Genomic DNA, 57,671 nt, shown 5'->3' with positions numbered 1-57,671 from the left:
TTCGTGTCAACATCTCAGCGCAGTGGTTGATTGGCAGCTTTGTTCGTGTTTCACACTTCAAATCTGACCTAATCAACTGTGCGGGGGTGGGAAGACGAACTCTTTTTGACCAGTCGAGTTCTTTCCCACTCCCCCAAAAGCCTAATTTACGTTTTAAAAACAATTCTGCAAAACTTTCGTAGGCTGAAAATCGACTTTCAAGGTAATCTGTTTTTAAATCTCTAAAAAATTTCATGAATACCCCCTAACTTGTTAAAAATAGTATAACATAGTTTACCAATAATGAATAGGTAAAATCTATCTCATACTTAAGAAGGATTTTCACGAAAAAGGAATAGAATTTTCTTGACTATTTTTGACCAAGTGATACAATAGGAAATGTGAATTAGCACTCGGAGGTAAAGAGTGCTAAAAAGACCAGGAGGTAATACCATGTTGAAACCATTGGGCGATCGTATCGTCGTAAAAATTGAAGAAAAAGAACAAACAGTTGGTGGCTTTGTCCTTGCAGGTGCAAGTCAAGAAAAGACAAAAGAAGCAAGTGTCCTAGCGATTGGTCAAGGAATTCGTACCTTGAACGGAGACTTGGTTGCCCCAGCGGTGGCAGTTGGAGATACTGTTTTGATTGATGCTCATGCAGGATTGGAAGTTAAAGATGGGGACCAAACCGTTCACATCATCCGTGAAGCAGATATTTTGGCAATTGTAGAATAGAGGTAGAAAAATGGCAAAAGAAATTAAATTTGCAGCAGATGCACGTGAAAGCATGGTCCGTGGTGTCGATATTTTGGCTGATACGGTCAAAGTAACCTTGGGTCCAAAAGGTCGTAATGTTGTCTTGGAAAAAGTTTACGGTTCACCACTCATTACAAACGACGGTGTGACCATTGCTAAAGAAATCGAGTTGGAAGACCATTTTGAAAATATGGGTGCTAAGTTGGTGTCCGAAGTGGCTTCAAAAACCAATGATATCGCAGGTGATGGGACAACAACTGCCACTGTTTTGACTCAGGCTATTGTTCGTGAAGGTTTGAAAAACGTAACTGCAGGTGCCAACCCAATCGGTATCCGTCGTGGGATTGAAGCAGCAGTTGCAACTGCAGTTGAAGCCTTGAAAGCACAAGCGAGTCCTGTATCAAATAAAGCTGAAATTGCTCAAGTCGCAGCAGTATCTTCCCGTTCTGAAAAAGTTGGTGAGTACATTTCAGAAGCTATGGAGCGCGTGGGAACAGATGGTGTTATCACCATTGAAGAATCTCGCGGTATGGAAACAGAATTGGATGTGGTTGAAGGTATGCAATTCGACCGTGGCTATCTGTCACAATACATGGTAACAGATAATGAAAAGATGGTGGCAGAACTTGAAAATCCATTTATCTTGATTACAGATAAGAAGATTTCTCATATTCAGGATATTTTGCCACTTTTGGAAAGCATTCTCCAAACCAATCGTCCATTGTTGATTATTGCTGACGATGTGGATGGCGAAGCTCTTCCTACCCTTGTTCTCAATAAGATTCGTGGTACGTTTAACGTTGTTGCTGTTAAGGCGCCAGGATTTGGTGACCGTCGTAAAGCCATGTTGGAAGACATTGCTATCTTGACAGGCGGTACAGTGATTACAGAAGACCTTGGTTTGGACTTGAAAGATGCGACCATTGAAACCCTTGGTCAAGCTGCCAAGGTTGTGGTCGACAAGGATGGTACAACTATTGTTGAAGGTGCTGGCAATCCTGAAGCCATTGCCAACCGTGTGGCTGTTATCAAGTCACAAATTGAGGGAACAACTTCAGAATTTGACCGTGAAAAATTGCAAGAGCGTTTGGCAAAATTGTCTGGCGGTGTTGCTGTTATCAAAGTCGGTGCCGCTACTGAGACTGAGTTGAAAGAAATGAAACTCCGTATTGAAGACGCCCTCAACGCAACACGTGCCGCAGTTGAAGAAGGAATCGTTGCTGGTGGTGGTACAGCCCTTGTCAATGTTATCGATAGCGTAGCGAAATTGGAGTTGAAAGGCGACGATGAAACAGGACGCAATATTGTCCTTCGTGCCCTGGAAGAACCAGTACGTCAGATTGCCTATAACGCAGGTTATGAAGGTTCAGTTATCATTGATAAATTGAAGAATTCTGAGCTTGGCACTGGCTTTAACGCTGCGACAGGTGAGTGGGTCAACATGATGGATGCAGGTATTATTGACCCTGTTAAGGTGACTCGTTCTGCTCTTCAAAATGCAGCTTCTGTAGCCAGCTTAATTTTGACAACGGAGGCAGTTGTTGCCAACAAGCCAGAACCAGCTGCTCCAGCTATGCCACAAGGTATGGATGGAATGGGTATGGGCTATTAGAAAATACAGAAATGACACAGCTGCTTGGCTGTGTTTTTTCTTGAAAATTTCAAACATATCTATTTGACAATAGTTTTGGTATGTGGTACTATATTAGACGGTACTTTTTACTTTTGGTCTCTCAAGAGTGTACAGGGACGTGCTGACAAATGTTGCAAAAGTACACACAGATAGGGGTTGTCACCAATGCCCTATCACCAAAAATAAAAAATATATACAGGAGAATGTAGATGCCTACAATTAACCAGTTGGTACGTAAACCACGTAAGTCTAAAGTAGAAAAACCTAAATCACCAGCTTTGAACGTTGGTTACAACAGCCGTAAAAAAGTTCAAACTAACGTTTCATCACCACAAAAACGCGGTGTTGCAACTCGTGTCGGAACAATGACACCTAGAAAACCTAACTCAGCCCTTCGTAAATTCGCTCGTGTACGTTTGAGCAACCTTATCGAAGTTACTGCTTACATCCCAGGTATCGGTCACAACTTGCAAGAGCACAGCGTTGTTCTTCTTCGTGGTGGACGTGTAAAGGACCTTCCAGGGGTACGTTACCATATCGTTCGTGGTGCACTTGATACAGCAGGTGTTAACGATCGTAAGCAAGGCCGTTCTAAATACGGTACTAAACGTCCAAAAGGCTAAGAAAGGGGAAATATAAATGAGTCGTAAAAATCAAGCGCCTAAGCGCGAAGTATTGCCAGATCCATTGTATAACTCAAAATTGGTAACTCGTTTGATCAACCGTGTTATGTTGGACGGTAAACGTGGTACTGCTGCATCAATCGTTTACGGTGCCTTTGATCAAATCAAAGAAGCAACTGGTAACGATGCACTTGAAGTATTTGAAACAGCAATGGAAAACATCATGCCTGTACTTGAAGTACGTGCACGTCGTGTCGGTGGTTCTAACTACCAAGTCCCAGTTGAAGTTCGTCCAGAGCGTCGTACAACACTTGGTCTTCGTTGGTTGGTAACAATCGCTCGTAACCGTGGTGAGCACACTATGATCGATCGCCTTGCGAAAGAAATCATGGATGCAGCAAACAACACAGGTGCAGCTGTTAAGAAACGTGAAGATACTCACAAAATGGCAGAAGCAAACCGCGCATTCGCACACTTCCGCTGGTAAGATTAAGATACGAGGGCGTCAAGCAACTCCTAGACAAAATAGGGAAGCGAAGCAGATTGCTGTGCAATCAATGAGGTTCATCTTTTTGTCAGTGAGTTGTAGCCCGAGTTCAATTAGGATGTGAGGACGTTAAGAAAATTCAAGGAAAAATAGGAAATCAGACGATGGACCTCAAGGTCCAAGGAAGATTTACACCTAAAGGTAGCCACACTTGTAATTGGCTAAAGCCAAAACAATTGCGTCTCTTTTTTCCAGAATTTTTAGTCCGAACTCAACTAAGATTAAGATATAGAGAACGTGCCTGCCGACGAAAAATAGGAAATCGAAGCAGAATGCTTTTGCATTCAATGAGATTTATACCTAAAGGTAGCCACACTTGTAATTGGCAAAAGCCAAAACAATTGCGTCTCTTTTTTCGTTGACAGCAGGCCGTTCGAGTTCAGTTCTACATTGGATATATGGAAGTTAACTGAACTTAATTAGATGAAGGAACTTCGTTCAACCATCACAAACCGGATTGAGGATGACCTCATCCACTTCACACCATTAGTAAGAAATCAAGCGGGTGGGACTTGCCCACTCGCTTTTCTTAAAATATGGTATAATAAAGTATAAAACTAAAATTATAGGAGAACAAACCTCATGGCACGCGAATTTTCATTAGAAAAAACTCGTAATATCGGTATCATGGCGCACGTTGACGCGGGTAAAACAACGACAACTGAGCGTATTCTTTACTACACTGGTAAAATCCACAAAATCGGTGAAACTCACGAAGGTGCATCACAAATGGACTGGATGGAGCAAGAGCAAGAGCGTGGTATCACAATCACATCTGCTGCGACAACAGCTCAATGGAACAACCACCGTGTAAACATCATCGACACACCAGGACACGTGGACTTTACAATCGAAGTACAACGTTCACTTCGCGTTCTTGATGGTGCGGTAACCGTTCTTGACTCACAATCAGGTGTTGAGCCACAAACTGAAACAGTATGGCGTCAAGCAACTGAATACGGTGTTCCACGTATCGTATTCGCTAACAAAATGGATAAAATCGGTGCTGACTTCCTTTACTCAGTAAGCACACTTCATGAGCGTCTTCAAGCAAATGCTCACCCAATTCAATTGCCAATCGGTTCTGAAGATGAGTTCCGTGGTATCATCGACTTGATCAAGATGAAAGCTGAAATCTATACTAACGACCTTGGTACAGATATTCTTGAAGAAGATATTCCGGCTGAATACCTTGAGCAAGCTCAAGAATACCGTGAAAAATTGGTTGAAGCAGTTGCGGAAACTGATGAAGAATTGATGATGAAATACCTTGAAGGTGAAGAAATCACAAACGAAGAATTGAAAGCTGCTATCCGTAAAGCAACTATCAACGTTGAATTCTTCCCAGTATTGTGTGGTTCAGCCTTCAAAAACAAAGGTGTTCAGTTGATGCTTGATGCGGTTATCGACTACCTTCCAAGCCCACTTGACATCCCTGCTATTAAAGGTGTTAACCCAGATACAGATGCTGAAGAAGAGCGTCATGCATCAGATGAAGAGCCATTTGCAGCTCTTGCCTTCAAGATCATGACTGACCCATTCGTAGGTCGTTTGACATTCTTCCGTGTTTACTCAGGTGTCCTTAACAGCGGTTCATACGTATTGAACACTTCTAAAGGTAAACGTGAGCGTATCGGACGTATCCTTCAAATGCACGCAAACAGCCGTCAAGAAATTGAAACTGTTTACGCTGGTGACATCGCCGCTGCGGTTGGTTTGAAAGACACTACAACTGGTGACTCATTGACAGATGAAAAAGCAAAAATCATCCTTGAGTCAATCCACGTTCCAGAACCAGTTATCCAATTGATGGTTGAGCCTAAGTCTAAAGCTGACCAAGACAAGATGGGTATTGCCCTTTCTAAATTGGCTGAAGAAGATCCAACATTCCGCGTTGAAACAAACGTTGAAACTGGTGAAACAGTTATCTCAGGTATGGGTGAGTTGCACTTGGATGTCCTTGTTGACCGTATGCGTCGTGAATTCAAGGTTGAAGCAAACGTAGGTGCTCCTCAAGTATCATACCGTGAAACATTCCGCGCTTCTACACAAGCTCGTGGTTTCTTCAAACGCCAGTCTGGTGGTAAAGGTCAATTCGGTGACGTTTGGATTGAATTCACACCAAACGAAGAAGGTAAAGGATTCGAGTTCGAGAATGCTATCGTCGGTGGTGTGGTTCCACGTGAATTCATCCCAGCGGTTGAAAAAGGTCTCGTAGAATCTATGGCTAACGGTGTTCTAGCTGGTTACCCAATCGTTGACGTGAAAGCTAAGCTTTACGATGGTTCATACCACGATGTCGACTCATCTGAAACAGCCTTCAAAGTGGCAGCATCTCTTGCCCTTAAAGAAGCAGCGAAAACAGCTCAACCAACTATCCTTGAGCCAATGATGCTTGTAACCATCACTGCACCAGAAGATAACCTTGGTGACGTTATGGGTCACGTAACTGCACGTCGTGGTCGCGTTGACGGTATGGAAGCTCGTGGTAACACACAAATCGTTCGTGCTTACGTACCACTTGCTGAAATGTTCGGTTACGCAACTGTTCTTCGTTCAGCAACACAAGGTCGCGGTACTTTCATGATGGTATTTGACCACTACGAAGATGTACCAAAATCTGTACAAGATGAAATCATCAAGAAAAACGGTGGCAATGCTTAATTAATTGCCAAAGCGGCTCTTTGTCAACTGTAGTGGGTAGACGAAAAGCTAACACCTAGAGAGGACGAACTTCGTTCTCTCTTTTTCAATATTCAAAGCGATGTAAATCTTAGTTTTAAAGTTCTTAAAGTTCCTAAAGCCGAAAGCCTGTCTCTTGATGTCCTTGATGAGTTTATTGGTCGCTTCCAGTTTAGCATTGGAATAGGGTAGCTCAATGGCATTCGTGATATAAGTTTTATACTTTAGAAAGGTCTTAAAAACAGTCTTGAAGGCAGGATTGACAAGGTTAAGGTTGTCTTCTAGAAGCTCAAAGAAATATTTCGAGTTCCTCTCTTGGAAATGGAAGAGGAGAATCTGGTAGAGGTCATAATAGAATCTTAGTTGGTCTGAGAACTCTAGTGTTTTCTGAACAACCTCTTTCGGTGTCAAGGTTTGCCCAAAGGTGCGAGAATAAAAGAGGTTATGAGATAGTTTACGACTATCTTTTTGAAGAATTCGCCAGTGATTTTTCATGGCTCGATAAGGTAGTGAGGTTGTATCAAAGGTTTTCATCATGTCAATTCTAGTTGACATCATAGCTCGGCTCAGGTGCTGGATAATGTGAAATCGATCAAGAACAATTTTCGCTCTTGGAAATAGCTGTTTGATGATGGGAATATAGCTACCCGACATGTCCACCGTCACGATCTTGACAGTCTCTCTAACGGCTCTAGGATACTTGTAGAAATAGTTCTTTATGGTTGCTTGGCGGTTATTTTCGAGAATGGTCACAATGTGTCTCGTCTCAAAATCCTGGGCAATAAAGGCAAGTTTTCCTTTGTTTCGACTAAATTCATCCCAACTTAAGACTTTTGGTAATTTCGTAAAATCTTGAGGAAATTGAAACTGAGCCAATTTTCTCTGTACGACGGAAACGGAAATGTGTAGTCTCCTAGCGATGGCAGAGTTGGTCATATTTTCTGTGTGTAGTTGAGTGACTTTCTCCCAGATTGGTTGTGAAATCTGACAGTTTTTCTTGACCAGAGGTGTCTCAGAAACGGTTACTTTTTGGCAAGATTTGCACTGAAACCGCCGTTTCTTAAGTAGTAGGAGGGTTGGAAAACCCTGACAATCCAAAATTGGAATTTTTGACGGCATTTGAAAATCGTACTTGATACATTTTTCTTGGCAATGAGGACAGCTAGGACTGTCGTCATCTAGCTTTGCCCTGATTTCTAGATGGGTTTGATATTTCAAAACGAATAGAATTTTAATGTTTTTATCTTTGATTCCGATAAGTTCTGTGGTATGATTAAGTTGTTCCATATGAACCCTTTCTAATGAGTTGTTTAGTCGCTTTTCATTATAGGTCATATGGGACTTTTTTTCTACACTCAAAAAGGCTCCATAATCTCCACGGTGGGTTTACCCACTACAGAAATTATAGAGCCGAACTTCGTTCTCTCTTTTTCAATATTCAAAGCGATGTAAATCTTTGTTTTAAAGTTCCCAAAGCTGAAAGCCTGTCTCTTGATGTCCTTGATGAGTTTATTGGTCGCTTCCAGTCTATACTTAACTAAAAACAAAATCTGATGTATAATAGAAACATGGAATTTACTAACGAAATGATTAAAGAACTCAAAACAGCTCTAAAAGATAAAAACTTAGCACCTTATCACAAACGTATTCAAGCAGTATATCTCAGGGCTATCCATACTCCCTACAAAACGATTATGGACATGCTGGATGTCTCACACGATACAATTTGGAGACTGACTAAGAAATATCAAGAACATGGCTTAACAGGGCTTACCTCAGATACTAGAGGAGGTCGTCGCCACTCTTATATGACAGTTGAAGAAGAACAAGCTTTCTTGAGTGAGCAGTTAACTTCTGCTGTAAATGGAGAATTTGTAACTGTTGAGTCCCTCTATAGAGCTTATCAAGATGAAATTGGTCGCACGACAACTAAAGATGGCTTCTACCAACTATTGAAACGTCATGGATGGGTCAAAGAATCAAAAGATTCTTTGAGACGGGAAATAAAGCTTACGCAGTAAGCAACAAAAGTTAGCCCCCGTCCAGAACATCCAAAGAAAGCAGACGCTGAAACAATTCTAGCGTCTAAAAATAAAATCTTTGTACAAGGAAAAGTCAGGCGAGCGGTTTCTTGAACAAAATTCCTATAAGCAACCCCGTCTTCGCTTTCCAATTTCCGAGCTCAGGAAAAAGTCTGCTCCCAGCAGACTTTTTGTATCAAGATGAGGCAGGGTTTGGTCGGATTAGTAAACTAGGGGCATGTTGGAGCCCTAAAAACACCCGTCCGAATATCTCAAGTCATCACATCCGCGAATTTCGTTACTGCTATGGTGCGGTAGATGCCCATACAGGTGAATCATTCTTCATAATAGCTGGTGGTTGTAATACTGTTTGGATGAATGAATTTTTACGACAATTATCAGAAGCTTATCCCAATGACTACATCATTTTAGTCATGGACAATGCCATTTGGCATAAATCTCAGGCACTTGAAATACCTGATAATATTGAATTTACATTCATACCACCATATCCCCCAGAGATGAATCCCATTGAACAAGTTTGGGCAGAAATCCGAAAACGTGGCTTTAAGAACAGAGCCTTTCAAACATTGGAATCAGTCATTGATAAGCTCCAAGAAATCATTTGAGGGTTAAATAGTGAGAATCTAAAAAGTATTGTACATAGAAAATGGATCTGTTTAGATTTTGAAATTAAATGAGTATTATACCGATTTTGGACAAAAGCTGCCTTTGAAATGGGGAAGTATAGGCTGATGAGTTCTTTTGATAGAGTTTGACCTCCCATGTTTAGTATAGCGGAAACTATTTGTTGGAAGGAACATTTTCTGGAACGGGTAAAGTCTTTATCTGGTTCGACGACATAAGAAGAACTGTCTGATGAGAGTTGTGAGATGAAAGACTCTAGGATTGTTTGAATAGACTGAACCATAGGAAAACTCCTTTTTGATTGTAGTTTATCACTTTACTGAAAAATAAAAAGACCCTATCCAATAAAAATTGGAGTAGGATCTTAACTTAATGACATTGAGCTCAATGCTTTCTTATTTCCTTGCAGTCGGTTCTAACGAACCGATGTTTTGCGAACCGCGCAAAACCTGCTCGCAAAAATTTATGCTATAATTAGTCTAAATTTGAGGGATTACTCATGACTAAATGTAAAAACTGTGAAACTATATTGAAAAATGTATGTAATAAGAAAATGGTTACATGCATTTTCTTCATGCGTACGACGTGGCGGCGTGGGTTGAAAAATTGACAAAATGATGGGGGGGGGGTACAATAGAAGTATTAGTGTCTGAAAATAGAAGGAAAAAATGAAGAAAATATTAATTACAGGTGGTTGTGGTTATATTGGTTCTCATACTTGCATAGCGTTACTTGAAGCAGGCTACGATGTTGTTGTGATTGATAACTTGATTAACTCCAGCAAGAAAAGTTTAGAGGCTATCGAAACAGTTACAGGAAAATCTTTAACATTTTACCAAGGTGATATTCGTGATAAGGAATTGTTGGAGAATATTTTCAAACAGGAACAGATAGAAGCTGTTATACATTTTGCAGGGCTAAAAGCTGTTGGGGAATCAGTTGAAATACCTTTGGAATATTATCAAAATAATGTGGCAGGAACGTTGACATTACTCGAGGTGATGCGACAGTACAATTGTAAAAAGATAATCTTTAGTTCTTCAGCCACAGTGTATGGAGAACCCGAGATAAATCCAATTCCAGAAGATGCAAAACTTTCTGTAACCAATCCATACGGTAGAACAAAATTGATGCTTGAGAATATTTTGCGTGATTTGTACCACTCAGATCAGACTTGGAAGATAACCCTGTTAAGGTATTTTAATCCTATAGGTGCTCATCAGTCGGGATTACTGGGAGAAAGTCCACAAGACATCCCTAATAATTTGCTTCCCTACATCACACAGGTCGCTATTGGTCAGCTTCCCTATATTCGAGTTTTTGGTCAAGACTATCCGACCAAGGATGGTACGGGAGTTAGGGATTATATTCATGTGATGGACTTGGCTACAGGGCATTTAGCGGCTTTAGAACATTTAGAAAATCAACAAAGTTTAGAAGTTTATAATTTGGGAACAGGTCAGGGTTACTCTGTTTTAGAACTAATCCAGATGACGTCTGAAGTTGTTGGTCAGTCGCTCCCTTATAAAATCATGGACAGGCGTCCTGGTGATATTGCAACATGTTTTGCGGATGCAAGTAAAGCTGAACAAGAATTGGGATGGAAAGCTCAGTTTGATATTAAAGACATGTGTCGAGATTCTTGGAGATGGCAACAAAAGTATCCTCAAGGATTTAAAGATTAAATAGAACAAGGAATGATATTCTCGTTATGGAAGAAATTAAAAATGAGCAGATAGATTTGATGAATGTTGTTCGATTTTTGCGGACAAATCTTTTTAAAATAATTATTCTAGGACTAATTGGTGCTATTATCATGTTTGGATATGCTATGTTTATGGTTACTCCAAAATATAGTTCTACAACTCAGTTATTGGTCACGCGTAATGAGACCATTGAGCAACAAAGCTATCAAAATGAAACAAGAACCAACCTAGAGATGATACCGACTTACAAAGAAATTTTGGTGAGTGAACCGGTGTTAGATGAAGTGGTCAAGGAAGTTGGAGGACAGGTTACAGTAGGTCGTTTGAAAAGCAATTTAACATTCAACCATCCTGATGAGAAATCTCAAACCTTCACACTATCATTAAAATGGGATAGCCCTGATGAGGCCCAACGAATACTAACGGTTATAACAGAGAAGTTTACACAGGTCTTACAGACGATTTATGGGGACAATGTATCTAAGGTGGTTGTTCTATCAAAAGCGTCTTATAGTGACGGAAAAACAGAGCCAAATTTAAAAAAATACGCCTTAATTGGTGCCGTGATTGGCGTAGTTTCCGCCATTGCACAAGCACTTTATATGAAGTTGGCAGATAATACAGTAACTAATGCAGAATTTTTAGAAAGTATGAACCTAGTTGTTTTGGGGGAACTGTATACCATGTCCCCAAAAGAACAGCAAAATAGTCGCTTAGAAGAACAGAGTTCAAGACGTAGATAGATCAGTTGGAAAGGAGGCAATCTAATGTTGTTTAAAAAGAAACGTAGAAATAGACAGAGTTTGGCTGTTGAACAAAAAAAAGGAGCACCACTTTATACATATGTAGAACCAGAAGCACTAAATTCTGAACGAATTCGAATGTTGCGCACTAATTTAGAGTTCATACAAGTTAATGATTCATTGAAGTCGATTGCGGTGACATCGTCTATTCCTGGAGAGGGAAAGTCAACAGTAGCGGCAAATTTGGCGGTAAGTTTAACGGCAACAGGAAAGAATGTTTTGCTTGTTGACACTGATTTAAGAAGACCAACTGTTCATAAGACACTTAGGGTGTCAAGATTTCCTGGGATATCAGATTTAATCTTAAACCCCAATCTTCCAGCCAAAGATGTTATTTGTTTCAAGGAAGATGTATCGCTCTTTGTTATGCCAGCGGGCGAGTTGCCACCAAATCCATCAGAGTTGCTCGCCTCTCAGAATATGAAGAAAATTATGGAGGAACTGGAAAAGCATTTTGATTATATCATTTATGATGTTCCGCCGGTTAATAGCGTTACAGACCCTCAAATTATAGCGAGCCGTGTTGATGGAGTTATCCTTGTCGTACGCTCTGGCTATGTGCAAAAAGATGAGGTGAGAAGGAGTAGGACAGCTTTGGAAAATGTCGAGGCGCGGATTTTAGGTTGCGTGTTAAACGATGTGCCAATGGATCAGGATGATAAATACTATTATTACAAAAAAGAGTGAAAATTTAGGAGAGAAGAATGTCTAGAAGTTTAAAAGTCCTTATATTAATTGCCGTGGATTTGATAATGCTGGCTGTATCGATGTATGCAAGTATGCAATTTCTAGATATTCTTTTTTCGATGACTTGGTCCACTTTTTGGTTTTCCTACGCCCTTGTTGGTGTGGTCTATGTGTTTTTTTCTAGAAAACAGAGGCTTTTTTCAAGAGTAACACGCTTTACTGATCAAGACACGTTGTTGAGACTGACTTTTAGTTTAGTACTTGCTTATGTCTTCGGTTTTCTGTTTTCTGCGCTTGCCTTACATTTTGTTAGTTTTCGTTTTTCTCTTATCTCACTCATTTTTTCAATCGTATTATTAACTTTTCCACGCTTGACTTGGAGGAGCTATTATCAAATCCATAATCGAAAAGTAGGAGCATCAAATCAGTCTATCTCTACATTAGTGGTCGGTGCAGGTGAAGGGGCACATTTGTTTATAAAAACAATCGGTGAAGAAAAACTTCCTTATCGTATTGTCGGTATTGTTGATGATGATGTAAAGAAGAGGGGAACTCATATTGGTGGCGTGGGTGTTTTGGGAACGAGCCGAGATATTCTAGATATTATCCTTCAACAAGATGTGAAACAAGTTGTCATTGCGATTCCTTCGTTATCAGGTAAAGAACGTGAGCGCATTGTTGAAATTTGCCAGCAAGCACATGTTCCAGTATTCAATATGCCGAACATTGAGGATGTTTTATCTGGGAAGTTATCTGTCAGTGCACTGAGGGAAATTGATATTGCTGATTTGCTAGGAAGACCTGAGGTGGTCTTGCAACAAGAACGTTTGAGTGAGTATTTTGCACAAAAAACAGTTTTGGTTACTGGTGCCGGTGGTTCAATCGGTTCGGAGATTTGTCGGCAGGTTGCGCGTTTTTCACCCAAACGATTACTGTTGTTGGGGCATGGTGAAAATTCTATTTACCTCATTCATAGAGAATTGCAGGCTAGCTATAAGGGTGTGATTGATATTGTTCCAATCATTGCCGATATCCAAGATAGAGAACGCTTATTTCAGATTCTTGCTGACTATCGTCCCAATATCGTTTATCATGCAGCAGCACATAAACATGTTCCTTTGATGGAATACAATCCACATGAAGCGGTAAAGAACAATATTTTTGGAACAAAAAATATTGCCGAAGCCGCAAAGGCGAATCAGGTTGAGAAGTTTGTCATGGTTTCGACAGACAAAGCTGTCAATCCACCAAACGTTATGGGAGCAACAAAACGTGTTGCAGAAATGATTGTCACAAACTTAAATGAAAAAGATAGTACGCAATTTGTTGCTGTACGCTTTGGCAATGTACTAGGCAGTCGAGGAAGTGTTGTTCCACTCTTTAAAGAACAGATAAAGAATGGAGGTCCTGTTACAGTGACCGACTTCCGTATGACTCGTTACTTCATGACGATTCCTGAAGCTAGTCGATTAGTGATACAGTCGGGTTATCTAGCGAAGGGTGGAGAGGTATTTGTTTTGGATATGGGAGAGCCCGTTAAGATTTTGGACTTGGCACGTAAAGTCATCAAACTCAGTGGACATACTGAGGAAGAAATTGGTATTGTCGAATCGGGTATTCGACCAGGTGAAAAATTGTACGAAGAATTGCTCTCTACGGATGAACGAGTCAGCGAACAAATCTATGACAAAATTTTTGTTGGTCGAGTGCAAAATTATGACAAGGAAACGGTCGAACAATTCATCCAAAGTTTAGCCGCAAAATCTACTGAAGCCTTGAAAAAAGCTTTAATTGACTTTGCAAAACAGGAATAGAGGGAGTGGGAAAGAACTCGACTGGTCTAAAAAGAGTTCGTTTTCCCACCCCCGCATAGCTCCAAAGGTTCGGGGAACCTTTGGAGGTTGGAGATAGAGCGAACAAAGTTCGCATCAGTCATAGAGGTCAGATTTGAAGTGTGAAACACGAATTGCTGAGATTTGCTTTGCAAATCTTATCTCCAACTTTTAACAGTCCACTGGACTGTTAAAGCCAATCAACCACTGCGCTGAGATGTTGACACGAACTCTGAGTAGTGGAGCGGCTTTTTGCCCAGCCTCCTAGAGTGTAAAAAAATATCTTTATACTCAATGAAAATCAAAATCCGACTAGGCGACGCAGATGCAGATAGAACTGAAGTTCATCAAATCAAGTCAACAACGTCTGATTTTGATTTTCGAAGAGTATTACATTCTAGGAAGACTAGAAAAAGTAATGGTACAGGATGGTGTATCAGTGTATTCTCCCTGTCTTAGAATGAAATAGTTAGGAGTAAGATATGGCGTTTGAACGTTCAAGGAACTTTTTCCCTTTTGAAAATAAAGTTTGGCTCTCATCTCCCACAATGCATGGAGATGAAATGACCTATATGCAAGAAGCATATGATAGCAATTGGATGACAACAGCAGGTTCTAATATCAATGCTCTAGAAGAATTGCTCCAAGATTATACAAAGAGCGAACATGCGGTGGCCTTATCATCTGGGACAGCTGCTTTGCATCTGGCTATCAAATTGGCAGGAGTGAAGGCAGGTGATCATGTTTTTTGTTCCGACATGACTTTTTCAGCGACAGTCAATCCTGTGACATATGAAGGTGGCATTCCAATCTTTATTGACTCAGAAGCAGATACCTGGAACATGGATCCTAAAGCATTGGAAAAAGCTTTTGAGTTGTATCCAGATGTGAAGGTAGTGGTACTGGTTCATCTGTATGGCGTTCCAGCAAAACTTGACGAAATCCAAGAAATCTGTGAAAAGCATGGTGCGGTTTTGATCGAAGATGCAGCAGAGTCCTTAGGGGCAACCTATAAAGACAGACAGACAGGGACATTTGGTCGCTATTCCATCATCTCCTTTAATGGAAATAAGATTATTACCGGTTCAAGTGGCGGTGCATTACTAACTTCTGACTTACATGCAGCCAATAAGACGAGGAAATGGTCAACACAGGCGCGTGAGCAAGCTGCTTGGTATCAACATGAGGAAATCGGCTATAATTATCGTATGAGTAATGTGATAGCTGGAGTGGTGCGTGGACAGATGCCTTATCTTGAGCAACACATTGCACAGAAAAAAGCTATCTATGAACGCTATCAGGAAGGTCTGAAAGATTTGCCTATTCAGATGAATCCTTTTGATGCGGAAAATAGTTCACCAAACTACTGGTTGTCCTGTCTGACTATCAATCCAGAAGCAATGACCAAGCAAGTTCGTTCGGATAATGATGTACTTTATACGAAGGCAAAAGGAAAGACTTGTCCGTCAGAAATTTTAGATGCCCTGAACTCAATCAATGCTGAAGGTCGTCCTATCTGGAAGCCCATGCATTTGCAGCCCATTTTTAGGTTAAATCCTTTTGTAACTGCAAGGGGAGATGGTCGTGCACAAACAAATGCCTACATTGTAGAAGAAACCGCTGAAGTAGGGACAGATATCTTTGAAAGAGGGTTGTGCCTACCGAGTGATAATAAAATGACAGTGGAAGAGCAAAATCGCATTATCGAAGTAATTAGAGCATGTTTTGAGTAGGAAAGAAGGAGTAATGACAAGAAAACAAGGGATTTATGAAAGATATTTAAAACGTACACTTGACGTTGTGCTATCATTCTTAGCGCTAATCGTATTATCACCAGTTATCTTAATAGTAGCTATTCTAGTGCGTTTGAAACTTGGAACACCTATCTTTTTCACGCAAGAACGACCAGGAAAAGACGAGAAGATTTTTAAAATGTACAAGTTTAGAACGATGACGGATGAACAAGATGTAAATGGTCATTTACTGCCAGATAGTGTACGTCTAACCCCCTTTGGGAAGTTTTTACGTTCTACCAGCTTGGATGAATTGCCAGAATTATGGAATATTTTAAAAGGGGATATGAGTATTGTTGGACCACGGCCACTTCTAATCAAATACTTACCGTACTATTCTGAACGTGAGAAATTTCGTCATTCAGTTAGGCCAGGTCTTACTGGGTTGTCTCAAATAAATGGTAGAAATTGCTTGGATTGGGATACAAGGTTAGAATTAGATGTCCGATACAGTCTAAACATAACGATGTGGACTGATATTCAAATTTTATTAAAAACAGTTCTTAAAGTTGTAAAACGTGAAGATGTAGTGGTAGTGGATACTGGTACAATAAAAGATTTAGATATTGAAAGAAAAAATGATTACAGAAATAACGTATAATAATCTTCCTCAATATAAAGATGACATATTGGAATTGTTGAGAGAGGTATATAGTAGTAGCTTTGTCATTGATGATTCGTATTTGTGCACAGTTGTAAATGAAAAATATGCAGATATGTCAAGGATATTGGCGAATAATACAGGTTTTGTACTCTCCTATATTGAGAAGAGTGAAGTTTTAGGTTTTTTATGGTATTATCATAAAAATGATTTTGGGGTTGACAAATTTTTCATAAATTTTATTGCAACAAAACATTCTGTACGTGGTCGGGGTATTGCAAGTCAATTGCTGTTTCGCCTAAAGGAAGTTGCAAAGGCGAGAGGTATTTCGAATATTGAACTTATAGTAACCACTAGTAATGAAACAGCTGTTCAATTTTATGAGCATCATGATTTTACAGAATACAGAAAAGTCATGGTGTTGGAGATGGAGAACGATGATAAAAAAAATAACCTTAGCTGAGAGTGAATTATGGAATCAAATTATTTCTACATTTGATGATGTAGATATTTACTACACTGCTGAGCATGCTCAATTATATAAAATTCACGGAGATGGTGAACCCATTCTTATTTATTATTATGATGATTTTATTCGTGCAATAAATGTTGTCATGCTTCGGGATATTGCCCACTCGGGACTTTTTAATGGTTTACCTGAAAATACATATTTTGATATTGCAACTCCGTATGGTTATGGTGGAATGCTGATACAAGGAACCAATAGTGAGCATAGCATGTTTAAATTGAAGCAAGAATATTTGGAGTTCTGTAGGAATAACAGTATCATCTCAGAATTTGTTCGATTCCATCCAATACTAGAAAACTATAAAAAAAGTGCGACACTATATAATATAACTGAAATTGGTCCCAATATTACTATAAAACTAGAATCTAAAGAAGCAATTCAAGTCTCTTACGAAAATTCCAATCGAAGAAATATCAATAAGGCGAAGAAAAACAAACTAGATGTTTATTTAAGTAATGACCCAGCTTTAGTAGATACATTTATGAGTATTTATAAGGAAACAATGGATAGAGATGATGCAACGGAGTATTACTATTTCGAAAAGGAATATTATGACTATCTATTTGACGCTTTAAAACAAAATGTCCTTTTTGCCTATGTAAAGAAAGATGATTCAATCATTGCCATGTCAATATTTTATTTATACAACAGCAAAATCCATTATCATCTTTCTGCTTCAAAAACAGACTATACATCGCTATATCCAACAAATCTACTAATTGATTTTATGGCACATTGGGGTAGTGAGCATGGTTTTACTGAAATGATGTTGGGAGGCGGTCTGGGAGGACGAGAGGATAACCTTTTCCGCTTTAAGCGAAAATTTAATAAGAACTTTGATAGAAAGTTCTATATTGGTCAACGTATCTTTGATAAGGAAATGTACGAGAAACTTGTCAAACTTCGCGGAGAAGAGTTGAAAGATTTAGAAACAAATTATTTTCCAAAGTATCGGAAACCTTAAAGAATATCATCGAGACAAAATAATGAAAATTTTATACGTAACAACCATTTCAAATACACTGAATGCTTTTTTGATACCCCATATTGAACAATTGGTTGAAGATGGGCACACGGTTGATGTGGCTTGTAAACTAGAAAGACCATTTGAGGACAACTTATTGAACTTGGTTGGGGCAACCTATGAGTTACCATTTAGCCGTAGCCCCCTACGCAATCCATATAAACAGCTTATTGGTCAGTTAAGAGATATCATTAAAAATGGGGGATATGATATTGTTCATACCCATACCCCGATAGCATCTGCCATTGTACGTTTGGCTTGTCGTAATCTTCCAAACGTTAGAGTATTTTATACTGCTCATGGTTTTCACTTTTTAAAAGGTGGTCCATTATTTAACTGGTTGACCTATTATCCTGTTGAAAAAATCCTCTCTCGCTACACAGATACCTTGATAACGATTAATCACGAAGATTATGCGATTGCAAAAAAGAATTTTCAGATGAAGCAGCTTTACTTGGTCAATGGGGTAGGGATTGATACAGAAAAGTTCCAACCTGTGAACGAGGAAGAAAAGAGTGAACTCAAAAGAAGATTAGGATTTGATGCCAATAAAAAATACTTGATTTTTGTTGGAGAACTCAATGCCAATAAGAATCAAACCGTCTTGATAGAGATGATGGAGCAACTCTCTAAAAAGCGACAAGACCTAGTGCTCTTGTTGGTTGGTCATGGTATCCTTGCAGATACTTACCAACAGCAAGTTGATGAAAAACAGTTGGGGGACTTTGTTCACTTATTAGGTTACAGAAGCGATGTTCCTGATTTAATGAAAATTTCAGAGCTAGCCTTATCTAGTTCCAAGCGAGAGGGCTTGCCTGTCAATTTAATCGAAGCAATGGCGACGGGTCTCCCCTTGGTTGTTTCAAATTGTCGGGGAAATCGTGATTTGGTTGAAACTGGTCAAAATGGCATTGTTTTGAAAGAAGCAACAGCAGAAGCATTTGCTAATGCGGTAGAACAAATGATAGATGATGAGGAATGGTATCAGTCCTATTCTGCTGATTCTTATCGGAAAAGTCAGAACTATGCTGTAGCTAACATAAAGAAAGACATAGCAGCTACATACAATTAATGTTACTGGATTAATGTTACTGGATTAATGTTACTGGGAGGAAGAGTGTGGAAGATAGTTTAGTCAGTATTATCATGGGTATTTATAATGCTCAGGAGACGATTTCAACGTGCATTGATTCTATCATAAATCAAGATTATCACAACTGGGAATTTATAATTTGTGATGACTGTTCTACGGATGAAACACTTTCTATTGTTAAAAAATATGCTCAGAAAGATTCACGTATTAAAGTTATTCAAAACACCAAAAACGAGAAGCTGGCTTATTCTTTAAATCACTGTTTAAAGTATAGTAGTGGAGAATACATAGCTCGGATGGATGGTGATGATATTGCTTTACCTCACCGCTTGCGTACTCAGGTAGAGTTTTTGAAGCACCATCCGGAGTACCAGCTAGTTGGCAGTTGTTCATATGTTGATGATGGATCTGGCGAGCAGTCTATCAAAACAGTCAAGGAAATCCCAGAGTCTACAGATCTTTTATATGGTGCGCCATTTATGCACCCTACAATAATGATGCGAAAAAGTGCCTATGATGCCTTGAAAGGTTATACAGTTTCTTGGCGAACTCAAAGAGGACAAGACTTGGATTTATGGTTTCGTTTTTATGCGAAAGGGTATAAAGGTTATAACTTACAGCTTCCGTTGTTAGTATATCATCAAAGTTTAGATGATTTTAAAAAGATTTCATGGAGAAATGCATGGATGTATTTTTTAACCACACTCAATGGTTACCGCATGATTGCTATTCCATTTTATAAGTATCCTATAGCTTTCAAACCTCTATTGAGCGCAGCTATACCAAACCGTATCAGAATGTTCTACCATCAAACACGAAGAGATAGGAAATAAGATGCTAGAGTTACTTCCCTACTTTATCACGTATGGTATTGTTACAATTTTATTAGCTGTACCTACTAGAGACAAACTACTTAGAGTCATTTGTACTGTTTTTGCCTTTGTCGTTATTTTTATTTTTTCAGGTGGACGCTACATGGTGGGAACTGACTCTGTTACCTATCAACAAATCTTTGAGCGCTATGCTGAAATGCCATGGTCAGAAATTTTTTCACCTGAGCGTAAGGAAATACTGTTTGCTATATTATCTAAAGTAACATATAGCTACGGAGGCATGTTCCTAACTCAAGGAATTTTTGGTGTGCTAACTCTTCTTCCTGTATATGCTACGCTGAAAAAAGATTATAAACAGATTCCAATGCACTATGCAATGACAATCTTTTTGCTACTCTTTTTTACGACATCATTTAATATTTTAAGACAAATGCTAGCAGTGTCCATTGTCTTTTGGGGATTCAAGTTTATCGAGCGAGGACACTTGCTACGTTATATTTTGACGGTATTAATTGCAATGGGCTTTCATAGTACAGCACTCATTGCCCTAGCTATCCTCCCCTTGTGGAATTTTCGAGAAAGAAAAGTTTTGTCTAATATTCCACTTGTCATCTTTTGGGCGACAGCTTTCTCTGTTATGGTATTTTTTAGAGGACAGGTCATATCATTCATTGAAGCGTCAGATGATTATGGAAGTTACGCTTCTCCAGAAACGAGTGGGGGGAATAGAGACTTTATTTTATACGTTATTGAATTAGCTTATGTATCTGCTGTCTTGTATAAACGTCGTAAAAGTGAGCATGTTCTTTTACTCTATCAAACGATGCTGATGGTTGTACTAATTGGTTTGACAGGTTTCTTCAGCCCCTATATTAAACGTTTGGCCTTTTTCTTTTCACTTCCTAGCAGGGTATTGCTGTTTCCAGAAATAGAGCAATACTTTGTACCGACTAGTAAAAAAGTTGTTCATTTTTTAGGATATGCTTGGTTCATTCTTATTTTTATTGTGACAGTATATATTTTAAAACAAGGTAATTTACTTCCATATCAGTTTAAATTTATATGGGAATGAGGAGGAAAATGAAGAAAATATTATTTATGGTTCCTTCGTTAAGCGGTGGGGGAGCTGAAAAGGTCTTGGTTAACCTGGTCAATAATTTAAACAAGAAATATGACATCACAGTGCTAACGTTGTTTGATGTTGGAGTCAATAAACAGTTTCTGAATGAGAGAGTCAACTATAAGTTTGTGTTTCCGAGAGTATTTAGAGGAAATAGGTTGTTATTGCAATTGGCTTCACCAGAATATCTTTATAAAAAAATGGTGAAAGGTGATTATGATATCGTTGTTTCCTTCTTTCAAAGTCCAACAACTCGCATTATCGCAGGTGGAAATAAGCAATCCACCAAGTTTGTTCAGTGGATTCATAATGAATTCCATGATAAGCAAGAACTATTATCATGTTACCGTTCGGAAAGAGAGTTCAGAAGACTTCAACAAAAGTATGATGCAACTATTTTTGTTGCAGAGACGGTAAAGACATCATACGAGTCACTTTTCCCTAGGCTTGTTCGTCATCCTCAGGTTTTATACAATGTGATTGAGACTGATAAAATTAGAAGGCTATCTTTGGAGCAAGTAGACGCGGATAAGTCATCCAATCCTCAGAACTTACAGCTTATTTCTGTTGGACGTTTGGTGCTACAAAAGGGTTTCGAACGATTAATTCGTATTGTCTCACGGTTGGCAAAAGAAGGCTATTCTATAGAATTGTCTCTGTTAGGGACTGGTGAACTACATTCTGAGTTGCAACGGTTGATAGAAGCAGAAGAAGTTGATTCAATTGTTCATTTACTTGGATATAAAGAAAATCCCTATGCTTATGTCAAAAATGCAGACCTATTTGTCTGCTCCTCGCTTCATGAAGGATATAGCACCGCAGTAACAGAGTCGTTAATTGTGGGAACACCAGTTCTGACAACAGATTGCTCAGGAATGGCTGAATTATTGGGTGAACAGAATGAATATGGAATGATTGTTGAAAACTCAGAAACAGCATTATACAAAGGATTAAAAGAGTTACTGGAAAATCCTAATAAGTTAGCAAACTACAGAAAGATGGCAGAAATACGAGGACAAAACTTTAATCAAGCGAATCAAGTATTAGCGATTGAAAGGATGTTTGACGAATTAAGTAGTAATCTTTGAGTTTTTCGTAGAAATAAATTTTATAATCTATTTATCATAGTAGTCCTTAAGTATTAAGGGTGAGACTTTGATGGTTATAGTCCGTATTAATATTAAATCGTGTAATTTTATAAAGGCTAGAAGAGTAAAATGGATATAGTGTTTTTTGGGAATATATCAGGTGGTGGAGTTGATAGTGCGTGCTTTAATCTTGTTAATAAGCTCGCAGATAGTCACAAGATTACGATTATCAGCACAGGATTTTCAGAGCCACCAGCACTTTTAAGGGAGGACGTTGCTTATTATCATCTTAAGAGTGATAATATTCTACGAATGAATCTTGAATGTTTCAAACTAATAAAAAAACTCTCTCCAGATATTGTAGTGACAATGGAGGCTTTGTCAGGCATGGTGTCCTTTCTACCAACACTTTTGTGTAGAAAAAAATATATTGTGTGGGAACATGCCAATTATTATCAAAATCAAGGAGTAGCCTACATTCAAATCGTTAGAGCGATAGAACTATTGTTATCAGATGCCTATGTCGTATTGACTAAAAGAGACTTTCAAACTTTTCAGCGGAAATTTTTCTTTAAAAGGCGATTGAAACAGATTTATAATATGTTTAGTAAACAGAGTGAAGGAAACTACAATATCGCCTCTAAAACGATTGTCAGTGCTGGTCATCTTCGACCTATAAAGAATTTTGATAGTATTCCTGAAGTTGCCTCTATAGCTCTAAAAAATCACCCTGATTGGACTTGGAAAATATATGGTTCGGGAACAGATGAATATTTAGAATACTTAATGGAAAAGGTCCGTGAATACGGTGTTGAAAAGCAAGTGGAATTTTGTGGGCGTACAAATTATTTGATAGAGATAATGAGAGAATCAGCCTTATATGTTTTACCATCTCTATATGAAGGTCTGCCGATGGTTCTGTTAGAAGCAAAATCACAGAGGTTACCAATAGTGAGTTTCGATATTGAGACGGGACCAGATGAGATTCTTAGAGATGGCATTAATGGCTATCTGGTGGAGCCCTATCAAAAGAAAAAAATGGCTGAAAAAATTCGCTTTTTAATTGAAAATCCAGATGTGCGTCAATCTTTTTCTGATAAATCAGAACTAGATTTACCATTATTTTCAGATGATACAGTAGTTAAGCAATGGTTAACATTATTTGAGGAAATCTATGAATGAGATAATAAGTAAAAGTTACGCAGTGTTAAGTGATAAATTAGGCAGAGTTGCAAGGCGATATTGCAGGAATCGTCATGAACGTTTTTATCAGAAATACATTGATTACGTTGCATTTCTAAATGGAGAGGACAACTATCGAAAATAATGCGTGAAAAAAGAAATATCGTTTTAAACTTATTAGCAGCTATTATTTTGCAGATTGTAACAATTCTCATAGCATTTTTTGTACCTAAACTATTGATCTCTACTTATGGTCCACAGATGCATGGTTTTATTACAACGATTACCAATCTAATAACCTATTTGATGTTAGTAGAAGCAGGTATAGCTTCCTCCTCTATTCAAGGTTTGTATAAACCACTCGTGTCAAAAGAAGAAAGAGCAATAAATGCAGGCTTAAATGCAATTGGTCATTTTTATGTTCGAATTGGTGTAGCCTTTTCAACCTTACTTATTGTCCTCGCTTTGACGTATCCACTTCTTGTAGAGAGTAGCTGGAGTTATCAAACTGTTTTTGCAATAATTATTGCTTCAGGTCTAGCCCAACTCTTAGAATATTTTTTCGGCAGCAAGTATCGCATATTGCTTCAAGCAGATAAAAGGTTGTACATTTTAAATTTTATCAATATTATTGCTGTACTTAGTCAAGGTGGTCTTCGTATTGTATTAATGCTTCAAAAAGTTGATATTTTATGGGTGCAGTTGGTTCCAGCAGTTGTCTATTTATTGAAGCTATTATTGATTGTTATTTATGTTAGAAGACACTATCGTTTTCTGAATAAAACTACTAAACCTGATTTTCAAGTGACTGCTAATAGATGGAATGTTTTTATTCACCAAATTACAAATTTGGTAGTGAATAATACAGATGGAATTGTTTTATCCATTGCAAAAGGATACAGTATCGTCAGTGTTTACTCTATCTATAATTTGGTTATTTCAAATATCAATGGATTTTTCTCTCAAAGTTTTACCAATTCCATTACAGCTAATCTAGGTCATATTTATGTATCAAGTGGTAGAGAAGTGTTTGTTAAAGAGTATCGTTTTTTTGAGAAACTCTATTATATGTTTATTGCTCTTGTTCTGGGGATTTGTTGCTTTGCTCTACTTCCTTTTATTAGGTTCTATGTAGGGGAAGTTGATGGAATTAATTATGTAAATTTCTGGATAATGGTTCTATTCTTAGCCAATGCACTTGTGACTAATCTTCGAACACCACTTTTGACAGTGGTCATGGCTGTCGGTGCTTTTAAGGAAACACAAAATTTTGCTATTATTGAATCCCTTTTGAATCTTTCTTTATCATTACTTTTAGTAAAAGATTATGGAATTTTTGGTGTATTATTTGCAACGCTTTGTTCAAGTTTATATCGTTACAGCACCTTTATTAAATATGTTAACCGTCATATACTGCGTCGTTCACCTGTCCACTCTTTAAAAACTGGTATAATTGCTGTTCTAGAATTTTTTATTCCTGTTATTATTGGAAATGCATTGATGACAAAATTTGTAATAAATGGCTGGGGGCAGTTATTCTTGTTATGTGCTGTAACAGGGGTAATTTCTTTAATGTTGATAATTATGGTGATTGCCTTACTTGATCGTTCATTTTTTAAACGATGTTTAAGTTTGATTAGTCGTTAGTGACTTGAATAGGAGAAGAAATGAATTATTTTACAAACAAAACCATCCTAATCACTGGTTCTGCTGGGTTTATCGGTAGCCATCTTGTTCAGAAGTTATTGAGAGCCAATCAAGCGATGCAGATTATTGGTCTGGATTCTTTAAATGATTATTATGAGGTATCTTTGAAAGAATGGCGATTGGCTGAATTGGAAAAAGAGGCTGCAAACTCTAAAGTCAGTTATCGCTTTATCAAAGGAAATATTGCTGATAAAGACTTGGTTACTCAAGTCTTTGCTGACTTTAGACCTGATATTGTGGTGAACCTTGCAGCACAAGCAGGTGTTCGCTATTCGATTACGAACCCAGATGTCTATATTGAGAGTAATGTGATTGGTTTTCAAAACATCTTAGAGGCTTGTCGCCAGCATCCTGTTGAGCATTTAGTGTATGCCTCGTCATCGTCTGTTTATGGTGGAAATGAGAAAGTGCCATTTTCGGTAGATGATCAGGTAGACCATCCAGTCTCGCTCTATGCTGCGACTAAAAAGTCCAATGAATTATTTGCTCATGCCTACAGTAAACTCTATCAAATCCCAACAACTGGTTTGCGTTTCTTTACAGTTTACGGTCCTGCTGGTCGTCCAGATATGGCTTACTTTGGCTTTACCAATAAATTGCTAAAGGGAGAGACGATAGAAATTTTTAACTATGGTCACTGCAAGCGTGATTTTACTTATATTGATGATATTGTACAAGGGATTTGTCTGGTCATGGAGAAAGCTCCAAAGTTAGAAATCGGTGAAGATGGTTTGCCGATTCCACCCTATGCCCTATACAATATTGGAAATAGTCACCCTGAGAACCTTTTGGATTTTGTGACAATTTTACAGGAAGAGCTAGTAGCAGCTGGTGTTTTATCTTGTGACTATGATTTTGAAGCGCATAAGAAACTTGTTCCCATGCAGCCTGGCGATGTCCCAGTTACCTATGCTGATACGAGTGCATTAGAAAAAGACTTTGGATTCAAACCAACAACACCTCTTCGTGAGGGACTGAGGCAGTTTGCCCAGTGGTATAAGGAATATTATCTGTAGTTAGATGAATGTGAGAAAGGAGAAAGCATCTGTTTTATAAAGTATTCAAACGATTGATAGACATTGTTGGAGCTGCGCTCATGCTCTTACTCTTTTCTCCTATTTTTCTTTTGGTAGCGGTGCTTATCGCCTGTGATACAGGATTTCCTGTAGTGTTTACTCAAACGCGTATTGGAAAAGATAAGATGCCATTTACCATTTATAAATTTCGTACCATGTATGCTACAGTACCTAGCGATGTTCCGACCTATCAGGTAAAACCTAGGAAAGGTCTGGTAACTCCTGTGGGAAAATGGCTGAGAAAGTCAAAGTTAGACGAACTTCCTCAGCTGTGGAATATTTTAAAAGGTGATATGTCTCTGGTTGGACCGAGACCAGCCTTGTGGAGTGAAACGGCTTTGATTGATGCTCGAGATAGATATGGTGTCAATCGTTTAAAACCTGGTTTAACAGGACTAGCCCAAGTGAAAGGTTTACAAGTCCACAAGGTGAAAAGTAAGGTTGAGTGGGACAGACAATACCTATCTGAAGCAAGTCTCTCCCTTGACCTGTACTGCTTGCTGATAACACCGTTTGTATTGATATCAAGTCTGCTTCCTTTTAGAGGACGAAATAAGCGTAAAAGATAGCGAATGAAGGAAATTTGCTATTTTTAGTGATTTAATGTAGAATGAACGTGTAAAAATAACACGCTCGTTTTGAGGGAGGAAACTATGATGGGGACAACATTGAAGAATATAGCATTTAAGATGGACTCAGAAATAGTAGATGCAGCTAGTGCAGTATTTAAAGCAAATGGCTATTCACTTGCGAAAGGAATGACGCTATTTTTAAAACAAGTAGCTGTGACAAAAACAGTCGATTTACCTTCTGAGGAAGAAATCGAAAATGAACTCTTGTTTATGCAATTGAAAGAAGAAGTTCGTCAAAGAGTTGCAGATGTTGAAGCAGGAAATTACTACTCAGATGCAGATTTAGTAGCACGATATGAATTATAAAATCAAGTATGCCAAAGAAGCACTCAACGATCTAGATAGTATATTTGCCTTCGTCTCAAATGTTAGTACCTCTGGGGCAAAAACAGTCATTAATAAAATCCGCGCAAAGATTAATAAACTAACTTTTATGCCATCAGGACTTAATTTTGATGCTAGGTTAGGGAGAAGGTTACACGACAAATATAAAACAGAAGCGCTTATTTCTGACAATTATCTTATTTTATTTGTTGTTAATGAAGAGAAGAAAGTGGTCATCATTACTCACATTATTCCTTCAAAATCAAATTATATGAGACTGCTCAAAAAGTAGAAGATTTAACAGTGTAAAGAGCAGAAAAACTAATTCTGCTGTGTTTTAAAAATCGATATCGTAGATAGTGTATAAAGTAAATGTTTAAGAACCTGTATTCACATGTCTCGTGCTTTTATGTAAGAAAATTTTTTGCTAATCAAAGCAGTTTTTGAGGAAATACTGGCTGTATTTAAAAAAACGAACAATGAGTAGCTGAAAAAGGAGTTTTAGATAGAAGTGCTGAACTGCAAATGCAGGTTCTAAAAATAGTTTAAGGAGGAACATGGAGCCGTATTCAATCTTATTAGCGGTATGGCGGGAAGACAATCCTGACCATTTTCGTGAGGCAATAGAAAGTATGCTTTCACAAACCTACCCCGCAGAGGAATGTATCATTGTAAAAGATGGACCTGTTCCAGCTAGTTTACAAGATGTTATCAATGATTGTCGAAAAAAAAATGCAAAAATTCCCATTGTTGAAGTGGTTTTAGAGAAACATTCGGGACTGGCTACGGCTCTGATGGCAGGCTTATCAGTTGCTAAGACAGACTTGATTGCTCGTATGGATGCGGATGACGTCTCACGAAAGGAGCGGTGCGAAAAGCAAGTGAGCTGTTTTGAATGTGACCCGACGCTTTCGCTTGTAGGAAGTTATGTATCAGAATTTGAAGAAACGACTAGCAAATCACTGAGTATCCGAAAAGTCCCCTTGAATCACGAGGCGATTGTGAATTTTTCAAAACGAAGAAATCCATTTAATCACTCAAGTGTCATGTTTCGCAAATCGGCGGTTGATGCAGTTGGTGGATATAATCCTACCATTCGCTACAATCAAGATTGGGATTTGTGGTTGCGGATGCTTCATCATGGCTATCGTGCGGCCAATATCCCTGAGATTTTGCTTGACTTCCGCTTTAACCGCGATACCTTGAAAAGGCGGAAATCTTGGACGAGTCTCTTGCAACTGATACGGTTGCGGTATGCTTCCTATCGACGGCAGGAGATGACAGCCTGGGATTTCCTATCGGTAAATCTTCTTCACTTGATGATGGGGATTCTTCCTTTACGTGCACAAAGGGCATTTTATAAGTATATGCTACGAAGATAGAAAAGGAGTTTGTCGCTAGATGATAAGGAATATTAGGATATTCATGACAGTATTCAGGCAGTCACCGAGTATGGCTTTACTAAAAGTTTTATCAGTTATACCAGTAAAGCCAGATTCCTTTTTGGGAATGCCGTTTGCGCGTCTAAAGTGGCGAGCTCATTCACGTTTTTATGAAAAGACTGTTACTCGTCGCTTGTCTCCGTTTTCTACTTACTTAGAAAAAGAGAACACGGCTGAGTCCCTAACGCCAATCATCTGGACCTTGTGGTGGCAGGGAGAAGCAGACCTTCCTGCGGTCTGTCGCTATGCGATTGAAAGCCAAAAAAAATTTGCGGAGAAAAATGGTTACCAGCATATCCTCCTGACAAAGGATAATCTGGCTGATTATCTAGAGATTCCAGAGGTTTTTCTGGATAAGCTTGCACAGAAAAAGATGGCGTTCACCCCTTTTTCAAACTATGTCCGCTATGCTTTGCTTGCCCAGCATGGAGGTGTTTGGATGGATGCGACCCTTTATGTCACTGACCAATTAGATAGCCGCCTATTTGCAAATGATTTTTTTAGTTTCCGACATCAAATGGGAAGAGTCACAAACGATTACCTTTATTGGATAGCTAGGGGGCGATGGACTTCGTTTTGTTTTTCAGCAAAGAAGGGAAATCCTCATGTACGCTATATTCGTGATTGTTTGCTTTACTATTTTGGTCAGGTAGATAATCCCATCAACTATACGATTGATTTATTTCAAGATATTCATTACCGGCTTCATCCTGAGTTTCGAGAGATGATCCATCAGCTACCAATCGTTTCTGGGATTGAAAATAGAGATTTCGTGTCTGTTCATTTTAATGAACCATTTGATGAGAAGCGATGGCAAGAAGTGCTAAAGACAAGTCCAATAGTGAAGTTTTCTTGGAAATTTTATCGTAAATCAATTCTCAATGGAAGTTATGCGGATATGATTTATCGCCCATTTTTTCCAAATACTAAGGAGAACAATGAAGACTAAGCCTTTTTTCTCGATTGTTATGCCAGTCTATAATGCCGAGGTCTATCTAACGGAAGCGATTGAGTCCGTATTACATCAGACTTATCAGGATTTTGAGCTGATATTGGTCAATGATGCATCGACTGACCAGTCCGAGATGATTTGTCAGGAGTTTGTCGCTTCGCATCAGGAAAAAGTCCGCCTCTACTCTCATACTGAAAACAAGGGCTTGCTTTTGACACGTGCGACAGGTATGGCAGAAGTACGAGGTCAGTATTGCCTGTGTATGGATGCGGATGATGTCTTGCGTGTGGACTATCTAGAGCTTGTTAAGCAAACAATTGATGAGACGCAGGTAGACGCTGTGGTGATCAATTTTTCGATGGAGGCAGGTTTTTCTATCAAGCGAAGAGATTTTAGTCCTTTTCTGAATCGTCAAATGACAGGTTTGGAAGTCATTGAAGAACTACTTCTGGAAAAGACTCAGTTGACAACTGTATGGCAACTGGTGTTTAAGGCTTCTTTTATACCTGATGAAGCTTTTTACCAGCGATTTGGGCACTTTGTTCGGAGTGTGGATCGGATAACCCTGCACTATATTTTGGCAAGGGTAGAACGAGCGATTGTTTTAGATGAAGCCCTCTATTATTACCGTCAGGTGTCTACTAGCTTAAGTTTTAATTTTAACGAAATAGATTTTGAAGAATGTGCCCAGACAGATTTGTATTTGTATGATGGTTATCATGAGAAATTTCCAGAAAAGATGGATGCTTATTTGCTAAGGAGATTTTTATGGTTTGCCAAAAAAGTACTGTCCAAAAGCAAATCGTTCAAGGAAGAGTGTGATAGAGCAAGGCTGATTCGACAGTCTTCTGTTTTTAGGACAGTTTTGGGAGTGGAGAAGAATACCTTATCACAGCGTGACCAACTGTTTTTATTAGTTCTAAGATACCGAAGTCTATATTTTCTTCTAGCCATCAAAAGGAGGTTATTATGAAAACTCTCCCTTTTTTCTCGATTGTCATGCCTGTCTATAATGCAGAAATCTATTTATCAGAGGCGATTGAGTCCGTATTACATCAGACTTGTCAGGATTTTGAGTTGATTTTGGTCAATGATGCTTCGACTGACCAGTCTGAGATGATTTGTCAGGAGTTTGTCGCTTCGCATCAGGATAAAGTCAGCCTCTACTCTCATACTGAAAATAAGGGCTTGCTTTTGACACGTGCGACAGGTATGGCAGAAGTACGAGGTCAGTATTGCCTATGCATGGATGCGGATGATGTCTTGCGTCTGGACTATCTAGAGCTTGTTAAGAGAACGATTGATGAGACGCAGGCAGAAGCGGTGGTGATTAACTCTTCTCGTCGGACAGATTTTTCACAAAAGCATGTTGATTACACTCCATATATACATCGTCAAATGACAGGACTAGAGGTCGTGAAAGAGATGGTGTTGTCAAATCGTGTGTTAATGACCTTGTGGTGTACAGTCTTTCAGTCACGTTTTTTACCAGATGACCACTTTTTTGAGTCTTTTCAACGATTAGTATGTGGTTCTGACTTAGTGACCATTGAAGCCGTTTTTTCAAACATCCATCATGTTGTTGTTCTTGATGAGGCACTCTATTATTATCGCTTTGTGCCAAGTAGCCTCAGCAACTCATACACGGTAAAACATTTTGACTCAGTGGCCTTTTCAGATTGGTATTTTTATGAAAAGTATGCAGGTGATTTGCCAGTGGAGATGGCAGAACGATTGATAAGACGTGTTTCGTGGGCTGGTGAACGGTTACTGCTTTCAAGTTCTTTACATGATTTATTAAAAAATGCTCAGCATATCAAGGAATCTTTATTCTTCAGGAGAGCGATAGAAGTTGGTAGTTCCACAAGATTGCGTTTTCGTGATAAACTGTTCTTGTGTCTTGTCGAACATCGCTTCATGCACCTTATGTTATTGTTGTATTTTCCGTTAGGACGCATCAGAAAATGGTATCTGCAAAGGGAGGCTAGATGAATAGACCGTTTTTTTCTATTATAGTGGCGATATACAATGCTGAGCCCTATCTGGTAGAGGCTTTGGATGCTGTATTTGGACAGACCTGCCGAGACTTTGAATTGATAGCGGTTGATGATGGGTCACATGATAGGAGTGTGGCGATTGTCAAAGAGTTTCAGAAACGATATGGCAAGCAGATAAGCTTGATAGAAAGCCACCATCAGGGGTCATTAGTCGCGCGTGCCATAGGAATGGAAAAGGCTAAAGGTGACTATATTCTCTGCATTGACGCAGATGATAAGATGAGAAGTGACTATCTTGAGGGGGTCTTCCAGCGGATACGAAAGACAGGTGCGGATTTGGTATTGACAAATTATTCTACAGAAGCTGATTTTTCAAGAAAAAAAAGACCTTGTTTCTTTCCAACAGACGAGCTTCTGGATTCGCAAGAAGTGTTGGATACCTTTTTTAGAAGAGGGCAACTGATGACACTGTGGAGTAAAGTCTTTCACCGTTCCCTTTGTCCCCCTGCTGATTTTTACAAGAACTTGCCAGACATTCGAACGGGTACGGATGCCGTTGTTTCTGCTTATGTGATTGAGCATGCTCAGAAACCACTTTCTATCGACAAAGCTTATTATTTTTATAGACAGGTTCCAAATAGTTTGAGTAATACACTGGACACAAATTTTTTTGATTCAAAAGTGGTATTAGAGTTTTATTTTCAAGAAAAGTACAAGGAACTTGGTGATGTTGTGAAGTCTAGTATGGCTCGTCGTGTGAATTGGTTTTCTACTCTTTATCTTTCAGCAGCGGATGGTTATCTTGATTTTTTGAAACGATTAAAGCATGTGCGTTCATCTGCTGTCTTTCAGGAAAGCTTGGCTTATCTGAACTTCGAGGAAGTCACACCCGAGCAACGTCGCTGGTTTACTGTTCATCGCTATCCTATTCTAGCTCCAGTAGCATATGTCACTCCCTATCTATCAAGAATTTGGAAGAGGTTATTTTGAAAATGAGTCACAGACCTTTTTTTTCGATTGTCATGCCTATTTACAATGGCGAAGATTATCTGGAACAGGCTTTGGATGCTGTTTTTGGACAGACCAACCAAGACTTTGAATTGATAGCGGTTGATGACGGGTCACATGATAGCAGTGTGGCGATTGTCAAAGCGTTTCAGAAGCGCTATGAGAAGCAATTGACCTTGATTCAAAGTCCTCATCAGGGGCCCTTAGTTGCGCGTGCTTTAGGGATGGAAAAGGCGAGAGGTGACTATATTCTCTGCATTGACGCAGACGATAAGATGAGACATGACTATCTTGAAGGTGTCTTCCAGCGGATACGAAAGACAGGTGCTGATCTAGTGGTGACAAATTATTCTATCAATGATGATTTTTCCAACAAAGAACGCCCCTGTCTCTTTCCAACAGACGAGCTTCTGGATTCGCAAGAAGTGTTTGCTACCTTTTTTTTAAAAGGCAATCTGAATACCTTATGGAGTAAAGTCTTTCACCGTTCCCTTCGTCCACCTGCAGATTTTTATAAAGAGTTACCCAATGTTGGCGTTGGTGAGGACGGTGTTGTCTCTGCTTATGTGATGGAGCATGCTCAGAAACCACTTTCTATTGACGAAGCCTATTATTTTTATCGACAGGTTCCAAATAGTTTGAGTAATACACTGGACACAAATTTTTTTGACTCAAAAGTGGTACTAGAGTATTATTTTCAAGAAAGATACGCAAAACTTGGAGATATTGTCAAAATTAGCATGGTTCGTCGTGTGAAATGGTTTTCTACTCTTTACCTTAGAGCGGCAGCTGATTATCTTGAGTTTTTGACAAGGTTAAAATATGTTCGGTCATCTTCTGTCTTTCAGGAAAGCTTGGCTTATCTAGATCTTGCTGAAGTCACCCTCAAGCAGCGTTATTGGTTTACTGTTCATCGCTATCCCATCCTAGACCCGTTAGCATATGTTGTTCCCTATCTATTAAAAATTTGGAGAAGGTTATTTTGAAAAAACCATTTTTTTCGATTATCATGCCAATCTACAATGCCGAGCCCTATCTGGTAGAGGCTTTGGAGGCTGTATTTGGACAGACCAACCAAGACTTTGAATTGATAGCAGTTGACGATGGGTCACATGATGGTAGTGTGGAGATTGTCAACGATTTCCTGAAGCGATATGGCAAGCAGATAAGCTTGATAGAAAGTCATCATCAGGGGTCATTAGTCGCGCGTGCCAGAGGAATGGAAAAAGCTAGAGGAAACTACATCCTCTGTATTGACGCTGACGATAAGATGAGAAGTGACTATCTTGAAGGAGTCTTTCAGCGAATACAGAAGACGGGTGCGGATCTAGTGTTGACAAATTATTCTATCAAAGCTGATTTTTCAAGGAAACAAAGACCCTGTCTCTTTCCGACAGATGAGATTTTAGACCCTAAGCAGGTGTTAGATGCTTTTTTTAGTAAAGGGAATCTGATGACACTGTGGACTAAAGTCTTTCACCGTTCGCTTTGCCCGCCTGCTGATTTTTATAAAGAGTTACCCAACATTGGCATTGGTGAGGACGGGGTTGTCTCTGCTTATGTGATGGAGCATGCTCAGAAACCACTTTCTATTGATGAAGCTTATTATTTTTATCGACAGGTTTCAAATAGTGCGAGTAATGCACTTGATGCCAGTTTTTTTGATTCAGAAGTGGTATTAGAGCTTTATTTTCAGGAAAAGTACAAAAGACTCGGCGATGTTATGAAGTTTAGTATGGTTCGTCGTGTGAAATGGTTTTCTGCTCTCTATCTCTCAGTAGCAGCTGATGATTTTGACTTTTTCAGACGGTTACAGCATGTGCGTTCATCTCCTGTCTTTCAGGAAAGCTTGGCTTATCTGAACTTCGAGGAAGTCACCCCCGAGCAACGTCACTGGTTTACCGTTCATCGCTATCCTATCTTAATCCTATTAGGACGTTTTAAATCTAGAATACGGAGAAGGTTATTTTGAAAATGAGTCACAGACCTTTTTTTTCAATCAATATCCCTGTTTACAATGGCGAAGATTATCTGGAGCAGGCTTTAGAATCCTGTCGTTATCAGACTTTTCAGGATTTTGAGATTGTTTTGGTGGATGATTGTTCGACAGATAGGACGGTTGCTATCAGCCAAGAGTTTCAGGAGAAGTTGGCTCAGCCTCTGCGTATCCTATCGCATGTGGTCAATAAAGGGGAGCTGGCATCTCGTTTGACGGGCTATCAAGCGTCAAAAGGTCGCTATATCGTTAGTCTTGATCAGGATGACCTCCTTCGCAAGGACTGTCTGGAGCAGATTTATAACTTAGTAGTAGAGACCCATGCAGATATGGTGTTGTACAATTTTTCAGAGCAGGCAGATTTTGAGCTGGCCTGTAAGGACTTTCCTTTTACGTCGTATGAGAGGATTGCTAAAAAGGACCTACTCTCATGGTATTTCAGTCAGTATGGATCTGCCATGTGGTACAAGGCTTTTAAACGTGAGATAGCTCCTACAGTAGAGGAATGTGGCGAGCATGATCCAAGTACATTCGGAGATGTCTTGCCTACGAGTATCCTTTATGAAAAATGTCAATCGCCCTATTATCTTGGGGAAAATCTTTATTTTCATCGGATATACGAGGAGAGTATGTTTATGTCACTCACGCTAGTCAAGCGTTACCAGATTAGGAGCTACCTCAATGCTCTTCTTTTTGAGCGGTTACAGGCCTATCCCTTGGAAGAAAGAAACGTTTATCAACAATCTCTGCGAGAAGTCGCCCTTCGCGATCAGGTAAAGTTGCTGAAAAAAGGCTTACGAAGCAGTGGAAGCTACACTGAAAAATATCTATTTTTAAAACAATTAGGCCAACCTCCTTACTTTCAAGAAAGTGTTGCCTATCTTGATACGATGCCCATTTTTCACCGCTATAAAAAGCTAGTGAAGCTCGTTGCCAAACACCACTATCATCTTGCGATAGGGTATCATTGGTATGCTAGAAAGATATGGAAGTTGAGAAAACAAAGATGAAAAAAAAGATTTTTAGAACGGTTTTAACCTCCTATCTTTCTCAACTGGTTGGGATTGTATTTGGCTTAATTGCTCCTGGGTTGATTATCAGTCATTTTGGGTCAGATTTGAGAGGATTGGGGGCTACCTTGTCAGCCTATCTGGGCTATTTTGCCGCCTTTGACTCTAGTGTTCCGACCATTGTTCAGGCTCAGCTTTACAAACCTTTGGCGGATAAGGACTATAAGAAAGTCAATACGATTTTGAATTCTGCGGAGCAGTTTTTCAGGCGACAGGGGTTGATGTTTGCGTTGTATGCCCTATTGATTGGTATCGGTCTGCCTGTTATTATCCAGATGCCGTTTGACCGCTGGACCATGCTTGTATTGACCCTTATTTCAGCTTTTGGTACTTTTGTAGAGTACATGTTTCGGCGCAAGCATCGGATGTTGCTTCGGGCAGACGGGAAGTCCTATGTTTCCATGAGCATCGGGATTGGGATGCAGGTCGTGACGCAGCTTTCTGTGATTGTGGCTGTGACGGCTGGGATTTCCTATCTCGGCTATAAGAGCTTGATGGCTGGACTAGGCTTGCTAACTCCTATCCTAATCTGGCTGTATGTGAAGCGACACTATCCTTTTCTTAAGAATGAATCGACAGAAGCAGAAGTCATCCCCTTAAAAAATAACCCTCTGGCAGTCATTGACCACATCCTTTATACCACTCGAAACTCCAGTGCTATTTTTATTATTTCGTATTTCAATGGGCTAGCGCTGGTGTCCGTTTTTACGTTCTATACGAGATTTGTCTCTATGTTTAGCAGTCTAGCAATAACAGCTTTTAATAATCTGGACTTTGTTTTGGGGCATCAGTTAGCCACAAAATCAATCGAGGAAACGCGAAAGAGTTACCAGCATCAGGTCTATCTCTGGCATAATTGGTTTGTCTATATCTATACAGTGGCGGCCTGTCTCTTCATGGCATTTTTATCCCACTATGCGAGAAAATTTTCAGGGGCAGATTATGTCCAGCCAGTCTTTGCCTATGTCTATCTCGTATCTGATTTCTTAGATAATACACGAATTATGTCTTCCTACGCTTTTAAGGCGGCAGGGCATTGGGAAAGGAATCGAAAGAGTTTTATTTTTGAGTCTATAGTGCTCATCGTCTTGTCACTTGTTTTGTTTTTATCCATTGGTCTTGTGGGCTTGGCGGTAGCAGCAGTCGTTGCCAATTTATACCGCCTCTTCTACAATAATCGCTATCTGAGCCGAGAGATACTCTATATAGATGGGAAAAAATCTTCTTTGATGAGTGTTGGCGGTGCTTTGTTTATCGTGGTGGTGGGCTTGTCTTTTCAATTCCTATATCCATTCCAGGTATCGAGCTACGTCGATTTTATCCTTCCAGGGCTTGCAGCACTTGTCTATGTAGCCGTACTCTTATTTGTCTGTAACTGGGTCTTGAGTCAGGAATTTCGACAACTGACGAAAAAACTTGTAGCAAGAGTATTCGGATGATGGTGTTCTTAAATGAAACATTTTCGCGAATAAATAGCACAACAGATTCATGATTTGATTGTTTTCGTCACAAATTGTATAATAGATTTTATCAATCATGTTAGGAGATAGATGTGATGAAACAATTTTCATTAGAAGTTTTAGCGAATACATTACTAAACAAACGCCGTCAAGACAGCCTATCACAGCAAGATGTAGCTGATAGGACAGGCATCAATCGTTCTGTCATCAGTCGTATTGAGCAGGGAGAACATACTCCCAGTCTTGCTCAGTTGGAGTTGCTGGCTCAGACATTGGCATGTGATGTGACGGATTTTTATGTGGAGAAAAAGATAGAGCGAGACATTCCTTCTCGGACGAAGATTGCAGTGGCTGGGACTGGCTATGTCGGACTCTCCTTGGCTGTCTTGCTGGCACAATACCATGATGTCACCGCAGTTGATGTCGTGGAAGAAAAGGTTGCGCTTTTACAGGCGGGACGTTCTCCCATCCAGGATGACTATATTGAAGCCTATCTAGCTGAAAAGGACTTAAGTTTGATGGCGACCTTGGATGCTGAGACGGCCTATGCAGAAGCAGAATTTGTCGTGATTGCTGCTCCGACAAACTACGATAGTGCAAAAAACTACTTTGATACGAGTCATGTCGAGGCGGTGATTGCCCTTGTTAGGGCTGTCAATCCGCAGGCGGTTATGGTCATCAAGTCAACAGTGCCAGTTGGTTTTACCCAGCGGATGCGCGAACAGTTCCAAACGGGTCGTATCCTCTTTAGTCCAGAGTTTTTGAGAGAATCAAAAGCACTATACGATAATCTCTATCCATCACGCATTATCGTATCTTGCGAAGCTACAGACAGTGAAGAGGTTCAGGAGCTTTCTAGCCAATTTGCTGCTTTACTTGCTCATGCAGCCTTGAATGATGCGCCACTGCTACAGATGGGTGCGACAGAAGCAGAAGCAGTGAAGCTTTTTGCCAATACCTATCTAGCGCTTCGTGTGTCGTATTTTAATGAACTGGATACCTACGCAGAATTGAAAGGCTTGAATACTCAGGATATTATTACTGGTATCGGTTTGGATTCACGGATAGGTCAGCACTACAACAATCCGTCATTTGGCTATGGTGGGTACTGCTTGCCCAAAGATACCAAGCAGTTACTTGCCAATTACGATGACGTACCTCAAAACATGATGTCTGCCATTGTCGAAGCCAATCGGACAAGAAAGGATTTTATCGCTGATCAGGTGTTGAAGATGGCTGGTTACTATGATTACACTGACCATGGAAGCTATAATCAGGAGAATGAGAAGGACTTGGTGATTGGGATTTACCGCTTGACCATGAAGAGTCAGTCGGATAATTTCAGACAGAGTGCCATTCAAGGCGTGATGAAGCGGATAAAGGCCAAGGGGGCACAGGTCATTGTCTACGAGCCGACCTTGGAAAATGGTAGCCGCTTCTTTGGCTCTAAGGTGGTCAATCATCTAGCCAGCTTTAAAAAGAAAAGTCATGCCATCATCGCCAATCGCTACGATGCCGTTTTAGATGATGTAGCAGATAAGGTCTACACCAGAGATATTTTTAGGAGAGATTAGATGAGAATGATAAAAGTATGGGGAAGTAGCTTCTACACCAATCCTTACCCCGTTATGCTGTTCTTACTTGCCCTTGTATTATTTGTCTTACAATGGTCCTACCCTGTCATCATGGACGATAAGTGGTGGCCGGATAGGTCATTCAGTCTGGACTTTATGGTCGAGCGCTACCAGATTTGGTCGAGTCGCCTGTTTATTGAAAGTTTTGCCTTGCTGTTTAGTCACCTCCCTAAACTCTTCCGTTTGTTCAATAGTCTCGTCTTTGTTGGCTTACTGGATATCATACTAGCCAATAGCTTGGGGAGGAAAGTCAAGTACCTTTTTCTTCTTGTGGGGTTCTTTGCTCTACTTCCGATATCGATGTTTTTAATTCCCGGCTTGATGATGACCAATCTAAACTACCTATGGCCAGTGACAGCAGGTTTAGCCAGTTTTCTTCTCTATCGTAGCTACCAAGAAAGAAAATTCAAACATAATATATATATATATATATATATATATTATGTCGAGTATATTACTACTCTTTGCTACGAATCACGAGCAAGTAGCAGTTGTTTCTCTAGCCGTTTGGGCCTATGAATGGTGGAGGCAAAAAGGTCTACCACCACTTGGATGGCTTTTGTTCTTCCTCACAGGGTGTAATCTTGTCTTTGCCCTTTTGTCACCTGGGGTGTCCTCACGGGCTATGAAGCAAGCAAATAAATACTTTCCTGAGTTTTTTCATTTAACCTTGTGGGATAAGACATTATTAGGCTTGTCTCATGTTGGAAAGACGCTTTTGTATAATATCAATCATCTCTTTGTTGTCTTTTTGTTGCTCTTGGTCTTAAATCTTTTCCTGACACCTCTGGCTAAAAAGCAGTTGTTCCCTTTCTTGCTTTTTGTACCTTTTATGGCTCTATTGTCCCTTGGTCAGCTCTTTATGAAGGTCGGTAATTCCATGGGAATCTTACAAGATTTATTTGCTTATCCTAAATTTTATGCCGGAAAGGTTAAAACGCTTCCTGGTTGGCTGACACAGGAAGTATCTGCTTTGTTTGTAGTAGCTATCATTTGTCTGCTCTGCTTGATTGCCTACGCCCTTTATCTGGTCTTTAGACGGTTGGACTTGGTTTATTTTTGGTTTGTAGCTGTGGCAAGTCTAGCTATGGTTGGTTTTTCTGGAACTATTTTTACATCAGGGGATCGTATCTCCTTTATCTTGGCACTCTACCTCATCTACCTGTCGTGTTTGCTCGTCTCTAGGTTGATGGATATAAAAAGAAAACATCTCACTATTCAGAAAGGAAGTCTATGATGTTAGATAAGATTCAGAAAATCATTCCGCCTAGATGGGCGAGTTTGCTATCGCTGTCAGCCTTTTTCATGCTGACAGTCACTCATCGTACAACCTTAGCCCTATTGGTGATGTTGGGAGCGATAGCGACTGCATATATATATATATATATATAACAGAAGAGAATGGGTTTGGGTCAATCTATGATTGGTCTCGCTATGCGACTTACCTCCCTCTAGCAGTCTTGATTGTAGGGGGTATGGTGACAAAATTATTTGGTTGGATGGGCATTAGCATTAGTTTTACCATAACTAACATTCTTCGGATTCTTGCTATTCCGATTATTGCTCAGGTTTTGTCACATTTTCATAGACTGCTTGTCAATTGGTGGCAGGGTCTATCATGCGAAGTAGCGACCAAGAAGTGGGTCTTTTCGGCGAAAACAAGCTTTGCCATCCTGTTTGGCATTTATCTCCTTGGGATTAGTGCCCTTTTGAGAGCAAATGTCTACTATAATGATGATCAAGGGCGATTTTTTAGAGGTAATCGAGGTTGGGATGATTGGAGTCGCTTTTTTACGGAGAGAAGCTCCATTTACTTTTTTGGGGGTAAGTTTGCGGTTGATGTCTCTCCCTATAGTCAGATACTGGCAGTCGCTATCCTAGCTCTTGTTGGTATTCTCCTATTAGGTCTGCTTTATAAGCGTAAGGCATTTACGATTTGGGAAGTAGTAGCACTTGTACCTTTGGGTTTAAATCCTTTTTTCATCGTCAATCTTAGCTATAAATTTGATGCTCCTTTTATGGCTTTCTCACTGCTTGCTGCGGTCTTTCCGCTTGTGTTCCGCTTTTCAGGGGCTAGATGGTATGTCTTAGCTTGTTTTCTTGGAAGCTTACTGGTCATGACATCCTACCAGGCTTCTTTTGGGATTTTTCCCATGCTAGTCATCCTATTGCTCCTGAGAATGTGGCAGGAGAAGGGCTGGCATCAGACATTAGTTGACTTCTTCTGGCAGTCGCTGTTAGGATATGGAGCAGGTGCTCTGTACTTCTATCTAGTTGTTATGATTGCTCCTCGTAAAGATTATCTTGATGTAAGTATTCCTGCTCTTTTGGAGATTCCTGAGTTTCTCCTAAAAAACTATACAGCTTATTTTAGCAAGGTATGGGATGGGTCTACCCCTTTGTGGCTTATTTCCACTTTGGTCATTTTTGGAAGTTTCCTAGTGTACTTTATTAGAAAAAAGAGAAATCTTTTTGGATTTAGCCTACCTCTTGTCTCGCTTGTATTGATGTTGTTACTATCTTTTGGTTTCTACCCCATTCTGGTAGAACCGCAGACACATACTCGTGCCATGTACGGTCTAGCGGTCGTTGTCGTCCTCTGTGGAGTGGTTTTAGTAGAGCAGGGGGAACGACCTGTTTTTCGTTTACCAATTCTTGTCCTTGCCTACAGCTTTTTTATCTATGCTTTGGTCTATGGAAATGCTCTAGCGACTATTGATGACTATAGAAACTTCCGTCTTCAGTTGGTCTATGAGGATTTGAGTCACTTACCACAGGTTAAGAATAAAGAGACAGTAGATGTATATTTTACTGGAAAGATTCCTGCGCCACCGACCTTAAAAAAGCAGTTTCTTGCCTACCCAATGTTAGCAATCAGTCATAATGAGTATTGGGATCGTAGAATGCTGAGTCACTTGCCTACTGTGCAAACAATTAAAGGCATACCCGACACTCAACTTCCTGCATTAACACATCTTCCTATGCTAGTGGACACATACTACCACACTATCTATGGGGATGATAAGATGATTTACATTCGCTTGAAGGAAGATGGAAAGCTAGTTGAATGATAAATGAGAAGGAGATTGCATGTCCGCAAAAGAAAACAATAAAAAAATAGTAGCAGGGGGGGTAATCCTGTTCCTGCTACTCGTCCTTGGATTGAGTTTCTATCCGAGTTTTACAGCTGATACGTATATTCATTTTAATCGCACATGGATGGAAAGTGCCATCAACATGTCTCGTAGAAATGGGCGTCCTTTCATTTCTTTATTCTTTATCCTGATGGGGAGTCTGCATCAAGCGCCAGAACTCTATTTGCTTATCTCAAGTTGTTTAGCACTTTGTTTTCTGGGCTTGTCTGTGTGGTGTTTAGCGAGATTGTTTGAAACGACTGAGGTAGCTTCCTCTTTGATGGCTCCTTTTTTGTCATTAATCATCTTGGTCAATCCCTTTATCATCAGCTATTTTTTATTTGTTGAACGTGGTATGATGATGTTTGCTTTATTGATGGCTATTCTTGCCACTTATATACGGATTTGCAAACCGATCACGCACTGGCTCCTGGTTTCTACCGTTTTAGCGACAGTATCCATGCTCACCTACCAGTCCTTTACTTCCTTGTACTTGATGCTTTGTCTGTGTTTTGCGGTGGAAAAACGAGATGTTAAGACTGCTATTCGTAGCTTTCTCATCTCCTCTATCCCATTTGTCGTGAGTGGTCTTGTTTCACTTCTTTACCTAAAACTCTTTGGCATTGGTCGATTTAATCTTGAAAATCTCGGACTAGTCGCTCGAATGTTACAACTTTTAAAAAGTTTGATCAAATCATATATTTTAGGTTTCAACATTGGTCCCGATGGTTTTCTTTTGTTTTCACTTTTGCTTGCCATTGGCTATCTCCTCTGGAGAGTGAAACGACAACTTAATGGAACAGCAGCTGAGAAGACGAGAGCGAAGCTTATCTTGCTGGCTCTTCCTTTATTGTTTCTTTTGCCATGTGCCCTAAGTTTGGTTACAAAAGCTGGTTCAGGTGCTCGGTCTACGTATTCGGCTGCTTGTTTGGTTGGTCTCTTCTTATTATTGGCTAGACTAGACTTCAAAAAGGCTAAGCTAGTCAAAGGTACACTAGTCACCCTCTATCTAGCAGTACTTACGCTGACATTTAACAAAATATTTTTACAACAGATAGTCGTCACCCAGTTGGACCAAAACCGTATGCAGGTGGTACAGCAAATGGTTCGTGACTATGAGGAAAAGACGCAGATAAAAGTAACAAAGCGAGCAATATATACAGATGCACATCCTCGCTTGGATAATCAATATACAGACTTTATAGATAGTCATTCGGGAATACTTAACACGGGGAATTTAGTGAAAAGCCCCGTTACAAATTTCTACCCATTTTCAATCTATACGTATATGACAGGGGAAAAGCTTGAACGAGTAGAAAGAGATTCCGCTATAAAAGCCTATTTTAAAAGCAAGGACTGGTCAACCTTCTCACCAGACCAAATCATCATCAAAGGTGATACCATTCATATGGCGGTGTATTGAAAAGGTCCTCTATTTTAGAAAAAAGAAAAAATTTAGGCTAGAAGATGGAAAAAAGACAAATATCTCGATTGAGGTTTGTCTTCATTCTGAAAGTCGTTAGAAATGTCATTCTAGCGACTTTGTCTTTGATCTGAGAGTACTTCCCACGAGCTACCTCTCTGCATATGTAGAGTATTTTTTAGTCAGCAATTGGTCAACCTTTGCGATTTTTATAGTCTTTTAGTTTACTTTTAGTACTAGGCAACGAGCTGCAGGCTGTACTGGAGTACGGCAAAGCGAGTTAACGAAGTAATAAAAGAAAAACTAAATGACGATATATATCCAAGATGATGACGAAGTCTTATTTTACCTTATTTTAACGTAAATAAAACTGCAGTGGGTAGATGAAATGTTAACACCTAGAGGCTGGGCAAAAAGCCCAGCTCCACTACTCAGAGTTCGTGTCAACATCTCAGCGCAGTGGTTGATTGGCTTTAACAGTCTGGGAGACTGTTAAAGGTTGGAGATAAGATTTGCAAAGCAAATCTCAGCAATTCGTGTTTCACACTCCAAATCTGACCTTTACTATTGTTGCGAACAGAGTTCGCCTTATTTCCAACCTCCAACTGTCTCCCAGACAGTTGGAGCTGTACGGGGATGGGAGGTCAAACAGTCAGAGTAGTGACTGTTTGAGCGCGGAAATAAAACAAACGAAGTTTGTGTCAAAATAGTCCAGTGGAGTGAGACAGTTCGGGGAACTGTTTCAGCTGGTCACCTAAAAATAAGAAAGTGACCATAGAAGCCCGAACCTACATATTTGGAAGTGAGGGGAACTCTTCTATGAATGGTCGAGTTCTTTCCCACTCCCTTTCTTTATCTCTTTCCTATTTTCAGGAGATAAGCTGAAAAGGGCTATCCCCAGTACTTTTCACTGTTCAAGGCAATCAAAATCCGTTTTTTAAAGTTCTCATCTTCCTGAAACCAAAGGCTTTTCTTTTAAAATAGAACAAAAAACCACCAGCTAAACTGGCGGTAGAGAAGGCTTTCGATTCAATGAAAATCAATTTCAGACGAATTCTATTGGGATGAGAATGAACGGTTGTGACAGGAAATAGGACAAATGACATTCTATCATAAATGGAATCATTGATTGTGAACTGGGAAAATTCTAAAGAATTGTAATTGTTCTTGATACAATTGATTGTATTTGCTAGCTTGTGATAAGCTGGATAGAATTGTTTGGGTACGACTTGGATAGTCAGTGATGATACCATCTACTCCGATTGAGTCTGCTTGTTGAACACCTTCATCAGTATTGACTGTCCATACATAAAGTGATTTTCCTGATTCACGAATATAGTTAAGTAATTCGTCGGTTAGTTGGTCCAATGGAACACTATAGCCCGTTAGATTAGGCAATTCATTTTCCGGAGGAGTATTCATTAACAAGTATGTTTCGAATTTTGGGGAGTAGGAGAGGGCAGTTTTCATGAAATCATAGCTGCCAGCCTGGAGTTGGTGTCCATCTTTCTCAAAGAGTTGCTGATATTTTTTCATGAAATTATCCACTATCTGAGGACTATCCTGTTCTGAAGTTTTAAAGTCAATTAAGAGTTTCTGATTTTGAGCGGATGCTTCAGCTAGAATCTGATCAAAACTTGCGATTTTAGCAGTATGCCCAGCTGCATCTGTTATTGTCGTTTCTGTTAGACTTGCTAATGTGAGATCATGGGGACGATAATCAATACCCGCCCAGTTGATCAAACTTGGATCATGAAATGCAATAAACTCAAAGTCGGCGGTCTCCCAAAGATCGATTTCAATATAATCTGGCTTACTTTGGCTAGCTATTTGGACAGCCTCAACCGTATTTTCGATGGCTTGATGATCATTTAGAGCACGATGAGAAATGACAAGAGGAGACTGAGGCAGATGAAATCTTGCTTCATACTGGGCGAATAAAAAAACAGGTAAGGCTGGAAGAAAAATGACAAGAAGTGAGGAGGGGTTCCACCAAGTGAATCTTTCATTAAATACTATTTTCCACCAGACCCATAAAGGAAGGGTAATGGCAAGGACTAGGTTGCTATATAGAAGAGCAAAAAATAGAATATAAATTGTCTGTACATGATTGGGAAATAGATCTGAGAGTAGGGATTGTGTAAAGCTATTGGCTAAACTTGATCCGTACCAAGTTCCCAGACTTAGTAAGGGGATAAGAATGCTAAGGATACATTTTTGCCACCTAGGACGACGTATTCTATTTTTGGGACGTCTTTGATGACTTTTTGAGTGATTTGTTGGCATAAGAACAATTACTTTCTAAAAAACATTCTTAACAATTGTATCAAATTTTATAGGTTTTAGCCAATTGAATTAGTGGGATTTCAAAAAACGAAGGTAGCTCCATATATTGCTAATGAAACAATATGAAATTCTTGCTTTTTTATTAAATAAGTTATATAATAAGAACGTTGAAAACTAACTTGTAGATTTACAAGTTACAATTTTCACAAAAGGATTAAAAGGCTTGCCTTTTAAAATAAAGAACTCGATTTTCATAAGGAGGAAATCATTCATGGTAGTTAAAGTTGGTATTAACGGTTTCGGACGTATCGGTCGTCTTGCTTTCCGTCGTATCCAAAACGTAGAAGGTGTTGAAGTTACTCGTATCAATGACCTTACAGATCCAGCAATGCTTGCACACTTGTTGAAATATGACACAACTCAAGGTCGTTTCGACGGTACTGTTGAAGTTAAAGATGGTGGTTTTGAAGTTAACGGTAAATTCGTTAAAGTTTCTGCTGAGCGTGAGCCAGGAAACATTGACTGGGCTACTGACGGTGTAGATATCGTTTTGGAAGCAACAGGTTTCTTTGCTTCTAAAGAAAAAGCTGAGCAACACATCCACGCTAACGGTGCTAAAAAAGTTGTTATCACTGCTCCTGGTGGTAACGATGTTAAGACTGTTGTATTTAACACTAACCACGACATCCTTGATGGTACTGAAACAGTTATCTCAGGTGCTTCATGTACTACAAACTGTTTGGCTCCAATGGCTAAAGCTCTTCATGACAACTTCGGTATCGTTGAAGGTTTGATGACTACAATCCACGGTTACACTGGTGACCAAATGGTTCTTGATGGACCACACCGTGGTGGTGACCTTCGTCGTGCTCGTGCTGCTGCTGCAAACATCGTTCCTAACTCAACTGGTGCTGCTAAAGCTATCGGCTTGGTAATCCCAGAATTGAACGGTAAATTGGACGGTGCTGCACAACGTGTTCCAGTTCCAACAGGTTCTGTAACTGAATTGGTAGCAGTACTTGACAAAAACGTTACTGCTGAAGAAGTTAACGCTGCAATGAAAGCTGCTTCAAACGAATCTTATGGTTACACTGAAGACCAAATCGTTTCTTCAGATATCGTAGGTATCTCATTCGGTTCATTGTTCGACGCAACTCAAACTAAAGTTCTTGACGTTGACGGCAAACAATTGGTGAAAGTTGTTTCATGGTATGACAACGAAATGTCTTACACTTCACAACTTGTTCGTACTCTTGAGTACTTCGCAAAAATCGCTAAATAATCCTTAGTGAAAATCAAAGAGGCTTCGGCCTCTTTTTTCATTCGTTCTTTTTGTAGATTTGTGAAAAAAATATCTTTATACAAGAAAAAATACAGAAAATATGGTACAATGGTAGGGTAAATTTAAATTAAGGAGTTCTTATCTAATGGCAAAATTGACTGTTAAAGATGTAGAATTGAAAGGCAAAAAAGTTCTTGTCCGTGTGGACTTCAACGTGCCTTTGAAAGATGGCGTTATCACTAACGATAACCGTATTACAGCAGCTCTTCCAACAATCAAGTATATTCTTGAGCAAGGTGGACGTGCAATTCTTTTCTCTCACCTTGGTCGTGTGAAAGAAGAAGCTGACAAAGAAGGTAAATCATTGGCTCCTGTAGCAGCTGACTTGGCAGCTAAATTGGGTCAAGATGTTGCTTTCATCGCAGGTGCTACTCGTGGTGCTGAATTGGAAGCTGCTATCAATGCTTTGGAAGATGGACAAGTTCTCCTTGTTGAAAACACTCGTTTCGAAGATGTTGATGGTAAGAAAGAATCTAAAAACGACGAAGAACTTGGTAAATACTGGGCTTCACTTGGTGACGGTATCTTCGTTAACGATGCATTTGGTACTGCACACCGTGCACACGCATCAAACGTTGGTATCTCAGCAAACGTAGAAAAAGCAGTAGCTGGTTTCCTTTTGGAAAACGAAATTGCTTACATCCAAGAAGCTGTTGAAACTCCAGAGCGTCCATTTGTGGCAATCCTTGGTGGTTCAAAAGTATCTGATAAGATCGGTGTTATCGAGAACCTTCTTGAAAAAGCTGACAAAGTTCTTATCGGTGGTGGTATGACTTACACATTCTACAAAGCTCAAGGTATCGAAATCGGTAACTCACTTGTAGAAGAAGATAAGCTTGATGTGGCAAAAGCACTTCTTGAAAAAGCTAATGGTAAATTGATCTTGCCAGTTGACTCAAAAGAAGCTAACGCATTTGCAGGTTACACTGAAGTTCGTGACACTGAAGGTGAAGCTGTTTCAGAAGGCTTCCTTGGTCTTGACATCGGTCCTAAGTCAATCGCTAAGTTTGACGAAGCTTTGACTGGTGCGAAAACAGTTGTTTGGAATGGTCCTATGGGTGTATTTGAAAACCCAGACTTCCAAGCTGGTACAATCGGTGTAATGGACGCTATCGTGAAACAACCAGGCGTGAAATCAATCATCGGTGGTGGTGACTCAGCAGCAGCAGCTATCAACCTTGGCCGTGCAGACAAGTTCTCATGGATCTCAACTGGTGGTGGTGCATCAATGGAACTCCTTGAAGGTAAAGTATTGCCTGGTCTCGCAGCTTTGACTGAAAAGTAAGTGCAATAAACTTGAAGGCTAAAATGCAACGGATTTCCGTTGCATTTTGTGCATCGCGTAGAGTTTCTACGAAGCTAAGCGAGTTAGAAAGTCTAACAAGGTGAAAAGTTCTTCCAGGTCTTGCAGCTCTTACTGAAAAGTAAAAATTACGACGAAAAGAGTTGGCAGCCCAACTCTTTTCTGTATTTCTTGGGATAATGGGCTCATTTTACAAAAAATCATGTTAGAATAGAGATATGTTTAAAAAATATGCATTTGATCCGAAAAAGTTTAGATTGGGAATGCGGACCTTTAAATCCGGTCTAGCTGTTTTTTTAGTTATAGTGCTTTTTGGTTATATGGGCTGGCAGGGTATTCAGATTGCTGCCTTGACAACGGTTTTTAGCCTGCGTGAAGACTTTGACCAAAGTGTGCATTTCGGGACTTCTCGTGTATTAGGAAATACAATCGGCGGTTTCTATGCCTTGATTTTCTTTTTGCTAGATAGATTATTTTCTAATCATTTCTGGGTAACTGCAGTATTTGTCCCCATCTTTGTCATGTTGACTATTATGACCAATGTGGCTATGAATAACAAGGCTGGGATTATTGGTGCAGTCTCTGCCTTGCTTATTATTTCTTTGTCGATTCCGGCAGGTGACACTATTCAGTATGTCTTTATTCGGGTATTTGAAACATTTATTGGCGTTTTTATTGCAATTCTGGTCAATTATGATTTGAATCTTTTGAAAAAACGATTTCAAAAGGATTGATGTTATAAAATCTAACATATCCTATTGACCGATACGAGAATTTCCCCTATAATAGTGAGCAGAAAGGAGTTCATTATGAGAGAAAAAGAGTTCCGTCGTTCCTTAGCCATTTTTCCAATTGGCAGTGTCATGAAGTTGACAGATTTAACTGCTCGTCAAATTCGTTACTATGAAGATCAAGGCTTGATTAAGCCTGATCGCAATGAAGGGAATCGTCGCTTGTATTCTCTAAACGATATGGACTTACTTTTAGAAATCAAGGATTTTTTGGATGAAGGTTTGAATATTGCTGCGATTAAGAAGGAATATGCAAATCGGGAAGCGAAAGCTAAGGTCCAAAAACAGCAGAAAACCTTGACTGATGAAGATGTCCGTCGTATCTTACATGATGAATTCAGTCGTCAGGGACGATTTTCAAGTCCTAGTTCCATTTTCCGTTCGTCGTAATTAGCTTTTAAAATAGAGGAGAAAAATAATGACATTCACAGTGGCAGATATCAAGCGCGATATCAAAGAGAAAAACGTTACCTTCCTACGTCTTATGTTTACAGACATCATGGGAGTGATGAAAAACGTAGAAATTCCAGCAACTGATGAGCAGGTCGAAAAGGTTTTGTCAAATAAGGTCATGTTTGATGGTTCATCTATTGAAGGATTTGTTCGTATCAATGAATCAGATATGTATCTTTACCCAGACTTGGATACATGGACTATCTTCCCTTGGGGTGATGAAAATGGCCGTGTAGCTGGCTTGATTTGTGATATTTATACCACAGATGCTAAGCCTTTTGCTGGTGACCCACGTGGAAATTTGAAGAAATCGCTTCGTCACATGGAAGAGGCAGGTTTCTCTTCATTCAACCTTGGTCCAGAACCAGAATTCTTCCTCTTTAAGATGGACGAACAAGGAAATCCAACGCTTGAAGTAAATGATAAAGGTGGTTACTTTGACCTCGCACCAACGGACTTGGCTGATAATACACGTCGCGAAATCGTCAATGTCTTGACAGAGATGGGCTTTGAAGTTGAAGCGAGCCATCACGAAGTGGCAGTAGGTCAGCATGAAATTGACTTCAAATATGCGGATGTCTTAAAAGCTTGTGACAATATTCAAATCTTCAAGTTAGTTGTTAAAACAATTGCTCGTAAGCATGGTATGTATGCGACATTTATGGCCAAGCCTAAGTTTGGTATTGCTGGCTCAGGTATGCACTGTAACATGTCACTCTTTGACAAGGATGGAAACAATGCCTTCTTTGATCCAGAGGATCCTCGCGGTATGCAGCTGTCTCAAACTGCTTACCATTTCCTTGGTGGTTTGATTAAGCATGCTTATAACTATACTGCTATTACAAATCCGACAGTGAACTCTTACAAGCGTTTGGTTCCAGGCTTTGAAGCTCCTGTGTATATTGCTTGGGCTGGTAAAAACCGCTCACCATTGGTTCGCGTACCTGCATCACGTGGAATGGGAACTCGTTTGGAATTGCGTTCGGTTGATCCAACTGCCAACCCATACTTAGCTATGGCAGTTCTATTGGAAGTTGGCTTGGAAGGTATTCAAAATAAAATTGAAGCACCAGCACCAGTAGAATCTAATATCTATGCAATGTCTGATGAGGAGCGTCGAGAGGCAGGAATTACAGACCTTCCTTCAACACTTCACAATGCATTGAAGGCGCTTCGTAAAGATGAAGTCGTTCGAGCAGCCTTGGGTGACCATATCTATACTAACTTTGTAGAAGCCAAGAAAATTGAATGGGCAAGCTACGCAACTTACGTTTCCCAATGGGAAATCGACAACTATTTGGATATGTATTAAAAAAATGGTCCAGTGGACCATTTTTTCACGAGTCCGGAAATTGGAAAACGAGTAATGGTCCGGTGGACCATTTTTTCATGAGTTTGAAAACAATGGAGCGAATTAGGACCCTGACGGGTCCTTTGTTCATGAGCCGAGAAATTGGAAAGCGAGTAATGGCGCTAAGACCATTTTTTCATGAGCTTGAAAACAATGGAGCGAATTAGGACCCCGACGGGTCCTTTGTTCACGAGCCGAGAAACTAGAAAGCGAGTAATGGCTCAAGCGACCATTTTTTCATGAGTCAGGAAATTGGAAATCGAGTCATGATCTAGTGGAGAGAGATTTAACCCTATCAGTCAAGCCAACCAGATGTAGCTATCCTAATTTGTTTTGTCCATTGTAGCAACTGTATTATTTAACAAAGGTAAGCTAGATTAAGCAAAAATCCCACAGGTATAACCTCTGGGATTTTAGTGTGTTATCGGTCAGGCGTCAGAATCATTGGGATAATGATTGGCTCACGTTCTGTTTTTTCGTATAGGAATGGTCGTAGGGCATTAACAATGGCTCCGTTGACCGTTTGGATATTGGCATCTTTATTGCGCATAGCAATTCGGATAGCGTTGAAAAGGACGCGTTGACTTTCGCGAATAAGCTCACCAGATTCACGCATGTAGATAAAACCACGGCTGAGAATATCTGGACCTGCCAGAATCATCTTGGATTTGAAGTCAACGGTTGCAACAGCAAGTACAACACCGTCTTCTGATAGGTCACGGCGGTCTTTGAGGACAGCTGCACCGATTTCACCGATACGGTTTCCATCTACATAGATGTCTTGGGCGTTGAACTTGCCGGCCAATCGTGCAGAATCTTTTGTCAGAGCAAGGACATCTCCGTTTTCCATGATGAAGATATTATCTTTGGGAACGCCTGTATCAACAGCTAGGCTGGCATGGATTTTTTGCATGCGGTATTCACCATGGACAGGCATGAAGTATTTTGGTTTGATCAAGCGGAGCATGAGTTTTTGTTCTTGCTGGCCACCGTGTCCAGAGGTATGGATGTTGTTGATCTTGCCGTGAATCACATCGACACCGGCTTCAATCAAGATATTGATGAGCTTGTTGACACCTGTGGTATTTCCCGGAATAGGACTGGACGAGAAGATAACCGTGTCGCCTGGCTGGAGTTGCACCTGACGGTGGGTACCATGGGCGATGCGAGAGAGTGCTGCCATAGGCTCCCCTTGGCTCCCTGTACAGAGAATCATGATCTCGCTGGCAGGGTATTCTTTGATTTCGTTTGGTTCGATAAAGGTGTCCTTAGGTACCTTGATATAGCCGAGCTCGATACCATTGACGATGGCTTTCTCCATAGAACGTCCAAAGACAGCAATTTTGCGACCAGTCTTGACTGCTGCGTCAGCCGCCTGTTGCAGACGGAAGATGTTGGAGGCAAAGGAAGCAAAGATGATACGTCCATGGATACCTTCAATCAGCTTCATGATGGACTGACCGACCACTTTTTCCGAGTTGGTAAAGGTTGGGACTTCAGCATTTGTCGAGTCGGAAAGGAGGCAGAGAACACCTTCTTCACCGAGTGCGGCCATGCGATGTAAGTCAGCTGGCTCGCCAACTGGCGTGAAGTCGAACTTGAAGTCACCGGTACAGACGATTTTTCCTTGCGGGGTGTCAACGACGATACCAAGTGGTTCTGGAATGGAGTGGGTGGTACGGAAGAAGCTGACTTTGAGGTGCTTGAAGGTCAACTCTGTATTATGATTGATTTCATGCAAGGTCGCATCACGGAGCAGTCCGTGTTCTTCCAATTTGCCTCGAATAAGGGCGAGGGCTAAAGGTCCAGCATAGATTGGGACATTGGCTTGCTTGAGTAAGAAGGGAATGCCTCCGATGTGGTCTTCGTGCCCGTGGGTAATAACCAGACCTTTAACGCGGTCTAGGTTTTCAACGATGTAGGAGTAGTCTGGGATAACGTAGTCGATACCCAATAGGTCATCTTCAGGGAACTTGATACCGGCATCGACGATGAGAATTTCATCCTTGTACTCGATACCGTAGGTATTTTTCCCGATTTCTCCCAAACCACCGATGGCGAAAACGCCAACTTCATGAGGTTTTAGATTGACTGATGACATGGATTAAAACTCCGTAATTTTGAAATCTGCGTGCTCTTTCTCGTATTCAAGATGATTGTCTGATAAGAGGTCGATAAATTCGATGTTGTATTCAGGGTGGTTGGTTTCCACCAATTCACGCGCGATAATACGGCCTTCCAATTCTGATGTAGCATCGATGTCTAGATAAAGAGCGCGTGTTTGCTCGCGACGTGGGCTAATTTTTGATTCTTGATAGAATACTTTATAAATCATGTGTAGTATAGTTCCTTTCTTTTTGACTGGCAACTATGAAAAAAGCCCCAAACAGTTGGGTCTGTCTGGTAATGCCTATTCAATTTTCTCGAGTTGTCAATTTATTCAGTCTAAATGTACTCTTCATTATACCATAAAATATGCTGATGGTAAAAGGGTTAGATAGGAAAATGGAAAAGTGTCATGATTTTCAGAAACAAGCAGAGAATAAATGGATAAATGAGCGAGATTGACAAATATATATTTGGATATTATAATGAATGAAAACGGAATTGTCAATGCATCTAGAAAGGGGATGAGTCATGGGTACAGTACCACAAATGAGATTGGGCGATTTTTACAGAGAACTCCGTCGTTCTCGCTTGGTCAAACAAAAGGATGTTGTCGGTGGAGATTTTACAGCAGCCCAGCTATCACGCTTTGAATCGGGCAAGTCTATGTTGGCAGCGGATAAGTTGATTGTGGCAGTCGAGGGCATCAACATGACCATGGAGGAGTTCACCTACAAATACCATGGCTACAAGGAAGCGCCCCATATTGAGCTGGCTAATCTGATTTCAGATTTGTATTACCGACAGGATAGGGCTGGGCTAGAGACCTTGTTGGAGTCAGACCTCTTGAAATCTGAGGGAAATCTATATTCTAGGTTAAACGGAATTGTGATCAAGGTGGCGCTGGCTGCCTTAGACGGTCAATCTGATTTTGATGAGGAAGATAGGAAGTTTTTAGCAGATTATCTCTATGCTATTGAGGAGTGGACCAGTTTTGAGTTGTATTTGTTTTTGAATGCGCAAATGTTGTTGAATGATCATATGATTGTTAGTTTATTATCTGAGTTGAAGAATAAATCCAAAAGTTATCGAAATTTAAGGAAGCATAGAGATTATTTGAAAAAAATACTAATCAATTCAGTCGGAGAAATGATAGAACGAAAGAAGTACGGTTTAGCGGAAGAATTTTTGACGGAACTGGAGAGGATGGTTGAGACAACAGATGCTTTTGAACAGATTTTTGTGAATTACTTCAAGCTATGTATTGCATTTATCAAATCTGGTAGCTCCCTGGAATTTCAAACAAAAACAGAGGCATATATTGCCTCTGTTGGATTGATAGTGAGTAGCAAAGTATCGACGCTCTTGGAACGTCATTACAAATTATGTATTTTAAAAGAAGATTGTTAATGAAGTCGGAAGAATTGGATAGATAATAATGGGTATGGTTAGTAAAAGGTAAAATACTGATTTTAAAAATGCCTTCTTCATAGCTAATCAAGCCTCCTTGTTTTTTTGTTTCATTATAACTCATTTTTCCACGGCAATTATTAACTTGAAAATATGTAATTTTATAAAAATAAATTACATATTTTCAAGTTTCAATAGTACCAATTGAGTTGTGTTAGAATTTAGACAAGAAATAATAAATGAAATCAAAGACAGGGAGGTATGTGTATGGAGATGTCACCCTATGTACTCAGTCAGGAATGTGACGAAGGTATTGTTTATTTTAATACAAAGAATAATCATTCATTTCTAATTACAAATCAATTATTAGAAAAATTGAAAACTGACGAGGAAACTAAAGAGCAATATAAGACCTACCTTGAAGAGTTTCATTATTTTCCAGAGGATAACGAAGTAAATCAGTCTTTAAGGAAGATACGTGAGATAGACGATACTTTATTAGAGTTCACAATTTTAACGCACGGAGATTGTAATTTTCGTTGCAAATATTGTTATGAGAAGTTTGAAAACATTTCTATGTCAAGAGAGACAGAGGATGCAATCCTGAGATTTGCGGAAGAGCAGTTGAGCACTGGAAAGTATAAGATTTTCAAAGTTTCATGGTTTGGTGGTGAGCCGTTGCTCGGATATCGTACGATTCAATATCTTTCTGAAAAATTCAAAGAAATTTGTTATAGACTAAATGTGGAATATCTAGCTATTATTACCACAAATGGTTACTTATTATCGCTGAATAAGTTGAAGAAATTAGTTTCTGAGTACAAGGTAATCGGCTATCAAATTACTTTAGATGGGGATCAGAATAGTCATGATTGTCAGAGGGTTTTGAAAAATGAAAGAGGCTCGTACGAACGGATATACAAAAATTTACAAGCTATGAAAGATAGTGAACTAGATTTCTTTTGTACGATTCGATTTAATATTTCAAAAGAGAATCTAGAGAATGTAAAATCTTTTCTATATGAAGATGGCGTATATTTTAAAAATGATAAGCGATTTGGATTTGCTTATCATAATGTTGGTAACTGGGGCCAAGGTGAGCGTTCGGATAAGGATTGTGTGACTTTATTAGAGTATGATGCAAGTTTTGAATTATCTCAACTCGCTATTTCGCTCGGCTACAAAACTACTTTAATTAGTCACTTTTTAAACAATCGTTTTACCTGTTATGCCAATCGGATGAATCACTATATGTTTAATGTAAGAGGGATTGTGCAATCTTGCACAGTCGCATTATATCATCCTAAAAATGTATTTGGTAATATAAATAAGTGTTTTATTAATCATGATAAATTGAGTCAATGGGTAATTGAAGTGGATGAAAACTGTAAATCATGCCCGTTTGTCTTAATTTGTAAGTCAGGTCATTGCCCAATGGCCAAGCGAATTTCAAAACATCCATCAGAGGTATTGTGTCGCAGTATACAAAGGGTTGTTGAGAGGAATCTAGCACTATTCGCGTTGACTAAATCCTATCATGATATTTTAGATGTGGGCTAGTAGGAGGAAATTATGGTAGTAAATACAAATAAAAAATATACAGAAGAAGGTCTTTTACAGACTGCAACAAATTTTTGTGTTAATCTTTGTCAAATGCCATAAGGGTTTGATAAAATTGAGAGGAGTGCTAGCCTCTCTTTTTGCTATTGGAGGTTGCTTATGAAGAGAATTCTTGGAATTTATCGTTATATTGATAAAAAATACAGATTGTTGGTGATATTTGGTATTTTTATGAATGGCGGAGTTATGCTGACTCAGCCCTTAGTAATGAGTAAGATATTGCAACTCGGGAGCGGGGATTTAAGTTTTGAAAAAATTTGGCAACTATTAGTGTATGGTTTGTCTGTTTATTTTGTGATTTATAGTCTGATGCTTTTCGCTAATCATACAAATAATATATTTAGAAGAGAAATTCATATCGGAATTCGCTCATCCTTGTTTAGAAAGCTGATTTCAAATTCTAAATATAGCCATAATGATAAGATAACTCTATTAACTCAGGATATGGAATTGTTGGGTGATAGATATCTTGAACCGATTGCAGGTTTCCTATGTTGGGGGTTTGTCAGCCTTGTTACTGCCCTTTACATCATGATGCAGGACATTTTGTTGGGCTCTATTTTTGTGGTGTGTACGATTTTGAGGCCGGTTCCACAGTTTTTACTAAATAAAAGATTGAAAAATACTGGGATGGAGTTTTCAGAACTTCGAACTAAAGTTCATGAGGAAGTATCCGATAGTATCCATGGTAGCGAAACGCTGGTTGTGAATCAAAGTGCTGAAAATAGTTTTCATCGGGTAGGTCAAATAGTTAAAGAGTATCAAGTAGCCATACAGCGATATGCTTTTACCCACAATATTGTCTTTTTCTTTAATGGTTTTATGGAGTTTTTCAGCCAGATATTGCCTGTTGCTATTGGTTTTTACTTGATTATGAATGGTGAAGCCATTACGGTCGCTAGTTTGCTGACTATGTTTATTGCGGCTAATCGTTTGGCTGGGCCAATTCAAAACTTGATGTATCAAGCGGAAGGCATTCAGGGGGCTCAGGCGATTGCAGATAAAATCTTTGGCATTTTGGAAACAGAACCCGATTTTGTGGAGCGTAAAGAAAGTCATCTGTCTGACATTCAGGGCTTGCATATGAAGGATTTAGCCAAATCCTATGGTGATAAGCAACTGTTTGCTGGTCTGAATGTATCCTTCAAGATGGGAGATAAGGTTTTAATCAAAGGTGCCAGTGGTTCTGGTAAGACAACGCTCTTTCGGATTTTGCTAGGGCAAGAAACAGCGGATGGAGGTCGTATTTATGTGACGGAGGCTGGTGGTCAGGAGCGAGAGGATTTTCAAGGTAATATCGGTTTGATTAGCCAAAGTCCGTTTTTATTTAGCGATACTATTCGTTACAATCTGACTTTGGGTGATGATTTCACAGACCAAGAACTGTTGGATGTTCTGGGGCAGGTTGGGCTTTTGGATGAATTTACAGATATTCTCAATGTGAAGGTAGAAAACAACGGTGAAAATATCTCAGGTGGTCAACGGGTTCGTCTGGAAATCGCTCGTTTCCTCTTGCGGAAGAAGGACATTCTCCTAGCAGATGAGGTGACTGCAGCCTTGGATGAGAAAAATGGCAAGGCAGTCCGTCAACTCTTGCACTCCCTGCCAATCATGATCCTCGAAATTGCCCACCATATCGATGAGGATATTCAGTATGACCAGATAGTAGAATTAAAGAAAGGTAGTGAAAGCTAGTATGAAAAAAGTAGCTATAATGATTGTTATAGCATTAACAGTTCAAGAGTTCTTTACATTGTATTTTCTTAAAAATGCTTGGGATAAGGGGGCGGTCACCTCGGATTCTTTGATGACATTAGGATTTGGCTTGTTATTCTTGAACAGTATTGCTATTCATACTTTTTACAGTTATATCAAAAAACACTATCGAAAAATCAACTGATGATAGCTGTTTTTCGAGCTATTATCCCTTTACTCGTACTTAGTCATTCTACAGAACTGAAAAGACTGGGGAAT

52 protein-coding genes and 1 pseudogene (1 of these 53 running past the window's edge) are annotated in these 57,671 nt (G+C 39.6%); 48 read left to right on the top strand and 5 right to left on the bottom strand.

Features of this window, described 5'->3' with window-relative positions:
- Positions 1 to 235, bottom strand: the 5' portion of a protein-coding gene (locus F9856_RS03615; protein ID WP_202105783.1) for a hypothetical protein. 125 nt of this gene lie to the left of the window's left edge; only the first 235 of its 360 coding nucleotides appear in the window; it begins with the start codon at positions 233 to 235; its stop codon lies off the left edge, out of view.
- A 197-nt stretch (positions 236 to 432) separates the two neighbouring features.
- Between F9856_RS03615 and groES the strand changes: the two genes are divergently transcribed.
- The 5 genes from groES (at position 433) to fusA (ending at position 6,202) form a co-directional block, all read left to right on the top strand.
- Entirely contained in the window at positions 433 to 714 is a 282-nt protein-coding gene (gene groES / locus F9856_RS03610) for a co-chaperone GroES (protein WP_014637330.1), read from the top strand.
- Positions 715 to 724: 10 nt separating this feature from the next.
- On the top strand, positions 725 to 2,347 hold the full coding sequence (gene groL / locus F9856_RS03605) for a chaperonin GroEL (protein ID WP_202105765.1): 1,623 nt from the start codon (positions 725 to 727) through the stop codon (positions 2,345 to 2,347).
- A 230-nt stretch (positions 2,348 to 2,577) separates the two neighbouring features.
- Positions 2,578 to 2,991, top strand: a complete 414-nt coding sequence (gene rpsL / locus F9856_RS03600; protein ID WP_024380262.1) for a 30S ribosomal protein S12 — start codon at positions 2,578 to 2,580, stop codon at positions 2,989 to 2,991.
- A 16-nt stretch (positions 2,992 to 3,007) separates the two neighbouring features.
- Entirely contained in the window at positions 3,008 to 3,478 is a 471-nt protein-coding gene (gene rpsG, locus F9856_RS03595; protein ID WP_002940031.1) for a 30S ribosomal protein S7, read from the top strand.
- Between the two features lie 642 nt (positions 3,479 to 4,120).
- Positions 4,121 to 6,202: an elongation factor G gene (gene fusA / locus F9856_RS03590; RefSeq protein WP_202105764.1), complete on the top strand. Its 2,082-nt coding sequence runs from the start codon at positions 4,121 to 4,123 to the stop codon at positions 6,200 to 6,202.
- A gap of 48 nt (positions 6,203 to 6,250) precedes the next feature.
- On the opposite strand, the gene F9856_RS03585 is transcribed toward fusA, so the two are convergent.
- Positions 6,251 to 7,507: an ISL3 family transposase gene (locus F9856_RS03585; RefSeq protein ID WP_202105763.1), complete on the bottom strand. Its 1,257-nt coding sequence runs from the start codon at positions 7,505 to 7,507 to the stop codon at positions 6,251 to 6,253.
- A 281-nt stretch (positions 7,508 to 7,788) separates the two neighbouring features.
- Here F9856_RS03585 and F9856_RS03580 point away from each other — a divergent pair.
- The 34 genes and pseudogenes from F9856_RS03580 to F9856_RS03415 all read left to right on the top strand — a co-directional run bounded on the left by F9856_RS03580 (position 7,789) and on the right by F9856_RS03415 (position 43,035).
- Positions 7,789 to 8,942, top strand: a pseudogene (locus F9856_RS03580) (IS630 family transposase).
- A gap of 615 nt (positions 8,943 to 9,557) precedes the next feature.
- Positions 9,558 to 10,574 carry a UDP-glucose 4-epimerase GalE gene (gene galE / locus F9856_RS03575; protein ID WP_202105762.1) on the top strand — a complete coding sequence of 339 codons (1,017 nt, stop codon included), beginning with the start codon at positions 9,558 to 9,560 and terminating at the stop codon, positions 10,572 to 10,574.
- A gap of 26 nt (positions 10,575 to 10,600) precedes the next feature.
- Positions 10,601 to 11,338 carry a YveK family protein gene (locus F9856_RS03570; protein ID WP_202105761.1) on the top strand — a complete coding sequence of 246 codons (738 nt, stop codon included), beginning with the start codon at positions 10,601 to 10,603 and terminating at the stop codon, positions 11,336 to 11,338.
- Between the two features lie 24 nt (positions 11,339 to 11,362).
- Entirely contained in the window at positions 11,363 to 12,085 is a 723-nt protein-coding gene (locus F9856_RS03565) for a CpsD/CapB family tyrosine-protein kinase (RefSeq protein WP_202105760.1), read from the top strand.
- 17 nt (positions 12,086 to 12,102) lie between these two features.
- Positions 12,103 to 13,899, top strand: coding sequence for a nucleoside-diphosphate sugar epimerase/dehydratase (locus F9856_RS03560; RefSeq protein ID WP_202105759.1), 1,797 nt, complete (start codon positions 12,103 to 12,105; stop codon positions 13,897 to 13,899).
- 500 nt (positions 13,900 to 14,399) lie between these two features.
- Complete coding sequence (locus F9856_RS03555; protein WP_202105758.1) at positions 14,400 to 15,650, top strand: DegT/DnrJ/EryC1/StrS family aminotransferase; 1,251 nt, start codon at positions 14,400 to 14,402, stop codon at positions 15,648 to 15,650.
- Between the two features lie 13 nt (positions 15,651 to 15,663).
- Entirely contained in the window at positions 15,664 to 16,311 is a 648-nt protein-coding gene (locus F9856_RS03550) for a sugar transferase (RefSeq protein WP_236659533.1), read from the top strand.
- Positions 16,289 to 16,774, top strand: coding sequence for a GNAT family N-acetyltransferase (locus F9856_RS03545; protein ID WP_202105757.1), 486 nt, complete (start codon positions 16,289 to 16,291; stop codon positions 16,772 to 16,774). Before F9856_RS03550 ends, F9856_RS03545 begins: the two co-directional genes overlap by 23 nt.
- Positions 16,749 to 17,804, top strand: coding sequence for a GNAT family N-acetyltransferase (locus F9856_RS03540; RefSeq protein ID WP_202105756.1), 1,056 nt, complete (start codon positions 16,749 to 16,751; stop codon positions 17,802 to 17,804). Before F9856_RS03545 ends, F9856_RS03540 begins: the two co-directional genes overlap by 26 nt.
- 22 nt (positions 17,805 to 17,826) lie before the next feature.
- Complete coding sequence (locus tag F9856_RS03535; RefSeq protein WP_202105755.1) at positions 17,827 to 18,936, top strand: glycosyltransferase family 4 protein; 1,110 nt, start codon at positions 17,827 to 17,829, stop codon at positions 18,934 to 18,936.
- A gap of 47 nt (positions 18,937 to 18,983) precedes the next feature.
- On the top strand, positions 18,984 to 19,790 hold the full coding sequence (locus tag F9856_RS03530) for a glycosyltransferase family 2 protein (RefSeq protein ID WP_202105754.1): 807 nt from the start codon (positions 18,984 to 18,986) through the stop codon (positions 19,788 to 19,790).
- A gap of 1 nt (position 19,791) precedes the next feature.
- Positions 19,792 to 20,862: an EpsG family protein gene (locus F9856_RS03525; protein ID WP_202105753.1), complete on the top strand. Its 1,071-nt coding sequence runs from the start codon at positions 19,792 to 19,794 to the stop codon at positions 20,860 to 20,862.
- Between the two features lie 8 nt (positions 20,863 to 20,870).
- Entirely contained in the window at positions 20,871 to 21,998 is a 1,128-nt protein-coding gene (locus F9856_RS03520) for a glycosyltransferase (RefSeq protein ID WP_202105752.1), read from the top strand.
- 129 nt (positions 21,999 to 22,127) lie between these two features.
- Positions 22,128 to 23,180, top strand: a complete 1,053-nt coding sequence (locus F9856_RS03515) for a glycosyltransferase (protein WP_202105751.1) — start codon at positions 22,128 to 22,130, stop codon at positions 23,178 to 23,180.
- Between the two features lie 144 nt (positions 23,181 to 23,324).
- Complete coding sequence (locus F9856_RS03510; protein ID WP_202105750.1) at positions 23,325 to 24,827, top strand: lipopolysaccharide biosynthesis protein; 1,503 nt, start codon at positions 23,325 to 23,327, stop codon at positions 24,825 to 24,827.
- Positions 24,828 to 24,847: 20 nt separating this feature from the next.
- Positions 24,848 to 25,903, top strand: a complete 1,056-nt coding sequence (locus F9856_RS03505; protein WP_202105749.1) for an NAD-dependent epimerase/dehydratase family protein — start codon at positions 24,848 to 24,850, stop codon at positions 25,901 to 25,903.
- Positions 25,904 to 25,956: 53 nt separating this feature from the next.
- A complete protein-coding gene (locus F9856_RS03500) occupies positions 25,957 to 26,532 on the top strand; it encodes a sugar transferase (RefSeq protein WP_236659532.1) in 576 nt (191 codons plus the stop codon).
- A gap of 84 nt (positions 26,533 to 26,616) precedes the next feature.
- The gene (locus F9856_RS03495; RefSeq protein ID WP_024378717.1) at positions 26,617 to 26,901 is read left to right on the top strand and encodes an antitoxin; all 285 of its coding nucleotides are present in this window, start codon (positions 26,617 to 26,619) and stop codon (positions 26,899 to 26,901) included.
- Entirely contained in the window at positions 26,891 to 27,211 is a 321-nt protein-coding gene (locus F9856_RS03490) for a type II toxin-antitoxin system RelE/ParE family toxin (RefSeq protein WP_202105748.1), read from the top strand. The genes F9856_RS03495 and F9856_RS03490 overlap by 11 nt, the downstream gene beginning before the upstream one ends.
- Positions 27,212 to 27,476: 265 nt before the next feature.
- Positions 27,477 to 28,301 carry a glycosyltransferase gene (locus tag F9856_RS03485; RefSeq protein WP_202105747.1) on the top strand — a complete coding sequence of 275 codons (825 nt, stop codon included), beginning with the start codon at positions 27,477 to 27,479 and terminating at the stop codon, positions 28,299 to 28,301.
- 70 nt (positions 28,302 to 28,371) lie between these two features.
- On the top strand, positions 28,372 to 29,310 hold the full coding sequence (locus F9856_RS03480; RefSeq protein ID WP_202105746.1) for a capsular polysaccharide synthesis protein: 939 nt from the start codon (positions 28,372 to 28,374) through the stop codon (positions 29,308 to 29,310).
- Positions 29,300 to 30,286, top strand: coding sequence for a glycosyltransferase family 2 protein (locus tag F9856_RS03475; protein ID WP_202105745.1), 987 nt, complete (start codon positions 29,300 to 29,302; stop codon positions 30,284 to 30,286). Before F9856_RS03480 ends, F9856_RS03475 begins: the two co-directional genes overlap by 11 nt.
- Positions 30,283 to 31,305, top strand: a complete 1,023-nt coding sequence (locus F9856_RS03470; protein WP_202105744.1) for a glycosyltransferase family 2 protein — start codon at positions 30,283 to 30,285, stop codon at positions 31,303 to 31,305. The genes F9856_RS03475 and F9856_RS03470 overlap by 4 nt, the downstream gene beginning before the upstream one ends.
- Positions 31,302 to 32,300, top strand: a complete 999-nt coding sequence (locus tag F9856_RS03465; protein ID WP_202105743.1) for a glycosyltransferase family 2 protein — start codon at positions 31,302 to 31,304, stop codon at positions 32,298 to 32,300. Before F9856_RS03470 ends, F9856_RS03465 begins: the two co-directional genes overlap by 4 nt.
- A gap of 32 nt (positions 32,301 to 32,332) precedes the next feature.
- Entirely contained in the window at positions 32,333 to 33,304 is a 972-nt protein-coding gene (locus F9856_RS03460) for a glycosyltransferase family 2 protein (RefSeq protein WP_202105742.1), read from the top strand.
- A complete protein-coding gene (locus F9856_RS03455) occupies positions 33,301 to 34,290 on the top strand; it encodes a glycosyltransferase family 2 protein (protein WP_202105741.1) in 990 nt (329 codons plus the stop codon). The genes F9856_RS03460 and F9856_RS03455 overlap by 4 nt, the downstream gene beginning before the upstream one ends.
- Before the next feature lie 2 nt (positions 34,291 to 34,292).
- Positions 34,293 to 35,324 (top strand): glycosyltransferase family 2 protein, encoded by a 1,032-nt coding sequence (locus F9856_RS03450; RefSeq protein ID WP_202105740.1) that lies wholly within the window; start codon positions 34,293 to 34,295, stop codon positions 35,322 to 35,324.
- Positions 35,321 to 36,823: a hypothetical protein gene (locus F9856_RS03445; RefSeq protein WP_202105739.1), complete on the top strand. Its 1,503-nt coding sequence runs from the start codon at positions 35,321 to 35,323 to the stop codon at positions 36,821 to 36,823. The genes F9856_RS03450 and F9856_RS03445 overlap by 4 nt, the downstream gene beginning before the upstream one ends.
- A 116-nt stretch (positions 36,824 to 36,939) precedes the next feature.
- Entirely contained in the window at positions 36,940 to 38,418 is a 1,479-nt protein-coding gene (locus F9856_RS03440) for a nucleotide sugar dehydrogenase (protein WP_202105738.1), read from the top strand.
- Positions 38,419 to 38,997, top strand: a complete 579-nt coding sequence (locus F9856_RS03435) for a DUF6056 family protein (RefSeq protein WP_202105737.1) — start codon at positions 38,419 to 38,421, stop codon at positions 38,995 to 38,997.
- Positions 38,921 to 39,715 carry a hypothetical protein gene (locus F9856_RS03430; protein WP_202105736.1) on the top strand — a complete coding sequence of 265 codons (795 nt, stop codon included), beginning with the start codon at positions 38,921 to 38,923 and terminating at the stop codon, positions 39,713 to 39,715. Before F9856_RS03435 ends, F9856_RS03430 begins: the two co-directional genes overlap by 77 nt.
- Positions 39,715 to 39,870, top strand: a complete 156-nt coding sequence (locus F9856_RS03425) for a hypothetical protein (protein WP_202105735.1) — start codon at positions 39,715 to 39,717, stop codon at positions 39,868 to 39,870. The genes F9856_RS03430 and F9856_RS03425 overlap by 1 nt, the downstream gene beginning before the upstream one ends.
- An 86-nt stretch (positions 39,871 to 39,956) precedes the next feature.
- Positions 39,957 to 41,549: a glucosyltransferase domain-containing protein gene (locus tag F9856_RS03420; RefSeq protein WP_202105734.1), complete on the top strand. Its 1,593-nt coding sequence runs from the start codon at positions 39,957 to 39,959 to the stop codon at positions 41,547 to 41,549.
- 19 nt (positions 41,550 to 41,568) lie between these two features.
- Positions 41,569 to 43,035 (top strand): glucosyltransferase domain-containing protein, encoded by a 1,467-nt coding sequence (locus F9856_RS03415; protein ID WP_202105733.1) that lies wholly within the window; start codon positions 41,569 to 41,571, stop codon positions 43,033 to 43,035.
- 1,122 nt (positions 43,036 to 44,157) lie between these two features.
- Here the strand turns inward: F9856_RS03415 and F9856_RS03410 are convergent.
- The gene (locus tag F9856_RS03410; protein ID WP_202105732.1) at positions 44,158 to 45,321 is read right to left on the bottom strand and encodes a glycerophosphodiester phosphodiesterase family protein; all 1,164 of its coding nucleotides are present in this window, start codon (positions 45,319 to 45,321) and stop codon (positions 44,158 to 44,160) included.
- Between the two features lie 271 nt (positions 45,322 to 45,592).
- Here F9856_RS03410 and gap point away from each other — a divergent pair, with 271 nt between their 5' ends.
- The 5 genes from gap to glnA all read left to right on the top strand — a co-directional run bounded on the left by gap (position 45,593) and on the right by glnA (position 50,522).
- Positions 45,593 to 46,603, top strand: a complete 1,011-nt coding sequence (gap, locus tag F9856_RS03405) for a type I glyceraldehyde-3-phosphate dehydrogenase (protein WP_024397990.1) — start codon at positions 45,593 to 45,595, stop codon at positions 46,601 to 46,603.
- A gap of 145 nt (positions 46,604 to 46,748) precedes the next feature.
- Complete coding sequence (locus tag F9856_RS03400) at positions 46,749 to 47,948, top strand: phosphoglycerate kinase (protein ID WP_014637337.1); 1,200 nt, start codon at positions 46,749 to 46,751, stop codon at positions 47,946 to 47,948.
- Between the two features lie 236 nt (positions 47,949 to 48,184).
- Positions 48,185 to 48,700 (top strand): FUSC family protein, encoded by a 516-nt coding sequence (locus F9856_RS03395; protein ID WP_202105731.1) that lies wholly within the window; start codon positions 48,185 to 48,187, stop codon positions 48,698 to 48,700.
- Between the two features lie 75 nt (positions 48,701 to 48,775).
- Positions 48,776 to 49,147, top strand: coding sequence for a MerR family transcriptional regulator (locus tag F9856_RS03390; RefSeq protein WP_002940041.1), 372 nt, complete (start codon positions 48,776 to 48,778; stop codon positions 49,145 to 49,147).
- A gap of 28 nt (positions 49,148 to 49,175) precedes the next feature.
- Positions 49,176 to 50,522: a type I glutamate--ammonia ligase gene (gene glnA / locus F9856_RS03385; protein WP_202105730.1), complete on the top strand. Its 1,347-nt coding sequence runs from the start codon at positions 49,176 to 49,178 to the stop codon at positions 50,520 to 50,522.
- 460 nt (positions 50,523 to 50,982) lie between these two features.
- Here glnA and rnjA read toward each other — a convergent pair whose 3' ends face one another.
- Positions 50,983 to 52,662, bottom strand: a complete 1,680-nt coding sequence (rnjA, locus tag F9856_RS03380) for a ribonuclease J1 (protein ID WP_024412004.1) — start codon at positions 52,660 to 52,662, stop codon at positions 50,983 to 50,985.
- A gap of 3 nt (positions 52,663 to 52,665) precedes the next feature.
- Positions 52,666 to 52,896, bottom strand: a complete 231-nt coding sequence (locus tag F9856_RS03375) for a DNA-dependent RNA polymerase subunit epsilon (protein ID WP_105106865.1) — start codon at positions 52,894 to 52,896, stop codon at positions 52,666 to 52,668.
- 302 nt (positions 52,897 to 53,198) lie between these two features.
- On the opposite strand from F9856_RS03375, the gene F9856_RS03370 reads away from it, so the two are divergent.
- From F9856_RS03370 to F9856_RS03355, 4 genes are all read left to right on the top strand, one after another.
- Entirely contained in the window at positions 53,199 to 54,077 is an 879-nt protein-coding gene (locus tag F9856_RS03370) for an Rgg/GadR/MutR family transcriptional regulator (protein ID WP_202105729.1), read from the top strand.
- A 267-nt stretch (positions 54,078 to 54,344) separates the two neighbouring features.
- Entirely contained in the window at positions 54,345 to 55,637 is a 1,293-nt protein-coding gene (locus tag F9856_RS03365) for a radical SAM protein (protein ID WP_202105728.1), read from the top strand.
- A gap of 159 nt (positions 55,638 to 55,796) precedes the next feature.
- Complete coding sequence (locus F9856_RS03360) at positions 55,797 to 57,392, top strand: ABC transporter ATP-binding protein (protein ID WP_236659531.1); 1,596 nt, start codon at positions 55,797 to 55,799, stop codon at positions 57,390 to 57,392.
- A 1-nt stretch (position 57,393) separates the two neighbouring features.
- Complete coding sequence (locus tag F9856_RS03355) at positions 57,394 to 57,597, top strand: hypothetical protein (RefSeq protein ID WP_202105727.1); 204 nt, start codon at positions 57,394 to 57,396, stop codon at positions 57,595 to 57,597.
- Positions 57,598 to 57,671: the final 74 nt, after the last annotated feature.

It is taken from the genome of Streptococcus suis (genome assembly GCF_016743335.1).
Classification (GTDB): domain Bacteria; phylum Bacillota; class Bacilli; order Lactobacillales; family Streptococcaceae; genus Streptococcus; species Streptococcus suis_Y.
Note: the sequence above shows the minus strand (reverse complement) of the source record. Positions and strands in the feature narration are given on the sequence as shown.

Bases quoted from the DNA above. Each gene is read 5' to 3' on its own strand.
- groES (WP_014637330.1), top strand. From the start codon at position 433: ATGTTGAAACCATTGGGCGATCGTATCGTCGTAAAAATTGAAGAAAAA.
- groL (WP_202105765.1), top strand. From the start codon at position 725: ATGGCAAAAGAAATTAAATTTGCAGCAGATGCACGTGAAAGCATGGTC.
- rpsL (WP_024380262.1), top strand. From the start codon at position 2,578: ATGCCTACAATTAACCAGTTGGTACGTAAACCACGTAAGTCTAAAGTA.
- rpsG (WP_002940031.1), top strand. From the start codon at position 3,008: ATGAGTCGTAAAAATCAAGCGCCTAAGCGCGAAGTATTGCCAGATCCA.
- fusA (WP_202105764.1), top strand. From the start codon at position 4,121: ATGGCACGCGAATTTTCATTAGAAAAAACTCGTAATATCGGTATCATG.
- F9856_RS03585 (WP_202105763.1), bottom strand. From the start codon at position 7,507: ATGGAACAACTTAATCATACCACAGAACTTATCGGAATCAAAGATAAA.
- galE (WP_202105762.1), top strand. From the start codon at position 9,558: ATGAAGAAAATATTAATTACAGGTGGTTGTGGTTATATTGGTTCTCAT.
- F9856_RS03570 (WP_202105761.1), top strand. From the start codon at position 10,601: ATGGAAGAAATTAAAAATGAGCAGATAGATTTGATGAATGTTGTTCGA.
- F9856_RS03565 (WP_202105760.1), top strand. From the start codon at position 11,363: ATGTTGTTTAAAAAGAAACGTAGAAATAGACAGAGTTTGGCTGTTGAA.
- F9856_RS03560 (WP_202105759.1), top strand. From the start codon at position 12,103: ATGTCTAGAAGTTTAAAAGTCCTTATATTAATTGCCGTGGATTTGATA.
- F9856_RS03555 (WP_202105758.1), top strand. From the start codon at position 14,400: ATGGCGTTTGAACGTTCAAGGAACTTTTTCCCTTTTGAAAATAAAGTT.
- F9856_RS03550 (WP_236659533.1), top strand. From the start codon at position 15,664: ATGACAAGAAAACAAGGGATTTATGAAAGATATTTAAAACGTACACTT.
- F9856_RS03545 (WP_202105757.1), top strand. From the start codon at position 16,289: ATGATTACAGAAATAACGTATAATAATCTTCCTCAATATAAAGATGAC.
- F9856_RS03540 (WP_202105756.1), top strand. From the start codon at position 16,749: ATGATAAAAAAAATAACCTTAGCTGAGAGTGAATTATGGAATCAAATT.
- F9856_RS03535 (WP_202105755.1), top strand. From the start codon at position 17,827: ATGAAAATTTTATACGTAACAACCATTTCAAATACACTGAATGCTTTT.
- F9856_RS03525 (WP_202105753.1), top strand. From the start codon at position 19,792: ATGCTAGAGTTACTTCCCTACTTTATCACGTATGGTATTGTTACAATT.
- F9856_RS03520 (WP_202105752.1), top strand. From the start codon at position 20,871: ATGAAGAAAATATTATTTATGGTTCCTTCGTTAAGCGGTGGGGGAGCT.
- F9856_RS03515 (WP_202105751.1), top strand. From the start codon at position 22,128: ATGGATATAGTGTTTTTTGGGAATATATCAGGTGGTGGAGTTGATAGT.
- F9856_RS03510 (WP_202105750.1), top strand. From the start codon at position 23,325: ATGCGTGAAAAAAGAAATATCGTTTTAAACTTATTAGCAGCTATTATT.
- F9856_RS03505 (WP_202105749.1), top strand. From the start codon at position 24,848: ATGAATTATTTTACAAACAAAACCATCCTAATCACTGGTTCTGCTGGG.
- F9856_RS03495 (WP_024378717.1), top strand. From the start codon at position 26,617: ATGATGGGGACAACATTGAAGAATATAGCATTTAAGATGGACTCAGAA.
- F9856_RS03490 (WP_202105748.1), top strand. From the start codon at position 26,891: ATGAATTATAAAATCAAGTATGCCAAAGAAGCACTCAACGATCTAGAT.
- F9856_RS03485 (WP_202105747.1), top strand. From the start codon at position 27,477: ATGGAGCCGTATTCAATCTTATTAGCGGTATGGCGGGAAGACAATCCT.
- F9856_RS03480 (WP_202105746.1), top strand. From the start codon at position 28,372: ATGGCTTTACTAAAAGTTTTATCAGTTATACCAGTAAAGCCAGATTCC.
- F9856_RS03475 (WP_202105745.1), top strand. From the start codon at position 29,300: ATGAAGACTAAGCCTTTTTTCTCGATTGTTATGCCAGTCTATAATGCC.
- F9856_RS03470 (WP_202105744.1), top strand. From the start codon at position 30,283: ATGAAAACTCTCCCTTTTTTCTCGATTGTCATGCCTGTCTATAATGCA.
- F9856_RS03465 (WP_202105743.1), top strand. From the start codon at position 31,302: ATGAATAGACCGTTTTTTTCTATTATAGTGGCGATATACAATGCTGAG.
- F9856_RS03460 (WP_202105742.1), top strand. From the start codon at position 32,333: ATGCCTATTTACAATGGCGAAGATTATCTGGAACAGGCTTTGGATGCT.
- F9856_RS03450 (WP_202105740.1), top strand. From the start codon at position 34,293: ATGAGTCACAGACCTTTTTTTTCAATCAATATCCCTGTTTACAATGGC.
- F9856_RS03445 (WP_202105739.1), top strand. From the start codon at position 35,321: ATGAAAAAAAAGATTTTTAGAACGGTTTTAACCTCCTATCTTTCTCAA.
- F9856_RS03440 (WP_202105738.1), top strand. From the start codon at position 36,940: ATGAAACAATTTTCATTAGAAGTTTTAGCGAATACATTACTAAACAAA.
- F9856_RS03435 (WP_202105737.1), top strand. From the start codon at position 38,419: ATGAGAATGATAAAAGTATGGGGAAGTAGCTTCTACACCAATCCTTAC.
- F9856_RS03430 (WP_202105736.1), top strand. From the start codon at position 38,921: ATGTCGAGTATATTACTACTCTTTGCTACGAATCACGAGCAAGTAGCA.
- F9856_RS03425 (WP_202105735.1), top strand. From the start codon at position 39,715: ATGTTAGATAAGATTCAGAAAATCATTCCGCCTAGATGGGCGAGTTTG.
- F9856_RS03415 (WP_202105733.1), top strand. From the start codon at position 41,569: ATGTCCGCAAAAGAAAACAATAAAAAAATAGTAGCAGGGGGGGTAATC.
- F9856_RS03410 (WP_202105732.1), bottom strand. From the start codon at position 45,321: ATGCCAACAAATCACTCAAAAAGTCATCAAAGACGTCCCAAAAATAGA.
- gap (WP_024397990.1), top strand. From the start codon at position 45,593: ATGGTAGTTAAAGTTGGTATTAACGGTTTCGGACGTATCGGTCGTCTT.
- F9856_RS03400 (WP_014637337.1), top strand. From the start codon at position 46,749: ATGGCAAAATTGACTGTTAAAGATGTAGAATTGAAAGGCAAAAAAGTT.
- F9856_RS03395 (WP_202105731.1), top strand. From the start codon at position 48,185: ATGTTTAAAAAATATGCATTTGATCCGAAAAAGTTTAGATTGGGAATG.
- F9856_RS03390 (WP_002940041.1), top strand. From the start codon at position 48,776: ATGAGAGAAAAAGAGTTCCGTCGTTCCTTAGCCATTTTTCCAATTGGC.
- glnA (WP_202105730.1), top strand. From the start codon at position 49,176: ATGACATTCACAGTGGCAGATATCAAGCGCGATATCAAAGAGAAAAAC.
- rnjA (WP_024412004.1), bottom strand. From the start codon at position 52,662: ATGTCATCAGTCAATCTAAAACCTCATGAAGTTGGCGTTTTCGCCATC.
- F9856_RS03375 (WP_105106865.1), bottom strand. From the start codon at position 52,896: ATGATTTATAAAGTATTCTATCAAGAATCAAAAATTAGCCCACGTCGC.
- F9856_RS03370 (WP_202105729.1), top strand. From the start codon at position 53,199: ATGGGTACAGTACCACAAATGAGATTGGGCGATTTTTACAGAGAACTC.
- F9856_RS03365 (WP_202105728.1), top strand. From the start codon at position 54,345: ATGGAGATGTCACCCTATGTACTCAGTCAGGAATGTGACGAAGGTATT.
- F9856_RS03360 (WP_236659531.1), top strand. From the start codon at position 55,797: ATGAAGAGAATTCTTGGAATTTATCGTTATATTGATAAAAAATACAGA.
- F9856_RS03355 (WP_202105727.1), top strand. From the start codon at position 57,394: ATGAAAAAAGTAGCTATAATGATTGTTATAGCATTAACAGTTCAAGAG.